This window comes from Streptomyces sp. BR123, from assembly GCF_013401435.1.
Classification (GTDB): Bacteria; Actinomycetota; Actinomycetes; order Streptomycetales; family Streptomycetaceae; genus Streptomyces.
In genome coordinates this window covers 1-57671 of sequence record NZ_JACBGN010000003.1, presented here as the reverse complement: position 1 = coordinate 57671, position 57671 = coordinate 1, and the positions used below count along the sequence as shown (strand labels likewise).

The window sequence follows — 57671 nt, the reverse complement described above, 5'->3', positions numbered from 1 at the left end:
TCCCGCGAGGACTTCGGCCGCCCGCTCGCGGTCGAGCTCCTTGGTCCAGGTGCCGATGAGCACGGTGGCCACCGCGTTGCCCGCGAAGTTCGTCAGGGCGCGGGCCTCGCTCATGAACCGGTCGATGCCCACGATCAGCCCGACGCCCTCGACCAGCTCCGGCCGGTGCGTCTGCAGCCCGCCGGCCAGGGTGGCCAGACCCGCGCCGGTCACGCCCGCGGCACCCTTCGACGCAATGATCATGAACAGCAGCAGCGAGATCTGCTCGCCCAGGGCGAGCGGCTTGCCCATGGCCTCCGCGACGAACAGCGAGGACATCGTCAGGTAGATCGCGGTCCCGTCCAGGTTGAAGGAGTAGCCCGTCGGCACGGTGATGCCGACCACCGGCTTGGAGACGCCCAGGTGCTCCATCTTCGCGATCAGCCGCGGAAGGGCCGATTCGGACGAGGAGGTCGACAGGATCAGCAGGAACTCCCGGCCCAGGTAGCGCAGCAGCGTGAAGATGCCGATGCCGGCGCACAGCCGCAGCAGGGCGCCGAGCACGACGAACACGAACAGCAGGCAGGTCACGTAGAAGCCGATCATGATGACGGCCAGCGACTTCAGAGCGTCGATCCCGGTCGCCCCGACCACCGCCGCGATGGCGCCGAACGCGCCCACCGGCGCCGCCCACATGATCATCGCCAGCACACGGAACACCAGCTTCTGCACGTGCCCGATCCCGCGCAGCACCGGCTCGCCCGCCCGGCCCATGGCCTGCAGCGCGAACCCGCACAGCAGTGCCACCAGCAGGGTCTGCAGCACCTGGCCGCCGGTGAAGGCGGACACCAGCGTCGTCGGGATGATCCCGAGCAGGAACTCCTGCGTGGTCTGTGCCTCGCCCGCCTTGGCCTGGGCCTCGCCCGCGTTCTTGGCCGCCTCGGTCAGGTGCAGGCCGCTGCCCGGCTCCAGCATGTTCCCGACCACGAGGCCGATGGCCAGCGCCACCGTCGACATGATCATGAAGTAGCCGAGGGCGAGACCGCCCACGGCGCCCACTTTCGCCGCCTTGCGGACCGACCCGATGCCCAGCACGATCGTGCAGAAGATCACCGGAGAGATCATCATCTTGATGAGGTTGACGAAGCCGGTGCCCAGCGGTTTGAGCTCCACGGCCACGCCGGGGGCGGCGAAACCGACGGTGATGCCGAGCACCACCGCGGCGATCACCGCGATGTACAGGTAATGGGTCTTGTCGCGTCTGGCGGCCACGTCGCCTCCTGGTGGTGAAAATCGTCCCGCCAGACCATCGCCCAGCACTGTGACCCCGGTCACCGTTGCGTTCATTGAGTTCACACCCCGTGCACACTGAGCGCCATGCTCCGCCTCCCCCGTCCGCCGCGCAGCCTCGCCGGCCAGCTCTTCGCCATCCAGGTGCTGCTGGTGGCCGTGGTCGTCGCCGGCTGCGCCGTCTTCGCCTACGCCACCGCCCGAGGCCAGGCCGAGGACGCCGCCCGGCGCCAGGCCGGTGCCGTCGCCCGCGCCGTCGCCGACTCGCCCGCCGTCCTCGACGCCGTACGGGGAGCCGCGCGCGGCGCCGATCCGACGGCCGACCTCCAGCCCTATGCCGAGCGCGTCCGCGTCGACGCGGAAGTGGACTTCGTGACGATCATGGCCCCGGACGGGCGGCGCTGGACCCATCCCGACCCGCGGCGCATCGGCGAGCCCTTCCTGGGCAACACCGCCCCCGCCCTGCGCGGCGAGACCTTCAGCGAGACCTACACCGGCACCCTCGGCCCGTCCATCCGCGTGGTCACCCCGCTCCACGACGAAGGCCGCGTCATCGGGATGGTCAGCTCCGGCATCACGGTCCGCGCGATCAGCGCCCGCCTCGCCGCGCAGCTCTCCGCCCTCGTCTGGGTCGCGGCGGGCGCGCTCGCCCTCGGCGCGGTGGGCACGTACGTCGCCAATGCGCGGCTGCGCCGCCACACGCACGGCATGAACGCGGCCGAGCTGAGCCGCGTGTACGACTACCACCAGGCGGCCCTGCACGCCGTCCGCGAGGGGCTGCTGATGCTCGACGGGCAGCGCAGGATCACCCTCATCAACGACGCCGGCCGCGAACTGCTCGGCCTGCACGGGGACCTGAAGGGCAGCTCGGTCGCCGACCTCGGGCTGCCCCCGCCGCTGACGGGGGCCCTCCTCGCCGACCGGCCCCGGGTGGACGAGGTGCACCTGACCGCGGAGCGGGTGCTCGTCCTCAGCAGCGCGCCCGTCGCCGGCGGCGGCCGCCGCGGCACCGTCGTCACCCTGCGTGACCACACCGAACTGCAGTCCCTCACCGGGGAGCTGGACCACGAGCGCGGGTTCACCCAGGCGCTGCGCTCCCAGGCCCACGAGGCCGCCAACCGGCTGCACACCGTGGTCTCGCTCATCGAACTCGGCCGCGCGGACGAGGCGGTGGAGTTCGCCACGGCCGAACTCCGGCTGGCCCAGGCCCTCACGGACGAGGTGGTCACCGCCGTCGGGGAGCCGGTGCTGGTGGCGTTGCTGCTGGGCAAGGCCGCCCAGGCACACGAGCGCGGGGTCGAGCTGGTCGTGACCCGGGACGACCGCGCGGTGGAATCAGGGCGCGTCGCCTCCGGGGTCCAGGCCCTCCCGGCCCGCGACCTCGTCACCGTGCTCGGCAACCTCCTCGACAACGCCGTGGACGCCCTGACCGGTGTTCCCGGGGCCCGGATCGAGGTCACGGTGCGCCCCGAGGAGGACGGCCTGCTGATCCGCGTGGCCGACAACGGGCCCGGCCTGCCCGAGGGGGCCGCGGCCGAGGTGTTCCGGCGGGGTTGGTCGGGGAAGGGGGAGGGGCGTGGGCTCGGCCTCGCGCTCGTCCGGCAGGTGGCCCTGCGGCACGGCGGCAGCGCGGAGGCCGCCGGAGTACCGGGCGGCGGAGCCGAGTTCACCGTACGACTGCCCATCGGGAAAGGGGTGCCGGCATGACCGGGACGGGTGCGGGCGCAGGGCCCGCGGTGCGCGTGCTGGTGGTCGAGGACGACCCCGTCGCCGCCGACGCGCACGCGCTGTACGTCGGCCGGGTGCCCGGCTTCACCGCGGTCGGCGTGGTCCACTCGCTGGCGGAGGCCACCCGGGTCCTGGAGCGGACCCGGGTCGACCTGCTGCTGCTCGATCTGGGCCTGCCCGACGGCCACGGGCTGCGCTTCGCGCGCGGGCTGCGGGCCGCCGGGCACCCGGTCGACGTGATCGTGGTGACCTCGGCACGGGATCTGGCCGTGGTCCGCGAGAGCGTCTCGCTCGGGGTGGTCCAGTACGTACTGAAGCCCTTCGCCTTCCCGACGCTGCGCGAACGGCTGCTGCGCTACGCCGAGTTCCGCTCCACGGCAGGGGAGGCGGCGGGGCAGGACGACGTGGACCGGGCGCTGGCCGCCCTGCGCACGCCGCTTCCCGCCGAGCTCCCGAAGGGGCTCAGCGCGCCGACCCTGGACCGGGTCGCCGCGCTGCTGCGGTCGACGCCCGACGGGCTGACCGCGGCCGGGGCGGCGGGGGCGGCCGGGATCTCGCGGATCACCGCCCGCCGCTACCTGGAGCACCTGGTGGACACCGGCCGCGCGGACCGCACCCCCCGGTACGGCCAGGTGGGCCGCCCCGAGCTGCACTACCGCTGGCTGGCGGCGGCCGCGGCCGGCTCGGTGTCGAAGGTGTAGAACTTGCGGTGGTCCAGCATGTCGGCCGGGGTGACGTCGTTCCACGGCCGCATGGTGTCGTTCAGGTCCACCACGTTCGCCGTGCCGGCGGCGGGCAGGTACGGCGACTGCGGGTGGCGGGCCTGCCACTCGGCCCACAGCTTGTCGACGTAGGCGTGGTGCATCCAGAACACCGGGTCGTTGGGGGAGGCGCCGGTGGCCATCTGCCCCCCGACCCAGACGTGCACCCGGTTGTGCAGGTTGGCGCCGCGCCAGCCCTCCAGGTGGTTGCGGAAGCCGTTCGAGGAGCTGTTCCACGGGGCCGTGTCGTAGACCGGCATGTTCAGCACGGCGTCGACCTCGGCCTTGGTCGGCAGCTCGGCCACGCCCGATCCGAGCGAGCGCCGCAGGTACGCGCGGCCGTCCACCCGCACGTTGACGGGGAACTTTCCGCCCGCGTACGCGAACGGGCCGTCCATGACCTGGCCGTCACGGGCCCGGCCCGTGCCGCCCAGGAAGTCGGGGGACCAGATCGAGGCGCGTGGGGTGCGGTCCGCGGTCCAGTCCCAGTAGGGCAGGGCGACCTTCGGGTCCACCTTCTGCAGCTCGCCTTCGAACTCGATGAGGAAGCGGCGGTGCCACGGCAGGAAGGAGGGGGAGCGGTGGCCGACCCTTTCGCCGGAGTCGGTGTCGCCCATGATGAAGCCGTTGTGCGTGGTGACGAACCGGTCGTAGACGCCGGTGCGCTTGAGCTCGATCACCGCGTTGGTGAAGGCGCGCTTCTCCTCGGCGGTCAGGCCGGCCTGGTTCTTGCGGACGGTCATGCCGGGCCTCCCATGGGCGCGAACGGGGCGAGGACGGCGCCCTGCAGCTCGCGCACGGCGGCGCGGGCGAGCGTGCGGGGATCGGTGAAGGTCTCGTAGTGGTTGACCACACTGATCCACGTCCCGTCGGCGTTGCGCATCACGTGGAGCTCGCGGCCGTCTATGAGGACCGTGGGCAGTCCGGCGGAGTGGCCGCCGCCGTGGCCACCGCCGTGGTGGCCGTTGTGGTGGCCGCCTCCGGCGGGGGTGATCTGGATGCGGCGGCCCTGGTACACCTCGTCGACCGTGCCGACGGGTTGCGTGGCGCGGGAGTCGGTGGCGGCTGCGTGCGCGGTGGCGCCGGCGATGCCGAGAGCGGTGAGTGCGCCGGCGGTGGTGCCCAAGGCCTGCCGGCGGGTGATCGTGTTCATGGCCGGAAGAGTTATCAGGCCGTCACGGAGAGTTGACCACTATCCGGACATCAGTGGATATGTTGCCCATAGAACAAAGTGGTCGATCTTCCCGTTCCGACCGGTTCGAACGACCGGAACGGGAAGATCATCGGAAATCATCTTACCGGACGGTAATTTCTTCTGCTGCGGCCGACCGGGTATGTGCGGGATCACATCACGGAGACGGCCGGAACTCGAAGCAAGTATATGGGGGTTATGTCGCCTATAGTCCGAATATGGCTCTTCATCAGACGAAAGACGCCGGTGACGCCGACACCGAAACGGACGTGTTCACGTCCGTCCTGAGCGGTCAGGTCCTCCCCAAGTACCGGATGCCCGACGAACATTCAGCCTCCGAAGTGGTCTACCAACTCCTCCACAACGAGCTCCTCCTCGACGGCAACGCCGCCCAGAACTTCGCGACCTTCTGCACCACCTGGTCCGACGACGGCGTGCACAAGCTGATGAACGAGTGCCTCGACAAGAACATGATCGACAAGGACGAGTACCCGCAGACCGCGGAGATCGAGGCCCGCTGCGTCAACATCCTGGCCGACCTGTGGCACTCCCCGGCCGGAGCGGGCCCCGGCACCGGCTGCTCCACCACCGGCTCCAGCGAGGCCGCCATGCTAGGCGGACTCGCCCTCAAGTGGCGCTGGCGCGCCCGCCGGCGCGCCGAGGGCAAGTCCACCGACCGGCCCAACCTGGTGTGCGGGCCCGTCCAGGTCTGCTGGGAGAAGTTCGCCCGCTACTTCGACGTCGAGCTGCGCCAGATCCCGGTGGAGGAGGGCGCGACCGGCCTGCAGGCGCACCAGCTCGCCGAGTACGTCGACGAGAACACCATCGGCGTGGTCGCCATCCTCGGCGTCACCTACACCTGCACCTACGAGCCCGTCGCCGAGATGGCCGCCGAGCTCGACCGGATCCAGCGCGAGTCCGGCTGGGACGTGCCGATCCACGTGGACGGGGCGAGCGGCGGCTTCGTCGCCCCCTTCCTCCACCCCGACTTCGTCTGGGACTTCCGGCTGCCGCGCGTCGCGTCCATCAACACGTCCGGCCACAAGTACGGGCTCGCACCGCTCGGTGTCGGCTGGATCGTGTGGCGCACCGCCGACCTGCTGCCGTCCGAGCTCGTCTTCGACGTGGACTACCTCGGCGGCGACATGCCGACCTTCGCCCTCAACTTCTCCCGCCCCGGCGGCGAGGTCATCGCCCAGTACTACCTGTTCCTGCGGCTCGGCCGCGGCGGCTACCGGCGGGTCCACCAGGTGTGCGCCGACACCGCCGCCTACCTCGCGGGCGAGGTCGGGGCCATGGGCCCCTTCACCCTGCTCTACGACGGCCAGGGCGCCCTTCCCGCCGTCTCCTACCGGCTCACCGACCCCGGATCGGCGGGCTTCACCCTCTACGACCTCTCCGACCGGCTGCGCATGCGGGGGTGGCAGGTGCCCTCGTACCCGCTGCCCGCCGACCGTGACGACACCGTCGTCCAGCGCGTCCTGATCCGGCACGGGGTGACCCGCGATCAGATCGCCCTGCTCGTCGAGGACCTGCGCCGCGCGGTCGAACACCTCAAGGCCGCGCCCCCGCCGAAGCCGGCGGTCGCCCCCCGCTCGGGCTTCCACCACTGAGCGGCCGCCGGGCGGCGGCCGTCACTGCGTGGCGCCGCTCCCGGTCCGGGCCCGGCTCCGGGACCGGTCCCGGCGGGTCCCGCGGATGCCGGTGCGGCGGGCGACGAAGGCCGTCAGGCCGGCCAGGGTCAGGCAGAGCGGCGAGTACAGGGCCAGGTCCCAGTGCCGGAAGGTCTCGGTCGACGAGCCCAGGCCCAGCCCCGAGGTGACGAGGCCGCCCGCCCCGCGGGCGGCCAGCACTCCGGCGAGCGTCCACAGCCCGGCCCGGTTGAGCTTCTCCGGCCCGACGGTCCGGGCGATCCCGCCGTTGCTGAGGACGAGGTAGCCGGCCGCGCCGAGCGCGGCGGCGACGGCCAGGGTCAGCGGAACGGAGGGCAGCCGGTCCTCGGATACCCCGACGACCGTTTCGGCGAACTCGGCCGCGGACCCCAGCGGCCACGGGTCGACGGTCCACAGTGCGTGCAGCGCGGCAGCGGCGGTCAGGCCGGTGGCGGCAACCCCTGCAGCCGCCTTGACCCCGGCTTCGGTGCGCTCGTTCTGGTTGGCGGGCATGGCGGGTCCCCTTCCCCGAAAGGCGTTCCATACAGTGCTGTATGGATATTCCATACAGTAGCGTACGGAACATGGCGAAGGGGAAGGTCACCAGGGACGACTGGACGATGGCGGCGCTCGCGGCGCTCGCCCGGGGCGGTGTCGCCGCGGTCGCGGTCGACGTGCTCGCCAAGGAACTGGCCGTCAGCCGCGGCAGCTTCTACTGGCACTTCAAGAACCGCGACGCGCTGCTCGTCGCCGCACTGGAGGTGTGGGAGCGGCTGGCCACCGGCGAGGTCATCGAGGAGGTCAGCGCGGAACCGGACCCGCTGAAACGGGTTCGGGCGCTCTTCGCCGTGGCCCTCGGGGACGAGGACATCGCCGGTCTGGAACCGGCCATCGTCGCCCAGGTCGACCACCCGGCCGTCGCCGCGGTGCTCCAGCGGGTCACCCGGACCCGGCTGGACTACCTCACCGCCCTCTTCTGCGACCTCGGGCTGCCGCCCCGCAGCGCCCGGCAGCGCGCCGTGGCCGCCTACGCCGCCTACCTCGGCTGGATCGAGCTCCGCCGGGCCGTGCCCCACACCGCCCCGGAGACCGTGGCCGACGGGGAGGGCGCGGCGGAGGCCCTGGACCACCTGGTGCACATGATCACGGCGGGTATCCCCCGGGCGGCGGAGGCGGGCTGAGGCCCGGGCGCCGCGGGGTCAGCCCGGGCAGCCCGGCGGCGGGGGCTCGTTCGACGGTGCCGAGCCCGGTCGAGGCGTACGCGGCGAACACCGTGGGCCGGTCCGTCGTCCGCGTGCCCCAGCGGCCGGTCCGGTCGGATCGGTGGTGGCAGCAAGGCCCGCCTCCCCGGCGCGCAAGGAGCACACCGCGCGGCCCGGCCGCCGCCGCACCGGCCCGCCGCCGGGCCGCGACGGTCTGCACGAGCAGGTCCGGGGAGGGTACGAGGAACACACCCGCCCGGCCCGCGGGCTCCTCGGCCGCGCGCACGACGACCGGAGACGTGCAGGAGCCCGTCGCCATGACGACCTGGGGGCACAGCCCTGCCCCGGGCGCCCTGCCCCCGGCAGACAGCTCCGGCGCCCGCGCGCCGGCGCCGACGGCCTCGCGCCGTCGGGGCCGCAGTTCCCGCCTCGCGGGGCGTCCCACCCGCCTTCCCCTGCCTGTGATCCGCTCGCTGATCTGCTCGTTCTGCTCCAGGTTCCTTCCTGCCCGGAGGATGCAGCCACAGGAATGCGGCGGCGCGGCGTCAGCGGGCGCCGAAGTTCTGCGTCCACCACGGGCCGCCGGAACCCCGGTGGACTCCGACGCCTATGTCCTTGAACGAGCAGTTCAGTATGTTCGCCCGGTGGCCGGGGCTGTTCATCCAGGAGTCCATCACCGACTCGGGAGTCTGCTGCCCCTTGGCGATGTTCTCCCCGTACGTCGACCAGCGGTAGCCGGCGGCCGTCGTGCGGTCGCCCGGGTCGCTGCCGTCGGGGCTGGTGTGCGCGAAGAAGTCCCGGCTCGCCATGTCGTCGGAGTGCCGCTGCGCGGCCGTGCGGAGCTGCGCGTCGTCCTTGAGCGGGCCGCAGCCGGCCTTCACCCGCTCGGCGTTGACCAGGGCGACGACCTGGCCCGCGGGCCCCTGGGGGGCGGGCGCCGGGTCCGGCGCCGAGGTGCGGGGGGCCGGCTTGGACGGGGTCGGCTTCGGGCTCGGGCTCGACCCGTCGGCGGACGGGCTCGGCGAGGCGGACGCCGACGGGGAGGAGGACGCCGGAGCCGAAGCGGACGCGGACGCGGACGGCGGGGCCGACTGCGGAGCCGAAGCGGCCGCCGACTCCGGGGCGGAGAGCGCGTTCACCGGGGCCGCGGTGTCCCGGCCGTCCTTGCCGCCCGAGCCGGGGAAGCCGCCGAGGTAGGCGAGCCCGCCGCCCGCGACGCACGCGGCGAGCACGGCGCCGCCGACCGCCCGGCGGCGGCTGCGCCGGCGCTTGCGCAGGAGGCTGCGGCCGCCGGCGGTGGCCGGGTCGGGCTCCCGGAAGCCGTCCTGCACGGAGACGGCGGGGGTCAGCTGCGTGGCCGCGTCGGCGAGGTCGGCGGCTCCGGGGCCCGGCCGGGCGGCGTCAACCGGATGGGCGCCTCCGGCCGGGTGGGCACCGTTGTCCGGGTAGGCGGGGTAGGCCGCCGCCGCGGGAGCGAAGCCGCCCGTCGCCGCCACCGCCGACCGTACGCCGTCCAGCAGGAGCACCGAGACCGGCACCAGCGCCAGGCCCGCCAGCAGCCCCTCGGCCGGGAGCAGCCCGCCCCACAGCCCCGCGCACCGTATGCACTCCCGCGCGTGCCGGGCTATTCGCTTGCGCCACAGCGTGGACGGGTATCCGTCCCAGCCGGCCGTCACCGCCTGCAGCATCTCGCACGGGGGCTGGGCCTCCAGCGCCCGTTCCACCACCCGGGCCGACTCCAACTGCGCCTTCATCCGCTGCACCCGTACCGCCGTGTGCTGCGGGGACAGCTCCAGCGCCGTGGCCACCTCGGCCCGGGTCAGCTCACCCGCGCACTCCAGCCACCAGAGCGACAGCAGCGCCCGGTCGTCGGGCTCCAGCCAGCGGGTGGCGCGGGCCGTCTCCCGCCGCTGGCCCTCCAACTGGAGCCGTACGACGGTCAGGTCCACGAAGTCGGCACCGGGGTCGGCGAGTTCCCAGGCGGCCTCCAGGCCGCTCTCACCGGGCGCGGTGCGCCGGGCGTGCCAGTACGCCCGTACGCGGTTCATCGCGATCGCCACCAGCCAGGACCGGAAACTCTCGTCCGCGCGGAGGCTGCCGAGACCGTCGAGCGCGCGCAGCATCGTGTCCTGCACGACGTCGTCCACGTCGACCGACCCGTTCAGCGCACGCCCGACGACGTTGTAGACGAGCGGCAGATAGGTGCCGACCAGCTCGTCCTGCGCGCGGGGATCGCCCGCGCGGGCGGCCGCGACCAGCTCTGCCGTGTGCTGTGTAGTCATATGAGGTTCCCTGTCCGTACCGGCGGTCGATGATGCCCGATATCTGGGAGACCGGCGAGCAGGGGCCGGATAACAGTTTTTCGGAGAGAGTTTCCGACGGGGAGTCGACTCGGGGTGTCCTGCCATCCGTACGCGGCTCTGGCCTCCCGGCGACTGCTGCCGGTGCTGCGCACTCCCGGCCGGGCGACGCCGGCCCGCCGGACCGAAACCCTGCTGGTCGCAGGCTGCCGCGTGGTCGAGCTGACCACCACGACGCCCGGCTGGGCCGAGGCCGTCGCCCGGACTGTGCCGCTCGCCGACGCGCACGGCCGCCCCGCGCTGATCGGGGTCGGCACGGTCACCACAGCCGGACAGGCGGAGACCGCCCTGAACGCCGCCGCCGCGGCGGGCGCAGCGGGCGCCCGGACCGCCCCTGCTCGCCGTCATCGGGGACGACGAGCTGAGCGTTCCGCTGCTGAGCAGGGTCGCCGAACTCGGCGTGGACACCGCGCCCATATGCCGGGCCCCCCGCCCCCACGGCGCCTCTGCTCGCTGACGACACCGGGGGGCGACCGCGAGTTGTCTACTGGCGCACGCACAGCGCCGGTTCCACCCCTCTCGCCCGGGCACGTGGCGGCCTGGCGGGACGTGCTCACCGGAGCCAAGGCCCTGATCGGCAGCGTGGATCACCGGCGCCCTGTCGGCGGGCGGCGGCGAGGCCGTGGTGGCCGCCGCCGAGACCGTGCACCGGGCCGGCGGGCACGTCTGACCGCAGCCCTGGCCGCCGTCCACCGCCGCCGCCGCGCTTCGGCGGACACGCGCCCTTAATCGAGTGGATCTTCTCGCCGTGTCATGGCATGGTTGTCCTCACCAAAGGGGTGTAGCTCAGCTGGCCAGAGCGTCGGTCTCCAAAACCGAATGCCGCAGGTTCGAATCCTGTCGCCCCTGCTGTGTGAGCAGATAGTTCGCGGAAGAGGGCCCAGGTCGGAGGCATCGATCTGGGTCTTCTTCGTGCAGTCGTTTGCCGGCGCCACGTCAGGACTGCGCCCCGGCTACGTCATCGCCACCGCACCTCACCCCCCACATGTTCTTGCGGTTCCTGCCGGTCAGGGTGCGGAACGCGAATCGGCCGGGGTGCCGGTGACTTCGACGTCGACGTGGACGACCGCGTCGGCGATGGCCGCCTTGACCGCCGCGACGACGGTGGCGGTGTCCACGCTGTGGATCTGGCCGAGCTGGGTGGCAAGTGCCGTGACCGCGGCCTGCGTCGCCGCAAGCTGCTTCAGCACCTTCTCCGTCTGGGTGACGTGCACCTTGTCCATCCACGCCATGACCGCGCCCATGTACACGGGCTCGCCGGTGTTGGCGTTGGTCTCGGTGTGGTTCCAGACGGCGCTGGCGACCGCGTCGATGTCAGCCTGCGTCAGGGGCATGTCGTCCTCCTCTGAGGGGTTGGGGGCCTGGCCCGTGGCTCGGGCGACGATGGCCGGGAAGATCACGTCCTTGAACTGGGCGACTCGGGCGTCGCCGGGGCAGTCCGTACCGCTGACGGCCCAGTCGGCGTGGAGCCGGTGGTAGCCGTAGCCGGGATCGGATGCGGTGCGACAGATCCGGAGCGGGATGCCGTGCCGCTGGTGCAGCCAAACGCCGAGCTTGATGAGCTCCTCGACCTGGGAGTCGGTCCACGGGTCGGAGTGGTCGTCGTTGGATGCAGTCTCGATGGACACTGCGCCCGTGCCGTCAGGCCGGCGATTGGCGAGGTAGTTGGCGTCGGCCCTGGTCTCGGTGCCTATGTACTGAGCAGGCGGGCCTGTGTACCCGAGGCCAAAGTGGGATTCCAGGTTGGTGGTCTTCCAGTACTCGTAGAGCCGCTGGGGGTCCCACGGGGCCGCAATGCTGTGCAGGATGAACTGCGTCGGCCGGATAGCGGGCTGCTGATCGCTCTCGGGCTGTAGCTCGAGCTTTTGCGCAAACGGGCACCAAGCCATGGGGCGCCTCCTTCTGTGTTGGGAACGTCTTCTTCGAGGGAAACGGCATGGACGAACTCACCTGCACAGTTGAGGGTGCAATCGCCCCGTACGCGTGCTCGCTCGGGGGTGGTGCGCCCTGCACCACCAGCGATGGCAGCGTCACGCAGACACGGGCCCTGCGGCCGCGCACCGCATGCACGGCGCGGCGGCGATGGCGGCTCGACGGTGCGAGTTTCCCGGCTGCACTCGTCGGTACATCAGCAAGGGGCTTTGCGCGAGCCACCATTGGCAGCGCAGGCGCCGCAGCGGCGTACCTTGAACAGCACGCCTCTCGGTAGCCATCTCAATGCGTCCCTCGCCAGCACTGGACTCCCGGGTACCAGGCCCCGAGGCGTCCTGGGTTGCGATGGCGGCGCCGCCGGCTCCTCGGGCTCCGGGTCGGGCGGGGCGGGGAGTTCAGCTGGTTCTGCTCGGACATCGGTGCCGGCAGCTCGTCGAGGATGGCGTGGCGGCCCTGGCGGTTCTGGGTGGCGGGATCTTCATGGCGGGTCCCCGGGATCGGATCTGTGATGCGGCGAGCACCTCGCACCACATCGAGCCGACGCCGCTGGTGGAGCGGATGTCGACGGTGGCTTGGACTTGCCGGTGGCGCGGGAGGTGTCCATGGTGTGGGCGATGCTCACGTAGGCCATGGCCTGCTGTTTCTCGACCGTGGTCTGGTACATGTCTACCCACGGGACGGAGAAAGTCTTCGGCCGGTGCAGATGGCAAAAGTGTGCGAACGGGACGGGAACGCACGGCTGCGCGAGGCACCCGCCCGGGATCGGGTCGTCGGCGACAACTCCGCTGCCGAGGCGGTCGTACAGCGTCCGGCACCAGGTGCCGACACCAGGCACCGACGGCTCGGCCTGTCCCGGCAACGAGCGAACCGTGTTCCGCCGGCGGCGTCCACGTCCCGGTCGCGGGCGCGGGCCACGACCGACGCGCATCGGGTCCGGGCGCGGCGGGGACTGGCCTCCGGCGTGCACGGGCCGTCCGGGGACGGCGCCCCCGCGCCCGCGCCTCGCCCCCGCGCCCCCGGCCCGCGTCACCGGGCGGCTGCTTTCGGCTGGTCCGTGGTGGTCTGGCAGACTGGTGTGGACCAACTCGGCGGTGCAGGACAGGAAACCGGTGCGACTCCGGTGCGGTCCCGCCACTGTGACCGGCCCCTCCACGGAGCCGGAAGCCAGACACTGACGCGCCGCCTCTTCACGTCGGCCAGGGGACGAGGATCCCCCGGAGAGGCTTCGCCATGTCGCGTTCCCGCGCTCTGCTGCGCGCACTTGCCCCGCTTCCCTTCCTGATACCGCTCGCCGCGTGCGGCGGGCCCGGTGCACCGGGCGGGGCGGCCCAGAACCCGGCCGCGGGGGCGGCCGCCGCGCCCGGGTTCCCGTACACCGCCACCAACTGCGGTGTCACCAGCACCTACCAGGCGCCGCCGCGGCGGGCCGTCAGCATGAACCAGCACGCCACCGAACTGCTGCTTGCCCTCGGCCTGCAGGACCGGATGGCGGGTACCGCCTACCTCGACGACGCGGTGCTGCCCGCCTACCGGCCCGCGTACGACGGGATCAAGGTGCTGGCCGAGGAGTACCCGTCCAAGGAGGTGCTCCTCGGCGCCGATCCGGACTTCGTGTACGGCGGTTACGCCAGCGCCTTCGACAAGGCGCAGGGCCGCGACCGTGCGTCTCTCGCCAAGGCGGGGGTCAACTCCCGGCTCAGCATTGAGTACTGCACCGGCGGGCCCGTCGGCCTGGACCAGCTGAAAACCGAGATCACCGAGGTCGCCCGCACCTTCGGCGTCCCCGAGCGGGGCGAACGGCTCATCGCGGAGGAGCAGCGCCGCGTGGACGCCGCCACCGCCCGGGTCAAGGACAAGGCCCGGCCGTCGGTCTTCGTCTACGACTCAGGTCAGGACAGCGCCTTCACCTCGGGCGGCCACGGCATCGGCAACGAGATCGTCTCCCTGGCGGGTGGGACGAACACCTTCGCCGACCTCAAGGACACCTTCGGCGACGTGTCGTGGGAGAAGGTCATCGAGCGCAAGCCCGAGGTCATCCTCATCTACGACTACGGCAGTACCACCGTCGAGAGCAAGAAGCAGCGCCTGTTGAACGACCCGGCACTCGCGGAGGTTCCCGCGGTCAGGAACCGCAGGTTCGCGGTGCTGCCGTTGTCCTCGGTCGTCCTCGGCGTGCGCGTCGCCGACGCCGTCGAGGCGCTGGGCCGCCAGCTCCACCCCGACGCCCCGTGAGCCGCCCCGTCTCCCGGCCCGCGGCACGGACCGCCACACGGACCATCCTGCGGTCCCGTCCGCCCGTCGCCCTGGTCGTGCTCCTCCTCGCCGCCGCGCTCGTCGCGTCCGCCGTGGCGGGGCTCGCCCTGGGGCCGGTCCGGATCGCCCCCGGCCAGGTGCTCGACCTGGTGCTCCGCGGACCCGGACCGGGCGGCGGGGCGTTCGCCTCCATCGTGTGGGACGTGCGGATGCCGCGGGTGCTCCTCGGCGCCGTCGTCGGAGCCGGGCTGGCCGTGGCCGGCACGGTCCTGCAGGCCCTCGTACGCAACCAGCTCGCCGACCCCTTCCTCCTCGGTGCCTCCTCGGGGGCGTCGGCCGGCGCGGTCCTGGTCATCGTCCTCGGAGCGGGCGCAGGAACCGCGGGCGCCGCCGGCGGGATCGCAGTGCCCACGGCCGCGTTCGCCGGGTCGATGTGCGCGCTCGTCGCCGTGTACGCGATGGCCCGGCGCGGCGGAAGCATGACCACAGGGCGGCTGATCCTCGCAGGCGTCGCCGTCCAGTACATCCTGTCCGCGCTGACCAGCCTGGTGCTGGTGCTCGCCGCCAGCCCCGACCAGGTACGGTCCGTCCTCTTCTGGACCCTCGGCGGCATCGGCGGCGCCCGCCCGGACGAACTGGCACTGCCCGCCGCGGTGCTGCTCGCCGGCACCGCCCTGCTGGTCGCCCTCGCCCGGCCGCTCGACCTGCTCCTGGCGGGGGAGGAGGGCGCACACAGCCTCGGCCTGGACGCGGGCCGCTTCCGCGCCGCCGTCTTCGTCCTCGTCTCCCTGGTCACGGGGGTGCTCGTCGCGTACAGCGGAGCCATCGGCTTCGTCGGGCTGATGGTTCCGCACGCCGCCCGGATGGTCGTCGGGGCCGGGCACCGGGCCCTGCTGCCGGTCGCCGCACTCGGCGGGGCGGTGTTCCTGCTCCTGGCCGACCTGATCGCGCGTACGGCTGCGGCGCCCGAGGAGATACCGGTCGGTGTGGTCACCGCGCTCGCCGGCGGACCGTTCTTCCTGTGGATGCTGCGGCGCTCGACGCGCACCGAGGGGGTGGCGGCATGACCGTGGACAGGTACGCGCACCCAGTGGAACTCACCGTCGAGGGCGTGCGTTACACGACGGGCGGGCACACCCTGCTCCACGGAGTCGACCTCACCGCCCGGCCCGGCGAAACGGTCGGCGTGGTCGGCCCCAACGGCAGCGGCAAGACCACCCTGCTGCGCTGCGTGTACGGCACCCTGCGGCCCACGGGCGGCCGCGTCCTGCTGGACGGCACGGACGCGGCGGCACTCGGCGTCAAGGACCGGGCCCGGCGCACGGCGGTCGTCCCGCAGGACGCCACCGGCATGCTCGGGCTGACCGTCCGCGAGGTCGTCGCCATGGGGCGCAGCCCGCACAAGCGGTTCTGGGAGCAGGACGGTCCGGACGACGCCCGGCGCGTCGCCGACGCCCTGGAAGCCGTCGGCGCGGCCGCCTTCGCGGACCGCCGCTTCGACGATCTCTCCGGCGGCGAACGCCAGCGCGCCCTCGTGGCCCGCGCCCTGACCCAGGACCCCGGCCTCCTCGCCCTCGACGAGCCGACCAACCACCTCGACATCCGCTACCGGCTGGAGATCCTGGCCCTGGTGCGGGCCCTCCCCACCACGGCCCTCCTCGTCCTGCACGACCTCAACCTGGCCGCGGCGTTCTGCGACCGCCTGTACGTCCTGTCGGCAGGGCGCACGGCCGCCGCAGGCCCACCGGCCGAGGTCCTGACGGAGCAACTCCTGGCGGAGGTCTACAACGTCCGCACCCACATCACGACACACCCCCGCACAGGCATCCCGAACATCGTCTACCTCCCGCTGGACACGCCCCGAGCAGACCACTGACCCTTCGTGGGCCCGGTCGGCCGGAGGTTCCCACGGCCGGTCCGCCTGCGGGTGTGGTGAAGGGCGCCCGTGGGCCGGAGCGCGGCTTCCGGCCCGGGCGCCCTTCTCGTCGGCTGAGGGCTGCTACTCCGTCGTGGGGGCCTGGTAGCCGTAGGGGCGGGTGATGATTTCCAGGGCGTGGCCGGACGGGTCCGGGAAGTAGACGCCGCGGCCGCCGTCGTTGTGGTTGATCTCGCCGGGGCGCTTCTGCTGGGGGTCGGCCCAGTAGTCGATTCCGGCCGCCCGGATCTTCTCGAACGAGCTGTCGAACTCCGCTTCGGAGATCAGGAAGGCGTAGTGCTGGGGGGTGATGGATTCGGCCGGGACGGTCGCGAAGTCCAAGGTGACGCCGTTGGCGGTTTCGACGGGGATGAACGGTCCCCACTCCGTGCCGACCTCGAGGCCGAGGACGCCGGCGAGGAATTCGGCGGACTCCCGGTTGTTCAGGGAGTGGACGATCGTGTGGTTCAGCATGGCTGACATGTGTGAATGCCTCCGCAAGGCACATCACGGGCACCTCCATGCCTCACCCGGTCGGTGACCGACACGCGATGCCGTGATCATGATCCTAGACCTCCCTTCCGGGAGAGTCCACCGGTTGCTGCGGCTGCGGCGGTTCTACCCGTACACCGTCTTCAGGTTGTCCCGTGCCGGGTGTGTGCGCCCTGCCGGGCCTGCTGCGAAGGCGCGCAGGAGGTTCTCCGTCACCCGGGTCGTCAGGGCGCCTGCCTTCGCGTCCAGCCCGTGGTTGGCGCCGCTGCTGCCGTCGCCCGTGGCGTCCAGGGCCTCCACCCAGCGCATGGTCCCGGTGGCGAACACGCCCGCCCCGCTCGGCGCCGTGTGGTACGCCGTGTCCGCGTGGCTGGGCCGGCCCTCGCACACCACGGGGGAGTGGGCCAGGATCTCGATCGGGCGGGGTGTGGGGAAGCCGGTGTCGACCTTGTCGTACTCCACGCCCACCAGGTGCGCGAAGCGTTCGCCCGCCTCCACTCCGGTGCCCTCGAAGAGCCAGTGCCCCGGGTTGGTCACCACGTACGGGGCGTCCACCGGGTAGCCGTCGTAGATCACGCCGAGCAGCGAGCTCTCCGGGTCGGCGCCCGGCGCCGAGCGGAAGTCGGTGGTCGCCGGGTGGCCCCGCCTGTGCCCTGGGTCCTGGTCGTACGAGGTCTTGTAGCAGACCACGGTGCGGTCGGGCCCCAGGTCGGACGGCTCCAGCCGGATCCGGCGGTAGCAGCAGTTCGCGCCCAGGATCGCGATGTTGGTGCCGGCGTCGCGGGCCGCGGTGAAGTGGGCCCGCTGCTCCGGCGACCAGTACTCGTCGTGCCCGAGGGACAGGACCGCCGCGGCCCCCTCCAGCAGCCGCTTCTCGCGCGCGACGTCGGTGGTCGTCGCGTAGGCCAGCGGTATGCCGAGCCGCTCGGCCAGGGCGAGCAGCGGGGCCTCGTACACGAGGAACAGGCCGGCGCCGTCGTCGTACTCGTACGGCCGGTCGAAGGAGACGGCCAGGGAGCGGGAGGAGTAGCCGCCGCTCGGGCCGTCGTAGCTGCTGTAGCCGCCCCACCGGTTGTACGCCTGCCAGGTCGCCACGGCGTTGACGACGACCGTACGCCCGGCGGCAGCGGCCGACCGCACCGTGACCGGAACGAAGCGCCGGCCCTCGCCGCCCTGCGCGTCGAGCCGCAGCAGGTAGCAGCCCTCGGGCCAGCCCTTGGTGTCGACGGTGGTGGTACGGGGCCACCGGGCGCTGACCATCCGGGTCGCGGCATCCAGGGTGTACTCCGGCTGCCGCACCCCGGGCAGGGCCTCCGAGCGCCACACGAGCCGGGCCCTGGCGCCGCCGTACCAGCCCATCCGGTAGGCGGAGACGGTGAATCGGGGGGCGGTGGTCGACACGTGCAGCCCGAAGGCCTCACCGGGCAGCACGCTCACCTTGTCGGCGAAGCCCTCGATGGCCCGGGCCGGTCCGGCCTCGGTGACGTGCCAGTCGGCGTTTCCGGGCCTGGCGTTCTCGGCCTTGACGTCGAAGCCGCCCGGTGAGGTGGCGGCAGGGGTCTTCGCCGCTTCCGCGCCCCCTCCCTTCGCGCCCCCGGTGTCGCCGGTCCCGCAGGCGGCCACGGCCCCGAGGCCGGCCGCAGTGGCAGCGCCCGTTGCGAGGGTGAGGAACTGCCGCCTGGCCGCACCTCCGCCGTGTCCGGTCATATGATCCTGATGCATGCAGGGCACGCTATGTCACCGCCCGCAGCCGCCCCCACCGGACCGGCTCCCGCCACCGGACTGGCTCCCGCCACCGGACCGGCTCCCGCCACCGGACCGGGCCGCGCCACGGGACCGGGCCCCACCGCCCGACCGCGGCCCCGCCACCGCCCGCCGGGCCGTGCCTAGACTGGCCGTCGATCAACGATCACGAACCGGTACGAGGGTGGAGGAACCCGTCATGCGCTACCTGCCCCTGGGCAGTTCAGGACTCCGGGTGTCCGCAGTGGGCCTCGGCTGCAACAACTTCGGCGGCCGTCTCGACGCCGGCGCCACCCGGTCCGTCGTGGACGCCGCCCTCGACGCGGGCATCACCCTCCTCGACACCGCCGACATCTACGGCGGCCGCGGAGGCTCCGAGTCCCACCTCGGCCAGGCCCTCAAGGGCCGCCGCGACCAGGTCGTCCTCGCGACCAAGTTCGGCTACGACGGCGTGGACATGGGCTACGGCCCGGCCGCCGGTTCCCGCGGCGGCCGCGCCTACATCCGGCGCGCCGTCGAGGAGTCCCTGCGCCGCCTGGACACCGACCGCATCGACCTGTACCAGCTGCACAGCCCCGACCCCGCCGTCCCCGTCGCCGAAACCCTGGCCGCGCTCACCGAACTCGTCGCCGAGGGCAAGGTCCGCTACATCGGTCACTCCAACCTCAGCGGCTGGCAGCTCGCCGAAGCCGTCCACGTCGCACGCGAAACGGGCGCGGTGCCGTTCGTGTCGGCACAGAACGAATGGTCGCTGCTGCAGCGCTCGGCGGAGGCGGAACTCGTCCCGGCCGCCCGGCACTACGGCCTCGGCGTCCTCCCGTACTTCCCGCTCGCCAACGGCCTGCTCACCGGAAAGATCCGCCGGGGCGCGCCCGTCCCGGCAGGCTCCCGGCTGGAGGGCCGCGACGCCTACCTGACCGAGGCGCGCCTCGACACCGTCGAGGCGCTGGCCGCGATCGCCGACGAGCACGGCCGCAGCATCCTCGAACTGGCCATCGGCTGGCTGTCCGCCCAACCCGGCTGCGCCTCCGTCATCGCGGGCGCCACCTCCGCCGAGCAGGTTCGCGCCAACGCCGCCGTCGCCGACCGCCCCCTGGAGCCGGAACTCCTCGCCGAGATCGACGTCGTCGCGGGAACCGCCGGGCACGCGGTGTGAGACGCCGCCGGCCCGGGACCCCGGTACGGGTCCCGGGCCGGCCTGCTCCGGCTCCGACGGGGGCGGTTCAGGAGACGATGTCCTTGCGGGCGAAGCCGCGGAAGGCGAGCGCGACCAGGACGATCGCACAGGACACCGACACCGCCGTCCCCTTCACCATGCCCGCCCACTCCAGGTTCGGCTGGAGGGCGTCCGCCCAGGCGAACTGCCAGTGCGCGGGCAGGAACTCCCGCCAGGACCCCAGCGCCGTCACCGCGTCCAGCACGTTGCCGACGATCGTCAGGCCGACCGCCCCGCCCACCGCGCCCAGCGGCGCGTCCGTCCGCGTCGACAGCCAGAACGCCAGGCCGGCCGTGACCAGTTGGGACACGAAGACGTACGCCACCACGAGCGCGAGCCGCGGCAGCGCGTCCCCGGCCGCCAGGACGCCGCCCGCGGGCAGCTTCAGCGGCCCCCACCCGTACGCGGCCGTGCCCGCCGCCAGTGCCACCGCCGGCAGCAGCACGATCCCCGCCAGGCTGAAGCCCAGCGCCACCACCAGCTTGCTCCACAGCAGCCGTGCCCGGGGCACGGGCGAGGCCAGCAGGTAGCGCAGCGAGGACCAGTTCGCCTCCGAGGCCACCGTGTCCCCGCAGAACAGCGCCACCGGCACCACCAGCAGGAATCCGGCCGACACGAACAGGCAGGTGGCCGCGAAGTTCGCGCCCGAGGCCGTCGCGGTGTCGATGAACGTGATCCGGTTGTTCCGGCCGCCGCCGTCCCGCCCGCCGCCCACCGCGAACGCGATGATCATCACGAAGGGCAGTGCGGCCAGCACTCCGCCCATCACCAGCGTCCGGCGCCGACGCCACTGCCGCAGCGCCTCCACGCGCAGAGGCAGGGTACGGCCCGGCCGGTAGCCGGGGGCCCCTTCCACGGCGGCGGCCGCCGTGCCCTTCACACCGCTCGCGGCGCTCACGGCGTACCTCCGATCAGCGTCAGGAAAGCGTCCTCCAGGCGCCGGTGCGGGCCCACCCCGCTCACCGGCACCTCCAGCCGTACCAGTTCGGCGACCAGTTCCGCGGCCGTCGCACCGCCGAGCCGTACGAGCAGCCCCTCCTCGCAGGCCGCGGCGGACTCCACGCCCTCCAGGGCCGCCACCTTCGCGACGGTGACCTCGTCCACCGGCCCTTCGACCGCCACCAGCAGCGTGTCCCCGCCACCGGTGATCTCGCCGACCTCGCCGGCCCCCACCAGCCGCCCGCGGTCCATGACCACCAGGTGCGTACAGGACTGCTCGACCTCCGACAACAGGTGGCTGGAGACGATAACCGTGCGGCCTCCGGCGGCGTAACGGATCATCACGTCCCGCATCTCCCTGATCTGCGGCGGGTCCAGACCGTTCGTCGGCTCGTCGAGGATCAGCAGGTCCGGCAGCCCGAGCATGGCCTGCGCGATGGCGAGCCGCTGCCGCATGCCCTGGGAGTACGTGCGCACCGCGCGCTCCAGCGCGTCGCCGAGCCCGGCGATCTCCAGGGCCTCCGCCATGTGCGCGTCCTCGGGGGGCCGCCCGGTGGCCTGCCAGTACAGCTCCAGATTGGCCCGCCCCGACAGGTGCGGCAGGAATCCGGCACCCTCGACGAAGGCCCCGACCCGCGACAGCACCGGGGCTCCGGGACGCACCGGGTGCCCGAACACCCGGATCTCCCCGGCATCCGGCGTGATCAGCCCCATCAGCATCCGCAGGGTGGTGGTCTTGCCGGCGCCGTTGGGCCCGAGCAGGCCCAGCACCTGGCCCCGCTCCACCCGGAACGACAGGTCCCGCACCGCGTACCGGTCCTGTCCCTTCGCATACCGCTTCGTCAGGCCCCTGATGTCCAGCGGTACGTCGTCCCCCGGCCCGGGCGCGGGCAACGGCGCAGCGCCCCCCGGAGCACCCGGCTGCGGCGGGTCCTGCGGGTGCACGGGACCCGCTGCCCCGGTCCGGCCGGTCCGGCGGATTCCCAGCAGTGCGGCCGCCACCAGCACCGCGCCCAGCGGCAGGCCCCAGGTCCAGGCGGGCAGCCCCGCCGCGGCCGTCCGCACCCCGTCGGCCACGGGCACCGCCAGCGGGCCCTGCACCGCCACCGTGTACGAGGCCGGGGCCGTCGGGGACGCGTAGCCGAGGTCGGTGGCCGCCACGACGAGCCGCAGCCGGTGCCCGGCCTGCACGGCGTGGTCGACGGCGGGCAGCCGCAGCTCCACGGTCCGGCCCTGCCGCGCGTCCTCCACCCGCAGCGGGGCGACCAGCTGATGCGGCAGCACCTGCTGCCCCCCGTCCGGCCCGATGTCGTACACCTTGCCGAACAGGACCGCCGATCCGTCCGCCGCCGTCGACCGCACGGTCAGCGTGACGGCCGGCGTACCGGTGATCCGCACCTCCTCGGGCAGCGGTGCCGTGTCGAACCGGGCGTGCTGCCCGGGGAAGTCCAGGGACAGCCCGGCCCCGAAGGCGGCCAGCTGCCCACCGATCCCGGGGAGGGAGGACATCGCGGACGGCGTGCCGCCCGCCGGGTTGGCGAAGGTCTGCTCCCGGGCCCGGGCCCGGTCGTGGTTCTGGTCCCGGCCGCTGCCGCCGCCGTTTGTCAGGGCGAACTCGCGGCGGTTCCCGGTCAGCCCGGGGTAGCTCTCGCCGGTCGCGCCGCGCAGCCGTACCGCGCCGTCGGTGGAGTCGATGCCTCCGGAGCGCGAGACGCGGAATGCCGGGCCGGCGTCCGTGCCCGCCTCGCCCTTGAGGTGGCGGCCGAACCAGGCCGCCACGCGTGCCTCGACCCGGTCGGCCTCGCGCATCCCGCCGTCGTGCCCGCCGGCTGCCCAGTCGACGGCCACGGGCGCGCCGTTCGCGGCGATGGCCCGGGCCATGGCGTCGGCCTGGTCCAGCGGGAAGAGGGAGTCGTCCTGCCCCTGCACGATCAGCGCCGGCACCTTGATCCGGTCCGCTACCGCCGACGGGCTGCGCCGCTCCAGCAGCACGCGGGACTCGGCGTCGGGCGTCCCGGAGGCCGCGACCCGCTCGTACATGGCGCACAGCTCCGGGCGGAACCGCCCGCACGCCGTGGCAGGCGCCCCGCCCGCGGGGGCACCGGGCCCGGCGGCCGTCGCGGGGGCATCCGCGGGCGCCTCCGGGGGGCGGCCCGGCCGCATGCCGCCCGCCGAACCGGTGGTGAAGAACAGCCCCGCCCAGAGCTTCTTGAACACCCCCTGCGGGAAGAGGGAGTCCGCGAGGTTCCAGTACGTGACCTGTGGGGCGATCGCGTCCACCCGGCTGTCGTACCCGGCGGCGAGCAGCGCGACCGCCCCGCCGTACGAGGCCCCGGCGACGCCGACCCGCGGATCCCCGGCGGCGTCGAGCCGCACCTCGGGGCGCGTGGCCAGCCAGTCGAGGAGCCGGGAGACATCCCTCACCTCGTACTCGGGGTCGTTCAGCCCGATCTGCCCGCCCGAGCGGCCGAAGCCGCGCGCCGACCAGGTCAGCACCGCGTATCCGTCCCGGGCCAGCCGTTCCGCCTGCGCGCGGACGTCGTCCTTGCTGCCGCCGAAGCCGTGGGCCAGCAGTACCGCCGGGCGCCTCTGCGGGCCCGGGGTGCTGAAGTACGAGGTGTCGATCCCGGCGCCCGGCATGTCGAGCACCCGGTCCTCGCGGTGCACGGGCGCCTCCCCGCCGGATGCGGCGGCCGTCCAGGTCCCGGCGCCCGCGACGAGGGCGAGCGCGGCCGCACCTGCGAGGAGGCGGCTTCGGCGGTGCCGGGGGAGCGGGAGCTTCGGCTTCGGCAGTCGGAGCGTCATACCGGCACCCTAGACGGATCATCGGGCTGCGCTGAGCGCCTCCGGGTGGAGCCGGACACCTCCTTGGGGAGTACGCGGGCGCCTGACGGTGTACCGCATCCGCGGTACGTCGCGCGTTCCGGCCGGCGGTAGCCGCGCGCTCCGGCGCCGGGCACGCCCCGCTGTCCGCCTTTCCCCACCCCGAAACCGGGGCGTGCGAACCCGGCCGCCGCCCGGCCTCCCGGGGCTCCGCCCCGGGACCCCGCTCCTCAAACGCCGGAGGGGCCGGGTTCTCGCCCGAGGTTGCTTATCGGCTGCGTGGCCGGGTTTCGCCGGAGGGGCTGGGTTCCTGCGAGGGGGGCCGGATCGGCGGCGGAGGGGACGGGGCCTGTGGCGCCGGGTCGAACTGCGCCGTGGCTCGGGTGGCGGGAGGATGGCGGCATGCTGCTCGCCGAGGTCGCGCGCGTGTCCCGGGCGGTCGGCGAAACCTCCGCCCGGTCCCGCAAGACCGCCCTGCTCGCGGAGCTGTTCGCGGCCGTGCCCGCGGACGAGGCCGCCCTGGTCATCTCGTACCTCGCCGGCCGGCTCCCGCAGGGCCGTCCCGGCCTGGGCTGGCGTACCCTCGGCCGGCCCGTCGCACCCGCGGACCGGCCCACCCTGGGGGTCGCCGAGGTCGACCGGGCGGTGACCGAGTTCGCCGCCCTGGCCGGACCCGGCTCCCAGGCCGCGCGGAACCGCATCGTCGACGCCCTGTTCGCCGCCGCCACCGAGCCCGAGCAGCGGTTCCTGCGCAGCCTGCTGTCCGGCGAGGTACGCCAGGGCGCCCTGGACGCCGTGGCCCTGGAGGGCGTGGCCGCGGCCGCCGGGGTGCCGGCAGCCGAGCTGCGCCGGGCCGTGATGCTCGACGGCTCCCTGCCCCGGGTGGGAGCCGCCGTCCTCGCCGGGGGCAGAGCCGTGCTGCGCGAGATCACCCTCCGCGTCGGGCAGCCCGTCCAGCCGATGCTGGCGAACACCGCCGGGTCGGTGGCCGAGGCCCTGGCCGCGCTGGGGCCCTGCGCGCTGGAGGAGAAGCTCGACGGGATCCGGGTACAGGTGCACCGCGACGGGGACGCCGTCCACGTCTACACCCGCTCCCTCGACGAGATCACCGACCGCCTGCCGGAGGTGGTGCAGGCGGCGCGGCGGTTCGCGGGGGAGCGGTTCATCCTGGACGGCGAGGTCATCGGCCAGGGCCCGGACGGCCGCCCCGTGCCGTTCCAGGACATCGCGAGCCGGGTCGGGTCCCGGATCGACGTCGAGACCGCCCGCCGGGTGCTGCCCGTCGCCCCGTACTTCTTCGACGTGCTCGCCGTCGGCGCCGACGTCCTCCTCGACCTGCCCGTCCGCGAGCGCTACGCCGTCCTCGCCGCGCTCGTGCCGGAGGGATCCCGGGTCCGCCGGCTCGCCGTCGAGGACCCGGCGGCGCAGGCGGACGAGGCCGAGGAGTTCTGGGCCGAGACGCTGCGCCGCGGCCACGAGGGCGTCATGGCCAAGGCCCTCGGCTCCGCTTACGCGGCAGGCCGGCGCGGCAGGCACTGGCTCAAGGTCAAGCCCGTGCACACCCTGGACCTCGTCGTGCTCGCCGCCGAATGGGGCCACGGCCGGCGTACGGGGACCCTGTCGAACCTGCACCTCGGTGCCCGGGCCGGCGGCGGCTCCTACGCCATGCTCGGCAAGACCTTCAAGGGGCTGACCGACGAGATGCTGCGCTGGCAGACCGGCCGGCTGCGGGAACTGGCCGTGGAGGACGACGGGCACACCGTGCGGGTCCGGCCGGAGCTGGTCGTCGAGATCGCCTACGACGGCCTGCAGCGCTCCCCCCGTTATCCGGCCGGGGTGGCGCTGCGCTTCGCGCGGGTGCTGCGGCACCGGCCGGACAAGCGCGCGGACGAGGCGGACACGGTGGAGACGGTGCTCGGCAGGTCCGGACGGAGGCCCCTGGAGTCCTGATCGGCGGGCAGAGAGGCCGGACTTTGCCTCAGAGGCAAGACGGATTGCCAGGCAGGCAAGGCTCTGGCTCAATCGGGGCATGACACCTGGTCCCGCCGGCCCGGCCGGCCCCGAAGGAACCGACCCCGGCGTCGAAGCCGCCGAGCTGCCCGCGGTGGCCCCGCAGCTGCGCGAGCTGCGCCGCCGCGCCGGACTCACCCTCGAGGCCGCCGCTGCACGGGCCCGTCTCTCGCCCGCCCACCTCTCCCGCCTGGAGACGGGGCGGCGCCAGCCCTCGCTGCCGCTGTTGCTCGGGCTCGCCCGCACCTACGGTACGACGGTCTCGGAGCTGCTCGGCGAGACGCCCGCCGCGGCCGATCCCATCGTACGCGCGGGCGGTCCGGGCGCCCGCGAGGCCGACGGCTGGACGTACTGGCAGGCAGGCGGCCCCGGCCGCGGCATGCAGGCGCTGCGCGTGCACGTCCCGTACGGCGACCGCAGCCAGGGCGATCTGGTCCGCGTCCATCCCGGCGAGGAGTGGCTGTACGTCCTCAAGGGGCGGCTGCGGCTGCACCTGGGCGAGGCCGAGTACCTGCTGGAGCCGGGCGACAGCGCCCATTTCGACTCGCTCACGCCGCACCGGATCGCCGCGGCCTCCCGCGCGGGGGCCGACCTGCTGTTCGTCCACACGCTGCTGCAGAGCAGCCTCTCCGGCCTGTGCCTCGGAGGCACGGGCACAGGCACCGGCCCCGGCCGCCCGCCTTCCCACCACTGAAAGCCAAGGAGCACCACCCATGCGCATGCAGATGAAGTTCCCGCGCGGACTGCTGATCCGGCTGATCGCCTACCTGTTCGTCGGCCACCTCTTCGCCTTCTTCGTCTACCTCCTGTTCCTCCTCGGCGGCGAGAACCAGTAGCGGCGGCCCGCGGGGATTTCTGTGCGCGGCTCTGGGAACCTCGGGATCCTCTCGCTACCCTCCGCGCATGATTCCCACGGTTGTCTGGGGCACCGGCAACGTAGGCCGTCTGGCCATCCGTGCCGTGGAAGCCCACCCGGCGCTGGAACTGGCCGCCGTGATCGTCCACCGTCCCGACAAGGTCGGCCGTGACGCGGGCCGCCTCGGCGGCCTCGGCCACGACACCGGGGTCACGGCCACCGACGACGCCGAGGCGGTCCTCGCGACCCGGCCGCGGGCCGTCGTCTACGCGGCCACGGGCGACATCCGCCCCGACGGCGCGCTCGCCGACATCACCCGGGCGATCCGGGCCGGGGCGGTCGTCGTCAGCCCCGCCCTCTACCCCCTGTACGACCACCGCAGCGCTCCGCCGGAGTTCCGAGATCCGGTGGTGGCCGCCGTCGCAGAGGGCGGCGGCTCGCTGTTCGCCTCCGGCGTCGACCCCGGCTGGGGCAACGACGTGCTCCCGCTCCTGGTCAGCGGACTGGGCACGGCCATCGACGCCATCCGCTGCCAGGAGATCTTCGACTACTCCACCTACGACCAGCCGGACTCCGTACGCGACCTGGTCGGCATGGGCCGGCCCATGGACTTCGAGCCGATGATGCTCATGCCGTCCGTCCCGACCATGGTGTGGGGCGGGCAGATACGCATGATGGCCCGCGCCCTCGGCGTCGAACTCGACGGGATCCGCGAGACGGTGGACCGCCGCGCCCTCGACACCACCGTCACCACCCGCACCATGGGCGTCTTCGACGCCGGCACGCAGGGCGCGATCCGCTTCGAGGTCCAGGGCATCGTCGACGGCGAACCCCGCCTCGTCATCGAACACGTCACCCGCATCCACCCCTCCTGCGCCCCCGACTGGCCGATGCCGCCCGACGGCGGCGACGGCGCCCACCGCGTGGTCATCGAGGGCAGCCCCCGCATCGAGGTCACCGTGGAGGCCACCGACGAGGGCGAGAACCGCTCGGCCGGCGGCAACGCCACCGCCGTCGGCCGCCTGGTCGGCGCCATCGACTGGCTGGTGGAGGCCGAACCCGGCCTCTACGACGCCCTGGACGTTCCGCTGCGCCCCGCCGCCGGCAGACTCGGAAGGAAAGGTCCATGACCGCCATGAGGATCGACGTCCCCGAAGGCCGGCACCCGATCGAGTACGTGTGGGGCGACATGGTCCCCGGGATCGGGCCGGCCGCCGCGAACTTCTCGCTGGCGGTGTACGCCCACACCACCCTGGGGCTGCGCGAGTTCGAGGCCGCGCGGCTGCGCGTCGCGCAGATCAACGGGTGTTCCTTCTGCCTGGACTGGAGGACCGAGCGCGACGGGGAGAAGGTCGAGGAGGAGTTCGCCGGCGCGGTCACCGAGTGGCGCACCACGGACCGCTTCGACGAGCGGACCCGGCTCGCCGCCGAATACGCCGAGCGGTACACCCTCGACCACCACCACCTCGACGACGCGTTCTGGGAGCGGATGACCGCGCACTACAGCCAGCAGGAGATCGTGGAGCTGACCATGAGCATCGGGTCCTGGCTGGCCTTCGGCCGGCTCAACCGCGTCCTCGGCCTCGACGCCGTGTGCGTCCTGCCGGGGCACTGACGGGCGGGGGCCGCGGCCGGGGGGCTCCCGGTTTCGCGTCCCCGTGGTTCGAGCCCACGGAGTTCGAGGCTCCGGGGCCGGCCGGCGCGTCGGGCGGCCCCGGTCTTGTCCGCGCAGCCGGGCTGCGCCTAGAGGTCGGCGGCGATGATCTTCTCGATGTTGCGTTCGGCGAGGGCCGTGATGGTGACGAACGGGTTCACGCTGGTGTTGCCGGGGATCAGCGCGCCGTCGATCACGTAGAGGCCGGGGTGGCCGTGCAGGCGCCCGTGGTTGTCGGTGGCCTTGTCCAGGACGGCGCCGCCGAGCGGGTGGTAGGTGAGGTGGTCGCCCCAGACCTTGTTCAGGCCGAACAGGTCGCTGCGGTAGATCGTCCCCTCCCGTGCGTTGATGCGGTCGAAGATGGTCCGGGCCATGTCGATGGACGGCTGCTTCCAGGCGGTCTGCCAGTTCAGCTCGACCCGGCCCGCGGCCGCGTTGTACGTGAACTCGGCGCGGTGCGGGTTGCGGGTGATCGACAGGTAGAAGGAGGCGTACGTCTCGATGCCGGTCGGCAGCGGTGCGATCTCGGCGAAGGCGCCGCCGGCGTCCCAGTTGTCGATGCCGCCGCAGGGGATGGAGGCCTGGACCTTGCCGGTGGGGTCCCACAGGTGGTTGGCGCGGCCGCACATGACGTTGCCGTTGTCGCCCCAGCCCTTGCCGATCTCGCCGTTCAGGCCGGGGAGGGCGCCGGTGGCCTTCAGCCTGACGAGCAGTTTGCTGGTGCCGACGCTGCCGGCCGCGAAGAAGACCCGGTCGGCCGTCACGGACTTGGTGGCGGTGGTGGTGCCCGTGGTGTCGATCTGTTCGATGGCGACGGTGTAGCCGCCGCCGGGGGCCGGGGTCACCGAAGTGACCTTGTGGAGGGGCGAGACGGTGACCCGCCCGGTGGCCCGGGCGCGCGCCAGATAGGTCTGCTGGAGGGACTTCTTGCCGTGGTTGTTGCCGTAGAGGATTTCGCCGGCCACCGCAGACTTCGGGACGCTGCCGGCGGCCTCCTGCTTCATGTAGTCCCAGTCGTAGACGTCGGGGACGAAGAGGAAGGGGAATCCGGAGCGCTGGGCGTGCTTGCGGCCGACGCGGGCGAACCGGTAGCAGTCCACCGTGTCGAACCAGGCCGGGTCGACCAGGCCGACGCCGAGGCCGGCATTGGCGCGCGGGTAGTAGGTGGCGTACATCTCGGCAGGGTCGACCGACGGCAGGATGGCGGGGAAGTTCGCCCGCCTGGGGGTGACGGCCATGCCGCCGTTGACCAGTGAGCCGCCGCCGACGCCGCGGCCCTGGTACACGGTGATGCCGCCCATCTCCTCGGCGTCGAGGATCCCGGTGTAGCGGGGTACGTCCTTGTCGAGGGGGAAGCCGAGGAAGTTGCTCAGGGGCTGCTTCGTGCGGGTCCGCAGCCAGTACGCGCGGTAGTCCGGGCTGGTGGTGTTGCAGAACACCTTGCCGTCGGGTCCGGGGGTGTCCCAGGCCATGCCCATCTCGACCATGTGGACGTCGACGCCGGCCTCGGCGAGCCGCAGGGCGGCGACGGAGCCCCCGTAGCCGGTGCCGATGACCAAGGCCGGCACGCGGGCCCCGGACTCGATCGGCCCGGCTGCCGGGGCCGGTGCGGCGGCCCGGTCGCGGGCGTGGGCCGGGTGGTTCTGCCCGGCGAGGGCGACGGCCCCGAGAAGGGAACCTGTTCCCGCCATGAATCCGCGCCGCGAGATGCCCTTGGAGTCGTTTCCGTGCAGGGTCCTGTCACTCATGTGACGTTCCTCACTCTCTACGGAATGGGAACGAGTTCTACTGCTGCACGGTTGCGAAGTCACGACCCGTGAACGGGAAACTTCCGGCCGCTCGCGCCGTGCGGGGCGGCGGCTCCCCGCACCGCACCCACCCCGGCGCGAGCAGGGAGGCGACCGCGGGGGAGGCGCGCCGGGTGGAGACGGGTTCCAGCCTCCGAAGCGCTGAGCAGGCCGGGGCCGCGGGGGCGGGCACCCTGCCGAGGGGGCGCAGCCGGCGCTCCACCGCGAGCGGGAGGGCGCCGAGTGGCGAAGGGGCGGCCCGCCAGGGCGAGGGGCGTCCACGGAACATTCACGCGGTGCGCACGGGTGTGTCCCCGGATCCCGGCCGAAAGCCCGGTCACACGCGTGGCGGGGTCTGCGCCGGCGGCTCCAGCGGGGGAGCGGTCAGCGCGCAGTGGGTGCGGCACTGCGGATGGCACGCCCCGGGCCGGGGTGTGCGTACGGTCGCCCAGGCCAGGGCGGCGCCGACGGCCAGCGCCCCCGCACACCACACCATGGCCCGCCCGAAGGCGCTGTCGAACAGGGACGCCGAGAGGTAGGCGTCCGGTCCCATCCCGGCCAGCAGCGGCAGTGCCGCCACGGCCAGCAGCCCCGCGACCCGCGCCGCGGCGTTGTTGATGCCGCTGGCGAGGCCCGCCCGGCCCGGGTCCACCGAGGCCAGCACGGCCTCCGTCAGCGGTGCCACCAGCGTCACCATGCCCATGCCCAGCACGACCATCCCCGGCAGCACGTCCCGCACGTACGAGGCATCGGGCCCCACCCGCAGCATCAGCAGCAGCCCGGCCGCGCACAGCAGCGGCCCCACGGTCAGCGGGATCCGCGGCCCGATCCGCTCCCCGAGCGCTCCCGCCCGGGAGGACAGCAGCAGCATGAGCGCGGTCGTGGGCAGCAGCGCGGCCCCGGCGGCCAGGGCCGAGTACCCGGAGACCACCTGGAGCTGGAGCACGACCAGGAAGAAGAACCCGCCGAAGGCCGCGTACACGCACAGCGTGACCAGATTGACCGCGGTGAACTGCCGGGCCGCGAAGATGCCCGGCGGCATCATCGGTTCGGCCCGCCGCCGCTCGACCCAGACGAACGCGACCGCCAGCAGGACGCCGACGACCGCCGACGCGACCACCGCGGGCGAACCGGAGCGCGCCTCGATCAGCGCGTACGTGACCAGGCCGAGGGCCACCGCGCCCAGCGCCGCGCCGAGCACGTCGAACCGCCCGCGCGCCGCCGGATCCCGCGATTCGGGAACGTGCCGCAGGGCCACCGGCACGCACACCGCGGCCACCGGCACGTTCAGCAGGAACACCCAGCGCCAGCCGGGCCCGTCCACCAGCCAGCCGCCGAGGAACGGCCCCACCGCCGCGCCCACGCCGCCGAACCCCGACCACAGGCCGACGGCCCGGGCACGGTCCGCGGACGCGATCGAGCCCTGGATCAGGGCCAGCGACCCGGGGGTGAGCAGCGCCCCGCCCACGCCCTGCAGGGCGCGGGCCGCGATCAGGACCCCTTCGTCGGGGGCGATGCCGCACAGCAGGGAGGCGGCGGCGAACCACACCACGCCGAGCACGAAGATCCGGCGCCGCCCGAACCGGTCGCCGAGCGCCCCGCCGACCAGGATCAGCCCGGCCAGGGTCAGCAGGTAGGCGTTCACGATCCACTGGAGGACGGCCAGGTCCGCGCCGAAGTCCCGGCCGATGCTGGGCAGGGCGACGTTCACCACGGTGGAGTCGAGCAGGGCCATCGTCGAGCCGAGCACCGTGACCAGCACGATCCACCGGCCCCGGGCGGTGCCGAGCGCCACGCCGGGCCCGTCCCTGCCGGCCGGCACGGCACCGGGTGCGGCCCCGGAGGCGGCACCGGGCGTCGCGCCGGAGGGCGCGCCGGTGCCGGCGTCGGGCCCGCGCGGCCCGCCCTCCGGCGCCGGCTCGCGAGGAGCTGGACCGGTCATGCCTTCAGCCTCGCTCCCGCGCCGCGGAAGGGCCACCCGTACGTACGGGCCGCAGGCCCGGACCGTACGCGCGGACCGGAGGCCCCGGCCGGGCCGTCAGCGGCTTCGGCTCGTTAGGCACTCTTGTAGTGAGCATGACGCCTCCTTCACCATTGCCGCGCACGTCACGCACGTCCTATCCGCACGACCTGCACACGGCGTACGAGGAGACACACGTGGCCCAACGCGACACCCGACGATCCCGTCGGTCCCGGCACCCCTTACGCGCGGCGCTCGCCGCCCTCACCGCAGCCCTGCTCCTGCCCCTCGGCGCGGGCGCCGCCGCCGCCGCTCCGGAACCCGGCCCCGGCCCGGGTGCGGCCGAGCGCAAGATCGAGCCCAAGCTCCGCGCCCAGCTCGGCGACTCAGGCAAGGCCGCCTTCTGGGTCTACCTCGACAGCGCCGCCGACCTGAGCGCCGCGCAGCGGCAGACCACCCGCGCGGCCAAGGCGGAAACGGTCCTCAAGACCAAGCGCGAGCACGCCGCGCGCAGCCAGGCCGGGCTCCTCAAGGCCCTGGACGGCGCCCAGGCCGAGTACACCCCGTACTGGATCGTCAACGCGGTCCGCGTCGTCGGCACCGAGAAGCTCGCCGGCACCCTGGCCCGGCGCGCCGAGGTCTCCCGCATCGACGCCGACGACAAGGTCACCCTCCCGGCGCCCGCCGACGGCACGCGCGAGAGGACGGCGGCCGACGCCGTCGAGTGGAACATCGACCGGATCAAGGCCCCCCAGGTGTGGGACCGGTTCGGCGTGCGCGGCGAGGGCATCGTCGTCGCCAACATCGACAGCGGCGTGGACCACACGCACCCGGCCGTGCACGACCGGTACCGCGGCCGGAACGCCGACGGCACCCACGACCACAACCACAACTGGTTCGACCCCGCCGGCGTCTGCCCCACGGCCGCCCCCTGCGACAACAACGACCACGGCACCCACACCATGGGCACCATGGTCGGCGACGACGGCACCAACCGGATCGGCGTGGCCCCCGGGGCCCGCTGGATCGCCGCGAAGGGCTGCGAGACCAATTCCTGCTCCGAGGCCTCCCTCCTCGCCGCCGGCCAGTGGATCATCGCCCCGACCGACCTCAACGGACAGAACCCGCGCCCCGACCTCGCCCCGCACATCGTCAACAACTCCTGGGGCAGTGCCGCGCACGACGACTGGTACCGCCAGATCGTCGACGCCTGGCGGGCCGCCGGCATCTTCCCGGCCTTCTCCAACGGCAACGCCGGCCCCAACTGCTCCACGAGCGGTTCCCCCGGCGACTACGCCGCCTCCTACAGCTCCGGGGCCTTCGACATCAACGGCACCATCGCCCCGTTCTCCTCGCGCGGCGCCGGCCCCGGCGGCATCGTCAAGCCGAACATCGCCGCGCCCGGCGTGAACGTGCGCTCCTCGGTCCCCGGTGGCGGCTTCGAGGCCTTCTCCGGCACCTCCATGGCCTCCCCGCACACCGCGGCCACCGTCGCCCTGCTCTGGTCCGCAGCCCCCGCCCTCGAGGGCGACATCGCGCAGACCGAGGCCCTGCTCGGCGCCACCGCCCAGGACACGGAGAACAACCAGTGCGGCGGCACCGCGGCCCACAACAACGTCTTCGGCGAGGGCAAGCTCGACGCGCTCGCCGCCGTCACCAACGCCCCGCGCGGCGCGACCGGCGCCCTGAGCGGCACCGTCCGCTCCGGCGGCACCCCGCTCGCGGGCGTCCAGGTCACCGCCACCGGTCCGATCGCCCGTACGGCGACCACCGCCGCCGACGGTACCTACACCTTCCGCTCCCTGTCGGTGGGCTCGTACGCCCTGACGGCCGCCAAGTTCGGCTACGGGCAGGAGACCGCCACCGCGACGGTCACCGAGAACACCACCGCCACCGGCGACTTCACCCTCACCCAGGCCCCCTCCGGCAAGGTCACGGGAACGGTCACCGCGCCCGGCGGGCCCGCCGCGGGGGCCGCCGTCACCGTCGCCGGCACCCCCGTGACCGCGACCGCCGACGACCAGGGCCGCTTCGAGGTCATCCTGCCGCACGGCACGTACGAGATCCGGGCCTCCCACGCCTCCCGCTGCGTCAGCGGCGGCAGTGCGCAGGCGGTCGTCGCGGGCGACACCACCGTCGCCGTCGCCCTGCCCGAGCGCACCGACGGCTACGGCTACGCCTGCTCCACCCCGGGCGGCCGCCCCCACCAGGCCGGCACCCGGCAGCTCGCGCTGACCGGCGACAACACGACCGAGCGCGTCGACCTGCCCTTCCCGCTCCCGTTGTACGGGAAGACGTACGGGCAGGCCTGGATCGGCACGAACGGCACGGTCAGCTTCGGCGGCGCCCACACCGGCGACATCAACGGCGACCTCCCGAGCACGGCCACGCCCAACGCGGCGCTCTACCCCTTCTGGGACGACCTCGTCGTCGGCCCGGCCGGCAGCGGCTCGGGCGTCTTCACCGCCGTCACCGGCACCGCACCGCACCGGCAGTACGTGATCGAGTGGCGGGACGTGGCCCACTGGTCCGCCCAGGCCGACAAGTTCTCGTTCTCCGCGGCGGTCGGCGAGGACGGCAGCGTCACCTACACCTACAAGGGCACCGGCGGCTCCGGCATCAAGGGCGGCTCCAGCGCCACGGTCGGCGTGGAGAACGCGACCGGCACCGACGCCTTCACGTACTCCTTCAACACGCCCGTCATCGGCGACGGCACGACCGTCTCCTTCCGCACCACCAAGTCCGGTGTCGTCGCGGGCCGGGTGCTCGACGCCAACGACGGCGGCGGAGTCGCCGGCGCGACCGTCACCGTCGGCACCGGCAGCGACGCCGTCACCGCGACCACCGCGGCCGACGGCGGCTACGCCCTCCAGGCCCGCGCCGGCCGGAGCAGCGTCACGATCCTGGCCGAGAACTACCGGGGGCTCACCGAGGCGGTGTCCGTCGAGGCGGGCGGCGTCACCACGGTCGCGCCGTCCCTGGCCACGGGCCGGGTCGCCGCCTCCCAGCCGTCGGTGGAGGTCGTCCTCACCGCCGACCGGAAGCGCACCCGCACCCTCGGCCTCACCAACACGGGCACCATCGACACGGCCTTCACCGTGGCCGAGGACGCTCCCTGGCTGACGGCCGCCGCCGACACGGCGAGCCTGCCGGTCGGAGGCAAGGCCACCGTCACGCTGAACGTCGACACCACCGGCCTGGCGGCCGGCTCGGTCCTCACCACCGACCTGCGGATCGGCTCGGTCAGCGGCCGCAGCCCGGTGCTCACCGTCCCGGTGAAGGTGGTCGTCCCGCGCTACCAGGTCGCCCTGGACGCCGGCTCCGACCGCGCGGTCACGGACACCCTGGGCGACAGCTGGTCCCCGGACCGCAGGTACACCCCCGGCTCGTACGGCCACCAGGGCAGCGGCTCGGTGCGCTCCACCGGCCGGAGCATCGCCGGGACGGACGAGCAGCAGCTGTTCCGCAGCGCCCGCGAGGGCATGTACGAGTACCGCTTCGACAACGTCCCGAACGGCACGTACACGGTGGAACTCGGCTTCGCGGAGCTGTCGTCCACCAGGCCGAACAAGCGGGTCTTCGACGTCCTCGCCGAGGGCACGCAGGTCCTGCCGTCCCTGGACATCGCCCTGGAGGCGGGCAGCTACAAGGCCCTGACCCGCACCTACACGGTCACGGTCACGGACGGGGTCCTCAACCTCCGCTTCGTCACCCACACCGGCTTCGGCAAGCCGCTGCTGAACACGCTGAAGGTGACGGACCGGCCCGACAAGAACCAGCCGGGCAGCCGGCCGGCCAGGTAGGCCGAGCCGGTCGGACAGTCCGGGCAGTCCGGACAGTCCGGGCAGTCCGGGCAACGGAGCAGGGCTCCTCCGGCTGACCGGGGGCGGGGCGCCGCGGGCGTCCCGCCCCCTTCCGATGCCGCGGTGCATTCGGGTGGCGGGCGGCGGGCCCTGCCGCGGCCTGCCCGGGCGGGCGGCCCGGCGTCGCTAGCGTGGGGCACCATGACGCTCCAGAGCGACGACCGAACGGGCTGCAAGGACGCGGCGGACCGGATCCGGCGGGTACTGGAGGCCGCCGACCCGGAAGCCGGCTGGGCGGTCGGCGGACCGGACGGGATCCTGGCCCGCTCGGACGGCCCCGGCACGGGCCCCGGGGCCGGCCCCGGGCACGACGGGAACGGGTACGAAGCCCCCTGCCACGACGCCGGCGCCCTCACCGGTGTCCTCGCCCTGTGGCCCGTGATCGGCAGCCTCGTCGCCGAAGGGGCCCTGCACCTGCACACCCCGCTGACCGCCTACGGAGCCGGGGCCGCCGCCCGTACCCCCGCCGGCACCACCACCCACCACCTCCTCACCCACGGGGGCGGCCGCTCCGCCCACACCGCGGCAGCCGCACTCACCCGCCTCGCCGAACACCTCGGCGGCAGCCCGCTCCCCGAACTCGCCGCCGTCCGCATCTGGCAGCCCCTCGGCATGGCCGGCACCCGCTGCGCCGACGGCACCCTGTACGCCTCCCTGCCCGACCTCGCCCGCTTCCTCGGCCACCTGCTGTCCCCGGCGGACCACCCCGTCCCGCGCGCCTGGACCGCCGAGTCCCTGCGCATCCGGACCGGCGAACTCACCCCTCCCCGCGGCCTCCTGTGGCGCCCCGCCGCGCACGGCACCTGGACCCACGGCGACACCGCCGCCGTCTGGGTCCACCCCCGCCGCCGGCGCTGGGCGGTCCTCTTCCCTGCCGACCCCCACGGACCCCTGCGCAGGCCCTTCCGCGACGCGGTGTTCGCGTCCCCGCCCGGCCCCTGAGCCCCGGCCCGCCGTCGTCACACCGGCGCCGCAGCCCCGTCGCCCGTACGGCTCCGCCCCGCGGCCGCAGGGTCCCCCGCCGCCACGGCCGGGGCGCGCCCGTACGGACGCGCCCGCCCGGACCCCCACCCGCCGTGCTCGGAGCGCGGGCCCTCCAAGATCGACGTACGGTGAGCTCGATGTCACCGACCGCTGGTTCCCGGCTGTGCGGAGGTACCGGATGCGCATGCTCCACTACGCCGCCCCAGGCGGGGCGACCCGGGCGGCCGTCACGCGGGGCAGACGCGGGCCGACGGAACGCGCCGGGCGCGCCGAGTCCGTGCGGTTCGCCGCCACCCGGGCGATCCCCTTCCTCGTCCGCAGCGTCCCCGGCGCCCGCCCGGCGTTCTCCGCGGAGACCCTGCGGGAGCTGCGAGCCCGCCACGGCGGGGCGCCCGTCCCCGTGCGCGGCCTGTCGGGCACCGTGCTCGTCCTGCTGGACCCCCGCGAACTGCGCCAGTTCTACGCCGAACAGGCCGCCGAACCGGTCGGCGCGGCGGGTGCGCCGGCCGGGGCGGGACGCGCCGCCGCCGAGCCCGTGCTGTGCTCCGGCGGGGCGCTGCACAGCGTGATCGCCGAGGAGGCCCGGCAACTGGCCGCGGCCACCACCCTCGAACTGGTCCGCGTCCGCCAGGCCGTGGCCCGCGCCGCCCGGCGGATCGTGTCCGCCGAGCGGGGCGCCGTACCCGTACCCGCCCCCTTCGGCGGGCCGGGAGACCGCGGATGCGCCGGCCTGCTCGGCCTGCTGCGCCGCCGCGGCCGGGCCGAGCACGCAGCCCCCGCCGCGGGGCACGCCCCGGCCGGGCCCACCCCGTACGCCGATCCCGCCGACCCCCTCCAACCCTGGCTGCGGGCCATGGACACCGTCCCCGCGACCGTCCTGCGCACCCTGCTGCTGCTCGGCGCCCATCCTGCCGAGCAGGAGGCGGCGGCCGCGGAGGCCGCCGGGTGCGCCGCGCCGGAGGGCCTCGCCCGGCTGGACGCCTGTGTCCGGGAGTCGCTGCGGCTGTACCCGGCGGTGCCCGACCTGGTCCGCGTCACCCGGACCGAGACCGAGTGGCGCGGGGTGCGGTATCCGGCCGGCACCCGCGTGCTGCTGCCCGTCCACTTCCTCCAGCGCGATCCCGCACACGTGCCCGCCGCGCACGTCTTCGTCCCGGGCCGCTGGAAAACGCCCGGTGCGGCCGAGGACATCCGGATGTCCCCCTTCGGCCACGGCCCCGGCAGCTGCCCGGGCAGCCGGCTGGGACTGCTGGTGACCGCCGGGCTGTGCGCCGAGGTGCTGCGCCGCTGCCGGATCACGGGCACCCGGCCGGTGCTGGACCCGCCGGGTCCGCTGCCCGCGGTCCTGGACCCGCGCGCCATCCGGCTGACCCTCACCCGCCGCTGACGCACCGTCGCCGACGGCGCACCCGCCTCTGTCCTTCCCCTCACATCCCGCGAGGATCTCCATGTCCGACGCCGCGACCTCCTCCGTGTCCACCGACCCGGACGCCGATCTGCTGGGCTCCGTGTCCCGCGAACTCGCCGAGGCCGCCGACGCCGTCGCGGAGGCCGCCCGCTACGCCTCCGCACTGGCCCTCGGCCCCCGATTCCCGGCAGCCGACCCCGGCCGCACCACCGACCCTCCCGCCGACCGGAGCCGCGGCGGCCGCAGCCGGCTCGCCCGCCGCGCCCTGCTGCGCACCCTCACCGATCCGGCGGGCCTGGGCTGGGCCCCGCGCGGCAGGGGCGTCGCACGGGCCGGCTGGCTCGCCGGGATCCTCACCGGCCGCGAGAGCCTGGCCGTGAGCCTCGCCGTGTGCGGGCTCAAGGCCCGGATCCGGGCGGCCGGCATCGACCGCCCCGAGCTGATGGCCGACCCCGACGGGGCGGCGCTGCTGCGGGCCGTGGACGAGGACCGGCAGGCCGCGGCCGCCCGCGTGTTCCGCCGGGCGGTGCGGGAGCAGGGCCCCGAGCACGCCTTCACCGTGCTGGCCCCGGCCTTCGCCGATGTGTTCGCCTGGCGTGCCCTGACCGACGCGAATCCGTTCAACGACCACGCCGGGTGGCAGGTGGCGACCGGCCGGGCTGCCACCGCCGAGCCGCTCCTCGGCCTGGGCGCCGCCGTCCGGGCCTTCCTGCACCGCGACGGCGCCCACGGCCGCACCCAGGGCCGCCGTGCCCCGGGCCGCGGAGCCGGGCGGAAGGCGGGCCGGGACCCCGGGACCGCCCCCGCACCACCGCCGTCCGCCGGGCACCGCGGCTGTGTCCACACCATGGGGCTCCTCGGCGCCGGCGGCCTCCTGCTCGTCCAGCCCTGGCGCGCCCGGTGAAGGCGGCCCCGCGGCTGCGGCCGTCCCGGCCGGACCCGGTGGAGGGACTGCGCGCCCACTGCGCGGCCCTGCGCGCCCACGCCGACCGGCTGGCCGCGGCCGCCGGTGAACTGGAGCGGCAGAACAGCCCGCACGCCGCCGCCTTCCGGGCCGAGGTCGCGGCGCTGGCCGAGCGCTGTGCGACCGCGGCGAGCGGCCTCGCTCTCGCGGTGGCCCGGCTCCAGGGCCGGTGAGGGACCGAGCCCGCCGGGCGACCCCGGCGCCGGGGCGGCTCCGGTCCCCGCCGCGCCCCGACCGCCCGGCAGGGTCAGGGGCCGTGCGGGGAGGGCAGCGCGGCCAGGGCCGCGAGGGCCCGCTCGGTGATCTCCTCGGGAGTCCCGGCCACATCCACGGCGACGCCGGACTCGTCCGCCTGGAGCGGCTCCAGCGTGGCGAACTGCGAGTCCAGCAGGGCGGCGGGCATGAAGTGCCCCGTCCGCGCCGCCATCCGCCGCCCGATCAGCGCGCGTTCGCCGGTGAGGTGGACGAACACCGCGTCGGGCGCGCCGGCGCGCAGCCGGTCGCGGTAGGCCCGCTTGAGCGCCGAGCACGACACGACGGCGCCCCGGTCGGCCGGCAGTCGGCGGAGCCGGTCCGCGATCGCGTCCAGCCAGGGCCGGCGGTCCTCGTCGTCCAGCGGGATGCCGGCCGACATCTTGGCGACGTTGGCCGGAGGGTGGAGGTCGTCGCCTTCCGTGTACGGGGCGCCGAGGGCGTCCGCGAGCAGCCGGCCCACGGTCGTCTTGCCCGTCCCGGTCACTCCCATGACGACCACCTTCACGCGCCGGCTGCCGCCGTCATGGCCTGCCACCGCCCGCCACCTCCCCATCCCGATCAAGCCCATGCGTTCCGGACGCCACCGGACTCGTCTCCCGGCGTGGCACGCACGCGCCGCCGACCGACCGGAACGAGCCCTTCAGCGGCCCGTTCTCCGGTGGGGCGGCCCCTGCTGCCCGGCCGCTCACCGGCCGGGGGCCGCCGTGCGCGGGGTGGTCTGCTGCACCGCCCAGCGGTTGCCGTCCGGGTCCGAAAAACGGACGAACGAACCCCAGGGCAGGTCCTCGATCTCGCTCACTTCCACCCCCCGCCCCTGCAGGTCCGCGTACGCCTCCTCGATGTCCGCCACGACGACCTGCATGTTGTCCAGCGATCCGGGGGCCATCCGGGTGAGCCCCTTGCCCAGGGCGATCGAGCAGGCCGACCCGGGCGGGGTCAGCTGCACGAAGCGGATCTCCTCGCTGACGGTGACGTCGTGGTCGGCACGGAAGCCGACCTGCTCGTAGAAGGCCTTGGCCCGGTCGACGTCGGTGACGGGGACGGCGACCAGCTCCAGCTTGATGTCCATCTGCTGCTCCACGTTGCCTGTTCGGTGCGGTACCTGTCCGCATCATGCCGCCGTCGGCCGACGCCCGCCGTCAGGCACGCGCCTCAGGCCTCGGCCGGCGCCGTCCCGGCGGCGGCCGAGGCTCCGGCCGGGGCGAACTGGGTCCGGTACAACTCCTCGTACCGCCCGCCCGCGGCCAACAGCCCGGTGTGCGTGCCGCGCTCCACGATCCGGCCGTCCTCGACCACCAGGATCTGGTCGGCCGCCTGCACGGTCGACAGCCGGTGCGCGATCACCACCGCGGTGCGGCCCGCCAGGGCCTCGCCCAGTGCCTCCTGCACCGCCGCCTCGGAGGTGGAGTCCAGGTGCGCGGTGGCCTCGTCCAGGATCACCACCCGCTGCCGGGCCAGCAGCAGCCGTGCGATGGTCAGCCGCTGCCGCTCCCCGCCGGACAGGCGGTAGCCGCGCTCGCCGACCACCGTGTCCAGGCCGTCCGGGAGCGCGGCGACCAGCCCGTCCAGCCGCGAGCGGCGCAGCGCCTCCCACAAATCCTCCTCGGTCGCCTCGGGCCGTGCCAGCAGCAGGTTGGCCCGTACCGACTCGTGGAAGAGGTGCCCGTCCTGGGTGACCATGCCGAGGGTCTCGCGGATCGACTCGGCGCTGAGGTCCCGTACGTCGACCCCGCCGAGGCGCACCGCGCCCGCGTCCGCGTCGTACAGGCGGGGCAGCAGTTGCGCGATGGTGGACTTCCCGGCGCCGGAGGAGCCGACCAGGGCGATCATCCGGCCGGGCTCGGCCCGGAACGACACCTCGTGCAGGACCCGGCCGCCGCCGCGGGCGTCGAGGGTCGCGACCTCCTCCAGGGAGGCGAGTGAGACCTTGTCGGGGGAGGGGTAGCCGAAGGAGACGCGGTCGAACTCGACGGAGACCGGCCCGTCCGGGACCCGCCGGGCGTCGGGCTTCTGCGCGATGAGCGGCTTCAGGTCGAGGATCTCGAAGACGCGTTCGAAGCTCACGAGGGCGCTCATCACTTCCACGCGGGCGCCGGCCAGCGCGGTCAGCGGGGCGTACAGCCGGGTGAGCAGCAGGGCCAGGGCGACGACGCTCCCCGCGTCCAGGGTGCCGCGCAGCGCATAGTAGCCGCCGAGCCCGTAGACCAGGGCGAGGGCGAGGGCCGAGACCAGGGTGAGCGCGGTGATGAACGCCGACTGCGCCATCGCCGTGCGGATGCCGATGTCGCGCACCCGGCCCGCCCGGACCGCGAACTCGGCGGACTCGTCGGCCGGCCGCCCGAACAGCTTGACCAGGGTGGCGCCGGGCGCGGAGAAGCGCTCGGTCATCTGGGTGCCCATGGCGGCGTTGAGGGCGGACGCCTCCCGCTGCAGCGCGGCCATCCGCGCCCCCATCCGGCGGGCCGGGACCACGAACACCGGCAGGAGCAGCAGGGCGAGGAGGGTGATCTGCCAGGAGATGCCCAGCATGACGGCCAGCGTCAGCAGCAGGGTCACGGTGTTGGCGGCCACCCCGGACAGGGTGTTGCTGAACGCTCGCTGGGCTCCGATGACGTCGTTGTTGAGCCTGCTGACCAGGGCGCCGGTCCGGGTCCGGGTGAAGAAGGCGACCGGCATCCGCTGCACGTGGTCGAAGACCGCCGTCCGCAGGTCCAGGATCAGGCCCTCGCCGAGGGTGGCCGACAGTTTGCGGGTCAGCAGCCCGAGTCCGGCCTCCGCGACCGCGATGAGCGCGATGAGCAGGGCCAACCGGACGACGGTGGAGGACTCCCGGCCGTCGACGATCGCGGTGACGACCCGGCTGGCGAGGACGGGGGTGGCGACCGCGAGCAGCGCGGTCACGACGCTCAGGAGGAGGAACAGGGTCAGCCCGCGGCGGTGCGGGCGGGCGAACGCGGCGATGCGGCGCAGGCTCGCCCGGGAGACGGGGCGGCGGTCCTGCTGGGCGTCGATCGCGCTGCGCAGGGAGGTCCAGGCGGTGACTTCCATGTCCATGAGGGGAACGCTAGAACCTCGACCAATCTTGAGGTCAAGGGGCGGGCCGTGGGGCGAACCGGCGAACTCCGCCGCCCGCCCGTGGCCTTTGCCCATTCCCGACCTCCCCATGGTCCGCCGCCGGGCAGTGCGATAGATTCGGCCACTCCCGGCCCCTCCCACCGGGTCCCTTCCACCCCCGCGAAGACAGGCTTCACAATGAGCGACATCGTCAACGGACTTGGCCGCACCGGCGCCTACGGCGCCCTGGGCCTGGTGCTGCTGATCCTCGGGATCGTCCTGGTGGACGTGCTGACCCCCGGGAAGCTCCCGAAGCAGATCTGGGAGGAGCGCAACCGCAACGCGGCCATCACGCTGAGCTCTGCCCTCCTCGGCGTCGGCGGGATCGTGTTCACCTCGATCTGGACGACGTACGAAGACTTCGGCAAGGGCCTGCTGTCCACGGCGGCTTTCGGCATCCTCGGCCTGGTCCTGATGGCGCTGGCCTTCCTGGTGCTGGACTGGGTGACCCCGGGCAAGCTCGGCGCCATAGTGGTCGACCCGGAGCCGCACCCGGCGGTCTGGGTGACGGCCTGCTGCAACGTGGCGGTGGCCGCCATCGTCGCGGCCTCGATCGCCTGACCCGCCGACCGCAGGCAACAGCGGCCCGCCCGAGGGCCCCTTCGCCGACACGAGAGCGCCGCCCCCTGAAGGGAGCGGCGCTCTCGTCGTCACAGCGGGATCAGGCCAGGCCCAGCGCGAACACCGCGTACCCCGCTGCCAGCAGCCCGGCCGCCGTCCGCCGCGCCGCCGTCGCCCCCGTCCACGGCTCCTCGAACCGCCGTGCATACCGGGCGATCGCCACCAGCAGCACCGCGAACACCGGCAGCCACAGCAGCCGTGCCGCGATCCAGACCGGGCTGTCCGGAGCGGTCGTCAGCCCCGTCACCTCGCCCGCGAACGAGCCGGGAACGGCCGCCGCCAGCATGGCCGTCTGGTGCCAGCACAGGATCGTCATCGCGCACAGGTTGACCACCACCACCGGCGCCCACAGCGCCGGCCGCGCCAGCAGCCGCGCCAGCCGGTCCCGCAGCAGCACTGCCGCCCCCGATTGCGCCGCGGCCAGCGCGAGCACCAGCAGCGACGGCGGGTGCGAGTTGGTCCGCTCCGCCCCCGGTACACCGACCATCGACGCCGGGTAGTGGAACACCGTGAGCAGCACCGCGAACAGCACGCCCCCGCCCCCCAGCAGCAGCCAGGCCCCGCGCCGTCCGATCCGCCGCTCGCCCCACGACACCCCGAGCTGGTAGGCGAACAGCCAGCCCGGCAGGATGTTCAGCACCGCCAGCCAGGACGGCACCTGCCCGGCGAACGGCCCGTACCGCAGGAAGTCCACCACCGCCACCGAGGCGAGCAGCGGGGCCGCCGCCCACCCGCCGAGCCGCCGGGCGGCCCGCACGCAGTACGGGGTCAGTGCGGTCACCACCAGGTACACCCCGACGAACCACAGCGGCTGGATGACCAGCGTCGCCGCGGTCCGCAGCGTGGCCTCGGGAACCCCGGCCGCGTACAGGAGCGGCGCGCCCAGCGCCCACACCGCCGCGACCCCGAGCACCGGCCGCCCCAACCGGGCGAACCGGCCCCGCAGCCAGGCCCCCGCAGACCCTTCGCGCCGGCGGTACGACAGCACCGAGGCGTAGCCGCCGACCAGGAAGAAGATGCCGAGCATCTGCAGCACCCAGCTCGCCGGCGCGAGCACGGGGAGCGCGGAGAGCGGGCTGGCGTTGTGCAGGCCGCCCTCGGAGTCGAGGGTGAAGCCGCCGAGCAGCCAGTGTCCGGTCGGTACGGCCAGCAGGGCGAGGGCCCGCAGCCCGTCGACCGCCCGGTCCCGGTGGGCGGGCGTCCGCCGCTCGATGCGCTCGGTCGTCCGCCGCAGCGCCGCCGCCGCGCTCACCGGGTCCCTCGCTTCGCGATCGCGGCGAACGCCGCCGGCGCCTGCCCGCTGTCCCCGGCAGCCCGTCCGGCGGTCCCCGCGGCCACGGCGACCGCCGGCGCGGCAGTGGCCCGGGTCCTTCCGAAGCGGTGCATTCCCCTTCTCCTCTCCTCGTGACGCCGAGGAAGGTAGGAAGGAGGTGCCCGCCGTTACGTCGGACCGGGGAGCCAAACCGGACTTCATACCCCGGTAGGGGGTGGAGGAGGAGCAGCCCCGACCTCGCGGGAAGGCCGGGGCGGAGGAGGTCAGCCGCCGTCGCCCGGCCGCACCACTCCGGCCTCGTACGCGAAGACGACGGCCTGCGCCCGGTCGCGGAGGTCCAGCTTGGCCAGCACCCTCCCGATGTGCGTCTTCACCGTCTGCTCGGCGACCACCAGGTGCCCGGCGATCTCCTGGTTCGACAGCCCGCGCGCGATCAGCTCCAGCACCTCGCTCTCGCGCGGGGTCAGCCCGTTCAGCCGGAGCGCCGGGTCCCGGCGAGGCGCCGGCCGCCGATGCACGAAGTCCGCGATCAGACGCCGCGTCACCGAGGGGGCCAGCAGCGCCTCGCCCGCCGCCACGACCCGGACGGCCGAGATCAGGTCGGCCGGCGGGGCGTCCTTCAGCAGGAACCCGGACGCGCCGGCGCGCAGCGCCTCGTACACGTAGTCGTCGATGTCGAAGGTGGTCAGCATCAGCACCTTCGGCCGGTGCAGGACCCCGGGCGGCGGGTCGAGTATCTCCCGGGCCGCGCTCAGCCCGTCCAGCTCCGGCATCCGCACGTCCATCAGCACCACGTCGGGGTGGACGGACCGGGCCAGGGCCACCCCCTGCCGCCCGTCGGGGGCCTCGCCCACCACATCGATGTCGGCTTGCGCCGACAGCAGCGCGGCGAACCCCGCACGCACCATGGCCTGGTCGTCGACGACGATCACTCGGATGGTCAACTGGCTTCCTCGTTCGGTCGGTTCAGGGGCAGGCGGGCGGCGACCCGGAAGCCGCCGCCGGGCAGCGGACCGGTGTCCAGCGTCCCGCCCGTCAACCGTACGCGCTCCCGCATCCCCACCAGGCCGTGCCCGGTGCCCGCGGTCTCCAGCACCGGCGCGCCGTCCTGCCCGGGCCCGTTGACGACGAGGACGAGGACCTCCTGCGCGTCGTGCGTCACCGAGACGCGGGCCCGCGCCCCGGGGGCGTGCCGCACCACGTTCGCGAGGGCCTCCTGCACGATCCGGTACGCCGACAGGTCCACGGCCGGCGGCGCCGCCTTGTCCGCCCCGGCGGCCAGCGACAACTCCACCGGCTGTCCCGCCCGTACGGTGGCCTCGACGAGCTGCTGGATGCGGCCGATGCCGGGCTGCGGGGCCCGATCGGCACCGTCCCCGCCGCCCGGTCCGCCGTCGGATCCGGCCGCTCCGCTCGCGCTCGCTCCGGTCGCCCGGTCGCTGCGCAGGACGGTCAGCAGCCGCCGCATCTCGCCCAGTGACTCCCGCGCGCTCGCCGCGATCGCCGCGAACTCCTCGCGCACCGGTTCCGCCATGCCCGGCAGCCGGTACGGCGCGGAGTCCGCCTGCACGGTGATCACCGACATGTGGTGGGCCACCACGTCATGCAACTCCCGGGCGATCCTGGCCCGTTCCTCCAGCAGCGTGCGCCGGGCCCGCTCCGCCTCGCTGATGCTCTCCTGCTCGGCGATCCGCTGCTGGGCGTCGCCGAGGCCGCGCAGGGATCCCGTCACCGCGAGCAGGGCACCGCTCAGGACGAAGAGGAGGACGGCGGTGTCCGTCGCCACGACCGGGTGGAAGAACCCCAGCACCACCCCGGCCGCACCCGTCGCCAACCAGACCCCGATCAGCGTTCGGACGGGCTCGCGGAGCCCCAGACACACCATCACCACCGAGTAGCCGACGATGCCCATCGGGGTCCACGGCCAGGCGGGCCACGCAGGGCTCTCGGACCCGAGCACCACCAGCGCCCCCACCGTGTCCGCGGCCAGCACGATCGCCCAGGCCCGCACCGGCCGGGTCACGGCCAGCAGCAGCGGTACGGTCTGCGCCACGCCCAGCGCCCCCGCCCAGCCGCCGCCGGCCCCGTACGTGTCGGTCAGCACCACGACCGTGACCGGCAGGAGGGATGCCACGCACGCCGCGGTGACGGCGAAGGGCAGCAGCCGCAGCCAGGCCTTCGGGGCTTGCGCGAACAGGGGCTCCCCCGGCCCGGCGGGGGAGCGCAGCAGCCTGCCGAGCCGCGCCGACGACCGCGGGCCCCGCGACGCGGCGGCCGGGGCCGCGGCCGGGGCGGGAACGGGTGCTGTGGCACCGGCCGCGGACAGGGCCGTGTCCGCCCGCGTGGTGACGGCAGGCTCGTGCCTACGGGGGCCCCGGCGGAACCGGGAACGGCGGCGGGGCTCATCACGATCGCTCATGGTCCGCCCAGCGTATGCGCCGCGCGCCGCGCGCTCCGGGCCGGGCCCGGACGCGGGACCGCAGGCCGACCCGACCCGCACCACACCGCCGGACAAAGGGAGTTCGGCCGAATATCGACCCTGTCGCCGCTGCCGATCTTGCAGACTGTGGCCCATGAGTGCACCCGGAACCACCGTCACGCCCCACGCGCCGGCCGCCGCTGCGGCCGGCGTCACCGCCGCCGCCACGCTCGGCCTGTTCGCCGCCTGGGCCCTGCACGACACGGAGGAGATCGCGACGATCGGGCGCTGGTCCCGCGACCGGGTCCCCGTCCTGCGCGCACGCCACCCCCGGGTGCCCGACCGGGTGTGGGACCGCCTCGGGTCGGTGGACGGCCGGGAGTTCGCCACCGCGGTCGCCGTCGCGGCCGTCGTCGTGGGCGCGGCCGCCGCCGACGGTTACCGCACCGGCGGACGGTCCGCCTTCTACCAGGCCTCCCTGAACGCCTTCGGCCTGCACGGCCTGGTCCACGTCGCCCAGGCCGCCGCCACCCGCGGTTACACCCCCGGCGTGGCCACCTCGCCGCTGCTCGTGGTGCCGTTCACCGTCTGGGCCCGCGGCCGGCTCCGGCGCGCCGGGGTGCTGCGGCCGACGAGGCCGCGCGACGCGGCGCTCGGTCTGGCCCTCGCCGCCGCCACGGCGGCGGGCGCGCAAGCCGCCGCCCGGCGGATCCTGCGCCGTACCGGGCCGGCCGTGTGACCGGCGCCGGTGGGCGGTGCGACCCCTGCGGCGCCGCCGCCCCCCGGCGCTCCGCGCGGCCCGGCGGGTGGAGCCGTACGGCGGCCGAGGACGCCGCCAGCACCGGCGAGCCCGCCGCGCACGCGCCGGCGTGCCTCCGCCCGGGCCGAGGACGCCGCCGGCACGGGCGAGCCCGCCGCGCACGCGCCGGCGTGCCTCCGCCCGACCGCCGGGGCATCCTCGCACCGGTCCACGCCGCCCTCGCCGACCTGCGCCGCCGGTTCGCCCTCGCCCCCGCCGAACCCGCTGACCGCCTGGGTGCGGCTGGTCATCCCACCGCTGCCTCCGCAACGGCCTTCTGGTACAACTTCCTGACGTCGGCTCCGAAGTAGGAGCTGTACGAGGTGTCCGCCGTGTCCCCGCCGGTCTTCCAGCCACCGATGACCCCGACCACGTTCCCCGTCTCGGTCTTCTCGTCGTAGTGGGTCAGGAACGGGCCGCCGCTGGTCCCGCCCGGGTAGCCGGTGCAGTCGATCCGCAGGAACGACCCGGGGATGCCCGGATCGGTGCTGGTGAACTTCGTCGTCCGGTTCACGCACAGCCGCGGCCGGGCCGCGGACGCCGGGTAGCCGATCAGCGTCACCTGCGCGTGCGCGTAGCCCGCGTCGGTGGCCAGCCGGTTCCCGCCGACCACCTCCTCCACCGGGAACCCGTCGGCGTCCGGCCCGACCTGGGCGAACGCGAAGTCGAGGGTGGCCGCCCTGTCCGACCCGAGGCTCTTGTAGCGCGGGTCGATCCACACCCTCGACCGTCCCTGCGCGTCCCGAAGCACCGGGAACATGCCGTACGGCTGCGGGTTCTCCGCCGTGTACAGCGGGACGAACGCCACCTGTCGGGCATCGGTGCCGAGCAGGCAGTGCGCCGCGCTGAGGACCAGGTTGCGGCCGGGGGAGGAGACCACGCTGGCGGTGCAGAAGTACGCGCCGCCGCCCTTCATGACGAACATCCGGCCGACGACCGGGATCCCGTCGAAGTCCTTGCCGGTTCCCGGGTCGGCGGCCGCGGCCGGCGCGCCGGGGCCGCTCGTGTTGACGGGGGCGGCGGACGCCATCCGGTCGGCCGTCCAGAACGCCTCCGCCTCCCGGGCGGACCACCGGCCGGTCGTCGCAGGCGGGCCGCTGCCCGCCTCGGCGACGGGCAGCGGCCCGCTCGGCAGCAGCAGGGCGGCCGCCAACGCCGCCACCGTCAACAGTCGTCGCATGTCGGGCTCCTCGGGCTCCGCTAGACGGCCTGGGGGAAACGGAACAGCCGCCCCGGGTCGTGGGCGCGCCGCACCTCTTCGAGGCGGGCGAGGTTCGGCCCGTAGTAGGCCGTGCGCCAGTCGGGCAGCTTCGGATCGGTGTAGTTCTGGTACGCGCGCCCGGTCGCCCAGGGACGCAGGTCCTGCCAGAGGGCGTCGAGCCAGGCCAGGTGCCGGGCCGTCTCGGCGGGCGTGGCGGTGTCCGGCCAGTAGGCCAGGTACTGGGTCAGGAAGGCGCTGTCGCGGTGCACGAACGCGGTGTCGGCGGGCGCCGGCCGGTTCACGGCGCCGCCGCAGTCCCCGGTGAACTGCACGACGCCCATCCCGCCGGCGGGCACGTCCTGCGCGTACCGGCGCATCCGGGCGAGGACCGCGGCCACCCCGGCGTCCGGGAGCCCCGCGGCCGGCCAGAAGTCCGAGCGGGCGCCGTACGAGTCCCGGCCGATCCGGCCTTCCGTGCCGCGGCCGGGCAGCGTGCCGGGCAGCCGGCACTGGGCGGCGGTCCGCTCCGTACAGCCGGACATGGCCCGCAGGGTCTCCTCGTGGCCGCGGACGACGGTCCAGGAGTCGCGGGGCGGGCGGCCGACCAGGTCGGCCAGCCGGGTCAGCTGCCGGTCGAGCTCGGCGCGCCCGTCCAGGCAGAGCACGCGGACGGCGGGCGGGGGCGGCGGACCGGGCGGAAGGAGGAACTCCACCTGGCTCCAGAACGGTTCGGGCAGGGCGGCCGTCCAGCGCTGCCAGCCGCGGATCACGGCTGCGGAGTCGGCGTCGGTGCCGGACCAGTGGAGTTCGGCGTAGGCGCAGTCCGCGGCCGGGTGGGTGTCGAAGCGGAGTTCGGTGACCACGGCGAAGTTGCCGCCCCCGCCCCCGCGCAGCGCCCAGAACAGGTCCGGGTCCCGGACGGCGTCGACCTCCCGGACGACCCCGTCCGGGGTGACCGCGGTCGCGCCGGTGAGCCGGTCGCAGGTGGCCCCGTACGCCCGGGAGGCGAGGCCCAGCCCACCGCCCAGGGTGAGACCGGCGTCCCCACCGTGGGGCACAGGCCGGTCGGGATGCCGCGGCCGTGTGCGGCGAGGGTCCGGTTGACGTCGCCGAGGCGGGCACCCGCGCCGATCCGCACCCCGGTCCCCGACAGGGCCACCGCGTCCATGGCGCTGACGTCGACGACGAGCCCGCCCGCGCGGGTGGACCAGCCGGCGTAGCTGTGGCCGCCGGAGCGCGGGACGACGGGCACCGCCGAACGGCGGGCGAAGTCCAGGCAGACGGCCACGTCCCCGGCGTGCGCCGGATAGGCCACGGCGGCCGGGGCGACGGTGTCGTAGCGCGGCTGGAACAGCTGCCGGGCCTCCGCGTAGGCGGGGTCGCCCGGCAGGACGACCCGCCCGTCGACGCCGCGGGCGAGCGCCCCGTAGTCGGGGCCCCGGGCGGGCCCGCCGGCGCCGGCGCCCGGACGGGCGGCCGACACGCTGCCCGGACCGGCGCCCGCCCCGGCGCCCGCCCCGGCGGCGGGCCCCGCGCCCGACCCGGCCGCCGAGCCGAAGGCCGCGAGGACGGCCAGGGGTGCGCCGGCCAGGAGCCGGCGTCGGTGGAGGCTCATGCCTCCTTCCTCCCACCGCCCGCGCCGATCGACGTGCAGGCGGGCCCGCCGCCGCCCCGCTGCCCCCCGAACGGCCGACGGCCGTCCGGCGGGCCGTCAGTGCCCCGGAGCCGCCCCCTGCCGGACCGCTCCGGGTTCCGCCTCCGGGGCATGCCGTTCCCCGTCGTCGGCCCGGCGGGCCAGCAGGAAGCCCTGCGGGCCCCTCTCGCGGGGGCCGGGCCGCCGCACCAGACGGGCCACCTCGGCCATCCCGGCGTCGGCGAGCAGGCCGGCGATCACGTCCGGCGGCGTCCAGTACACGTCCAGGTCCACCCGGTGCCCGTACGCCTCCTCCACGCGGAACCGCCGGTCGCCCGCCTTGAACGCGACGAGCAGATGGCCGCCCGGCGCGAGCACCCGCGCGAACTCCGCGAACAGCGGCGCCAGTCCGGCCGGCGGGGTGTGCACGGTGGAGTACCAGGCCAGGACCCCGTCGAGCACGCCGTCCGCGACATCCAGCGCGCCCATCGAGCCGACCTCGAACCGCAGGCCCGGATAGGTGCGACGGGCCACCGCCACCATCGCCGGCGACAGGTCCACCCCGAAGGCCCGCAGGCCGAGCGCGTCCAGGTGGGCCGTTATCCGGCCCGGACCGCAGCCCAGGTCCGCGACCACCCGGCCGGCCGGCCCGCCGCCCCCCTCGCCCCGCACGCACTCGGCGAAGGCCGCCAACATGGCCCGGTCGAGCGGTCTGCCCTCCAGATCCGACCCGAACAGCCGGGCGTAGTCGACGGCGACGGCGTCGTAGGACGCCCGTACGGAGCTCAGGTACGAGGTCTCGCTCATGTCCCCGGAGAGTAGCCCGCGCGCCCGCCCGGCTCACCCCCGATCAGCGGGTTGTCCAGGCCGGTCCACCGGTCACCCGGGATCCCCGGGCTCAGCCGCATCAGGGTCAGCGCCTTGACCGGCAGCGGAGCGCCCAGCAGCGCGCCCGTGTCGGCGGTGGGCTCCAGCCCGTCCGCCGACCGCCCGAGGACCTCCGCGAAGGCCGCCGCCGAGCCCGCCGTGGACCCCAGGGCCCCGGCCAGGAGGGAGCCGAACAGCTTGCGCCGCAGCACCGTCACGTCGTCGGTGACCAGCCGCCCGGACACCGGCGGTACCGGCAGGCCGTGCCGGGCGAGGCGGGCCGGGCTGATCCGGATGTCGGCCAGATCCCGGTAGACGAGCCGCAGCGGGGTGCCGTCGGCGGAGAGGACCACGAGGAGGTTCTGTCCGTGGGCCTCCAACGCCACCCCGAGGTCCAGCACCCGCAGGCACACGGAGAGCGCGAGCCGGGCGAACGCGGCCTGCCAGTCCGCCGAACGGGCGAACGGCGCGCCGGCCAGCGCCGCCACCGGCACGACCCGCTCGCCCGCCGCCGCGTCCGCGTACGCCTCCGGCGGTTCGCGCAGCACCGCGGCCAGGTCCGGGCTGTGCGCCGTCGCGGCCCCCAGGGTGCGGGTGATGTGCAGCCGCCCGTCCAGCCGCCCTGCCAGTGCCTGCGCGAAGGCGGACACCACCGACGCCGTCTCGATCGAATAGCCCGAGATGTCCCGTACGGAGGAGGTCAGCCGGGTGCTCAGAGCCGTCTTGACGTGCGCGCCGCCCGCCGCCGGGGCGAGGGTGCGCAGCGCCATCAGCGGATGGGCCGCCCCGGCCGGACGCAGCGCCTCCGGCCCCCGGCCCGTCTTTTTCAGGACGTGCTGCGCCTGCCAGGGATGCACGGGCAGCAGGATCCGGCCCCCTTCCCGCAGCTCCGCCGGCCAGGCGCCCGTGACCAGGCACTCCTCGACCCGTACGGGCACCAGCCCGAGCCGGACGACCGGCCGGTGCTCGGGGGCGTACGCCAGCTGCTCGGCCACCGAGAACCCGGGGCGGGAGCGGCAGTTCGGGTGGTACGGGTGCCCGTCGACCACCCGCTGCTCCCATTCCCAGGCGGACTCCGGCTCGGGCTCCCCGGCGGGGGGCTGCCCCGCCCGCGACAGGGCGAGGGAGGCGGTGCTGCCGTCGAGCTCGGCGGCGAACGCGTCCCCGTGCGGCACCCGCAGGGCCGCCATCAGCCGCCCGGCCTGCCGGTACGGGGTGCCGTCGAGGAGCAGCTCGGCCACGTGCCCGCCGGTGGCGTAGGGGTCCGGCGGCGGTCCCTCCAGCCGCCTGCCGTCGGACAGCAGCAGGGCCAGGCCGCCGGAGCCCCGCTCGCGGCGCACCACCCACGGCAGAGGTTCGTACGCCAGCGCCCGCCACAGCCGGGTCAGCACCGCGGCCCGGGCGCCGCCGAGGGCGGACTCGTACGGGGCACCGAGTGCGGGGCGTACGTCGGCCAGTTCGGCGGATACGGCCTCTTCGGCCGGGGAGTGGGGGAGGTTCATGCTGGGGTGCAGGGCCCTGTTCCTCTCGCTCTCACGGATGGTTGCGGTGATCACGTCATCATCGCGGATACTGATGATCACGGCCGGTCGTCCGCCCAGCGGGCCTCCGGCGCATGGGATGGACCGAATGGAATCCGTGGACCTCAACGCCGTCGCCGACGCACGCGCCGCCGCCCCCCTGCTCAACTGCCTGCTGCGGGAGGCGGCCGACCCGGAGGGCGGAGGCGTGCACCGGTTGCGCGGCAGCGGCCGCCTGCTGCGGGTGCGGCCCGGCCGCCGGCCCGCCGACCCCGAACTGGGGACGGGCGGAGGCTGGTACCCGCTCACCCACACCGAGCTGGTGAAACTCGTCGCCGACGAACTGCTCCGCTACACGGGCACACCGAACGACGAACTCCCGGTCGAGATGGCCGACAGCCGCGAGGCCATCGCCGCCCTGCTCGCCGCCCGGTCCGCCGCCGAACCGCCCGAGGACCCGTACGTCCTGTCCGAGCAGGCCCTCGTGATGGGTCACCCGCACCACCCCGCTCCCAAGGCCCGGGGCGGTGCGCCCGCCGCCAGCTGGCTGCCGTACGCGCCGGAGGCCCACGCCCGCTTCCCGCTGGTCTTCCTCGGGCTGCGCGAGGACCAGGTGGTGGAGGAGGGCGGGCCGGCCGCGGCCGACGCCATCGACGCCCTGGCCGCACTGCAGGACGGCCCGCGCCCGCCCGCCGGCTACCGCCTCCTGCCCGCCCACCCGTGGCAGCTGGAGCTGCTCGACGGCTCCCCCGCGGTCCGCGCGGCCTTCGCCGACGGGCGGCTGCTGAACCTCGGCCGGGGGCGGCGGGCCGCCTGGCCCACCGCCTCGGTCCGGACCCTGTACGTGCCCGGGGGCGGGGCCGGGGCCGGGGGCGGTGCGGCCGACGACCTCTTCGCGAAGTTCAGCCTCGACGTCCGGATCACCAACGACGTGCGCCGGCTGTGGCGGCACGACCTGCTGAAACTCCGCCGGACGGACGCGGCCGTCGAGGCGGGCTTCGCCGCCCTGCGGCAGCACACCGGGTCGAACGCGGCCTGGCTCGCCGACCGCGGCTACCGCACCGCCGCCTTCGCCTTCGAGGAGCTCGCGGTGCTGGTCCGTGACGGGCTGCGGGCGCACACGGTGCCCGGCGCCGTGCCCGTGCTCGCCGCCGCCCTCGCCGAGGGGTACGCCGACAGCCCGCTCGCCCGGACCGGTGATGCGGCCGGCTGGTGGCGGGCGTACCTGCGCCGGGTCGTGCCGCCCGTGCTGGAGCTGTTCGCCCGGCACGGGGCCGTGCTCGAGGCCCACCTCCAGAACACCCTGGTCGCGTTCGACGGGCAGGGCATGCCGGTGCAGGCCCTCTTCCGTGACGCGGAGGGCGTGAAGCTGCTGCCGGAACCGGACCGGGAGGCCGCCTGGCAGCGCCTGGTCTACTGCCTGGTCGTCAACCATCTGGCGGAGGTGGGCGGGGCCCTCGCCGAGGCGCACCCCGCAGCGGCCGGCCTGGTGTGGCCCGCGGTGCGCGAGGAGTTCCGGCGCTACGACGCCGAGCGTGGCCTGCCGGAGGTCGCGGAACTGCTCGCGGCCCCAGCCCTTCCGGCCAAGACGAACCTGCTGTTGCGCTGGACGCGGGCGGACGGCGCGGACGCGCGCTACATCCCGCTGCCGAACCCGTTGCGCTAGGGGGCCGGGGCGGGCGCGGGGGGATCCGCCAAGGGACAGACTTCGACCGATGCCGCGCCGGGTGGGCAGTTGGCGCGCTCCTCGACCCTTCCGTCAGAGCAGGTGCCGTCCCCTTCCCTTCGCGGGGCGGCGGCCCGGCCGCCGTCCCCAAGGACCAGCGGATCGCAGACGGTCCGGGCCGCGCTGCGGCAGCTGCGCGAGGACGGCGTCGCCGTGACGGAACGCCGCGGCCCAGGCCGGCCCTGCCCGCGCCGTCCGCGGCCCGCGGCCGAACGGGGCCGTGCCGAGCACGGGGCGTACGAGCCGTGGTCGCCCAGAGCCGGCTCGCCCGGTGACGGGCCGCCCGCGCTCGCCCCGCTCCTCGGCATGCGGGGCTGCGAGCGAACCCTGGTGCACCACCGTCGCGAGCGGCGCGGCGGGGGCAGACGCTGCAGCACGCCGTGACCGCCTCTGCCCGCCGTGCCGTGGCGCAGATCCCCGAACCGGCGGCCCACCGCGACCGGGCCGCCGAGCAGGGCCGCGGCGCCGAGACCGGCATCATGACCCGCAGCAGCCACCCGGGGCCGCCCCGGCCTGCGGTCCGACCGTCTGCCGCACGCTGCACGACGACTCCGGCCGGCTGCTCGCCGTCACGGACCTCCCCTTCCCCACCCTGGACCGGCCGACCCTCCACCGGGACGGCGCGTCCGGCGGATTGTGCGTCAGCCGAGGGGGGAGCGCGGCCGCGTCCGCCCGCTGCCGACGTCTTTGGACCGCGGATCGGCCCCGGGCTCGGCGGCCGGTCCGGCCCCGAGGCCTCCGGTGCGGTGGCCGGGTGCGGCCGGGGCCGGGGTACCCGGCCACCACAGGGACCTGCCCAGGAGCGCGGCCAGGGCCGGTACCAGCAGGAGCGACAGCACGAAAGCGGAGAGCAGGATCCCGAGGGCCGTCGCGAACCCGGTCTGCCGGGTCGACGGGGCGGGGTTCACGGCAAGGCTCCCGAAGGAAACGGCCAGCACCAGGCCGGCCGTCGCGATGGCCGGTGCGGTGTGAAGGACGGCGCGTGCCACCGCCGCCCGGGCCGGACCGGGCCGTTCCATCTCCTCCCGGATCCGGTCCGCCACCAGGATGTTGTAGTCGGTGCCCAGCGCGACCACGAACAGGAACAGGACGAGCGGAAGGGTGAAGTCCACACCCGGCCGGCCCAGTGCGTGCTGGAAGACGAAGGCGGCGGCGCCGAGGGTTGCCGCGAAGCCCAGCCCGACCGCGGCCATCAGGGCCAGCGGCGCGAGCACGCTCCGCAGCAGCAGGAGCAGGATCAGCGCGATGAGAGCCGCCGCCACCGGGAAGACCACCCGCAGGTCCTCCTCCACCGCGGCGGAGATGTCGGCGAACACCGCGGCCGTGCCCCCGACATGCGCCTCGGTACCCGCGGGCCGGTGCGCGGCCACCGCGTCCCGGACCGGCCCGGACACGAGGTCGCGGGCCTCCGGGTGCTGCGGATCGATCGCCAGGAACAGGTCGATCCGCGCCGCCCGGCCGTCCCCGCTCGACACGGGCGCGGCCACGTGGCCCACCCCGCGCACCCCGGCCAGCGCGCGGGTGAGCCCGTCCAGCCGCTCGACTGCCACCGGGCCCCCGTCGTCGGCGGTGACGAACACGGTCGCCGGGTCTGCCGTCCCGGCGGGCAGGGCCCGGGCGATCTCGGCCGCCGTACGCGCGGACGCGGTGTGCCCGCCGCCCGGCCCGCCCTGGCCGTAGTCCATCCGCATCCCGGCGAGCCCCGCGGCGAGCGCGCCGAGCAGGGCCGCGGAGGCGAAGAACAGGAGCAGCGGGCGCCGGGCCGCGAGAGCGCCGAGCCGTGCGGCCGCCCCGGCCCGGCGCTGCCGCTCCAGGGTGCGCGAGGGCCAGAACATCCGGTGGCCGCACACGGCCAGGAGCGCCGGCAGCAGCGTCAGACTGCCCAGCAGCATCACCAGCACGGAGACCGCGACGGCCGGGCCCAGCACCCGGAACTGGCCGAAGGAGGCCACCCCGAGCGTCGCGAACGCCGCCACGATGGTCAGTGCCGCCGAGGTGATCGCCGTACCGACCCGGCCCGCGACCGCGGCGGCCGCCGCCCGGCCGGACTGCCCCGGGTGGCCGCGCAGGTGCTCGCGGAAGCGGAACAGCAGGAACAGGAAGTAGTCGATGCCGATGCCCACGAGCACCACGTTGATCAACGCAGGTGTCGACGGGGAGAGTTCGACGCCCGTCAGCAGCGCGGCGACGACGACCGCACCCGCGGCCGCGCCGCCCACGACCGAGACCGCGAGGAGCGGCAGCAGCGCGGCGAGGGCGCTGCGGAAGACCAGCACGTGCAGCAGCACGATCACCCCGACCACGACCAGCCCGGCCACCAGCGAACGGGTCTCCTCCGCGTCGCCCGCGTCGACGCTGTCCGCCAGGGGGCCGGTGAAGCCGGTCCGCATCCCCGCCTCCCGGAAGGCGGCCCGCGCATGGTCGCGGAAGGCCCGGTAGGTGTCCTGCAGCCCGGGGTCGGTCGGATTGCCCTTCAACTCGGCCGACAGCAGCCGGAAGGACCGGTCGGGGGCCGTCGTCGCGGAGCCGAGCCGGGGGATCTGGGAGTGGTCCCGGGCGAAGAGGGGCGGGGTGTCCCGGGACACGGGCATCTCGACCCGCCGCCGGGAGAGCCTCGCGGCCTCGGCGTCGATGCGCCGTTCGTCGTCGGCCGTGAGCGGTTCGCCGTCGGTACGCGCGACCAGCACCGTCAGCGGGTTCGTGTCCGGGGTGACGCCGAAGTGGCGTTCGGCGGCCTTCAGTGCGGCGGCCGAGTCGTACTGCGCGGGCAGGAACGCGGCGTTGCTCGGCTGGGTGGCGCGGAAGACGAGGATCTGGCCGAGGAAGGACAGGGCGATGCCGAGCACCGCCCAGAGGGCGATGACCTTCCAGGGACTCCGGGTCGCGAAGCCGGTCAAGGCGCGGATCAAGGGGGGACTCCTTGCGTGCGGTGGCGGATGGTCCGGCCGGGGCTGCCGCCCCGGCGCCCCTTCAGCCCATCACCCGGCAGGGCCCGGCACCTCGGGGCGAAGGAGGATCCGCCACCGGGATCCGGGTCCGGTGCGCACCTCTGCGACCAGGACTGCGGTCCTGGTCGGGACCCCTCCTCAGGGCCCGGGGCGAGGCGCGGGAGCGCTGCGAGAATGGACCGGTACGCGGCCCGGGCGAGGCATCCGGCGGGGCCGGTGACGAAGGAGGGGACCGCACGGGCATGCCGACGCGACACGACAGCACACACGACTCCCCGGGGGCGTCGTGGACCGACCAACCGGGCAGTCCCGCCACAGCCCCCGCCTTCGCC

At 74.7% G+C, this 57671-nt stretch carries 44 protein-coding genes, 1 tRNA gene, 1 pseudogene and 1 riboswitch (1 of these 47 running past the window's edge); of the genes and pseudogenes, 22 read left to right on the top strand and 24 right to left on the bottom strand.

Annotation, left to right across the window (positions count from 1 at the left end):
• Positions 1-1251, bottom strand: the 5' portion of a protein-coding gene (locus HYE82_RS00815; RefSeq protein WP_309144155.1) for a cation:dicarboxylase symporter family transporter. The gene continues 105 nt to the left of window position 1, outside the view; 1251 of the gene's 1356 nt are visible here — the first part of the coding sequence; its start codon is at positions 1249-1251; its stop codon lies off the left edge, out of view.
• Positions 1252-1356: 105 nt separating this feature from the next.
• Here HYE82_RS00815 and HYE82_RS00810 point away from each other — a divergent pair, with 105 nt between their 5' ends.
• On the top strand, positions 1357-2976 hold the full coding sequence (locus tag HYE82_RS00810; RefSeq protein WP_179171916.1) for a sensor histidine kinase: 1620 nt from the start codon (positions 1357-1359) through the stop codon (positions 2974-2976).
• On the top strand, positions 2973-3698 hold the full coding sequence (locus HYE82_RS00805) for a response regulator (protein ID WP_179171915.1): 726 nt from the start codon (positions 2973-2975) through the stop codon (positions 3696-3698). The genes HYE82_RS00810 and HYE82_RS00805 overlap by 4 nt, the downstream gene beginning before the upstream one ends.
• Here HYE82_RS00805 and HYE82_RS00800 read toward each other — a convergent pair.
• Positions 3650-4501 carry a tyrosinase family protein gene (locus HYE82_RS00800; protein ID WP_179171914.1) on the bottom strand — a complete coding sequence of 284 codons (852 nt, stop codon included), beginning with the start codon at positions 4499-4501 and terminating at the stop codon, positions 3650-3652. The two genes, HYE82_RS00805 and HYE82_RS00800, sit on opposite strands and share 49 nt — an antisense overlap.
• Positions 4498-4911, bottom strand: a complete 414-nt coding sequence (locus tag HYE82_RS00795) for a tyrosinase family oxidase copper chaperone (protein ID WP_179171913.1) — start codon at positions 4909-4911, stop codon at positions 4498-4500. The genes HYE82_RS00800 and HYE82_RS00795 overlap by 4 nt, the downstream gene beginning before the upstream one ends.
• 257 nt (positions 4912-5168) lie before the next feature.
• Here HYE82_RS00795 and HYE82_RS00790 point away from each other — a divergent pair, with 257 nt between their 5' ends.
• On the top strand, positions 5169-6563 hold the full coding sequence (locus HYE82_RS00790) for a glutamate decarboxylase (protein WP_179171912.1): 1395 nt from the start codon (positions 5169-5171) through the stop codon (positions 6561-6563).
• Between the two features lie 21 nt (positions 6564-6584).
• On the opposite strand, the gene HYE82_RS00785 is transcribed toward HYE82_RS00790, so the two are convergent.
• Entirely contained in the window at positions 6585-7115 is a 531-nt protein-coding gene (locus HYE82_RS00785) for a DUF3995 domain-containing protein (protein WP_179171911.1), read from the bottom strand.
• Between the two features lie 71 nt (positions 7116-7186).
• On the opposite strand from HYE82_RS00785, the gene HYE82_RS00780 reads away from it, so the two are divergent.
• The gene (locus HYE82_RS00780) at positions 7187-7783 is read left to right on the top strand and encodes a TetR/AcrR family transcriptional regulator (protein WP_179171910.1); all 597 of its coding nucleotides are present in this window, start codon (positions 7187-7189) and stop codon (positions 7781-7783) included.
• 566 nt (positions 7784-8349) lie between these two features.
• On the opposite strand, the gene HYE82_RS00775 is transcribed toward HYE82_RS00780, so the two are convergent.
• Positions 8350-10086 carry a sigma-70 family RNA polymerase sigma factor gene (locus HYE82_RS00775; RefSeq protein ID WP_179171909.1) on the bottom strand — a complete coding sequence of 579 codons (1737 nt, stop codon included), beginning with the start codon at positions 10084-10086 and terminating at the stop codon, positions 8350-8352.
• An 853-nt stretch (positions 10087-10939) separates the two neighbouring features.
• Between HYE82_RS00775 and HYE82_RS00770 the strand changes: the two genes are divergently transcribed.
• Positions 10940-11013, top strand: a tRNA-Trp gene (locus HYE82_RS00770).
• A gap of 158 nt (positions 11014-11171) precedes the next feature.
• Here HYE82_RS00770 and HYE82_RS00765 read toward each other — a convergent pair.
• Positions 11172-12053 (bottom strand): N-acetylmuramoyl-L-alanine amidase, encoded by an 882-nt coding sequence (locus HYE82_RS00765; protein ID WP_179171908.1) that lies wholly within the window; start codon positions 12051-12053, stop codon positions 11172-11174.
• Between the two features lie 1101 nt (positions 12054-13154).
• Positions 13155-13291, top strand: a riboswitch (cobalamin riboswitch).
• A gap of 35 nt (positions 13292-13326) precedes the next feature.
• On the opposite strand from HYE82_RS00765, the gene HYE82_RS00760 reads away from it, so the two are divergent.
• From HYE82_RS00760 to HYE82_RS00750, 3 genes are read left to right on the top strand one after another with little or no spacing between them, the layout of a single operon-like run.
• Positions 13327-14328, top strand: a complete 1002-nt coding sequence (locus HYE82_RS00760) for an ABC transporter substrate-binding protein (protein ID WP_179171907.1) — start codon at positions 13327-13329, stop codon at positions 14326-14328.
• Positions 14329-14372: 44 nt separating this feature from the next.
• Entirely contained in the window at positions 14373-15416 is a 1044-nt protein-coding gene (locus HYE82_RS00755) for an iron ABC transporter permease (RefSeq protein WP_179171944.1), read from the top strand.
• Positions 15413-16225: an ABC transporter ATP-binding protein gene (locus HYE82_RS00750; protein WP_179171906.1), complete on the top strand. Its 813-nt coding sequence runs from the start codon at positions 15413-15415 to the stop codon at positions 16223-16225. Before HYE82_RS00755 ends, HYE82_RS00750 begins: the two co-directional genes overlap by 4 nt.
• A 123-nt stretch (positions 16226-16348) precedes the next feature.
• On the opposite strand, the gene HYE82_RS00745 is transcribed toward HYE82_RS00750, so the two are convergent.
• Both HYE82_RS00745 and HYE82_RS00740 read right to left on the bottom strand, forming a co-directional pair.
• Positions 16349-16747 carry a VOC family protein gene (locus HYE82_RS00745; RefSeq protein ID WP_179171905.1) on the bottom strand — a complete coding sequence of 133 codons (399 nt, stop codon included), beginning with the start codon at positions 16745-16747 and terminating at the stop codon, positions 16349-16351.
• Positions 16748-16882: 135 nt separating this feature from the next.
• Positions 16883-18478 carry a N,N-dimethylformamidase beta subunit family domain-containing protein gene (locus HYE82_RS00740; protein ID WP_256986800.1) on the bottom strand — a complete coding sequence of 532 codons (1596 nt, stop codon included), beginning with the start codon at positions 18476-18478 and terminating at the stop codon, positions 16883-16885.
• A gap of 220 nt (positions 18479-18698) precedes the next feature.
• Here HYE82_RS00740 and HYE82_RS00735 point away from each other — a divergent pair, with 220 nt between their 5' ends.
• Positions 18699-19655, top strand: coding sequence for an aldo/keto reductase (locus HYE82_RS00735; protein WP_179171904.1), 957 nt, complete (start codon positions 18699-18701; stop codon positions 19653-19655).
• A gap of 67 nt (positions 19656-19722) precedes the next feature.
• Here the strand turns inward: HYE82_RS00735 and HYE82_RS00730 are convergent, their stop codons facing one another.
• Both HYE82_RS00730 and HYE82_RS00725 read right to left on the bottom strand, forming a co-directional pair.
• Positions 19723-20613 (bottom strand): ABC transporter permease subunit, encoded by an 891-nt coding sequence (locus HYE82_RS00730; RefSeq protein ID WP_309144154.1) that lies wholly within the window; start codon positions 20611-20613, stop codon positions 19723-19725.
• The gene (locus tag HYE82_RS00725; RefSeq protein WP_179171903.1) at positions 20610-23459 is read right to left on the bottom strand and encodes an alpha/beta fold hydrolase; all 2850 of its coding nucleotides are present in this window, start codon (positions 23457-23459) and stop codon (positions 20610-20612) included. The genes HYE82_RS00730 and HYE82_RS00725 overlap by 4 nt, the downstream gene beginning before the upstream one ends.
• A gap of 420 nt (positions 23460-23879) precedes the next feature.
• Between HYE82_RS00725 and HYE82_RS00720 the strand changes: the two genes are divergently transcribed.
• The 5 genes from HYE82_RS00720 to HYE82_RS00700 all read left to right on the top strand — a co-directional run bounded on the left by HYE82_RS00720 (position 23880) and on the right by HYE82_RS00700 (position 27958).
• Positions 23880-25427 carry an ATP-dependent DNA ligase gene (locus tag HYE82_RS00720; RefSeq protein ID WP_179171902.1) on the top strand — a complete coding sequence of 516 codons (1548 nt, stop codon included), beginning with the start codon at positions 23880-23882 and terminating at the stop codon, positions 25425-25427.
• A 79-nt stretch (positions 25428-25506) separates the two neighbouring features.
• On the top strand, positions 25507-26181 hold the full coding sequence (locus HYE82_RS00715) for a helix-turn-helix domain-containing protein (protein WP_256986799.1): 675 nt from the start codon (positions 25507-25509) through the stop codon (positions 26179-26181).
• Positions 26182-26200: 19 nt separating this feature from the next.
• Positions 26201-26323: a DUF6126 family protein gene (locus HYE82_RS00710; RefSeq protein WP_179171901.1), complete on the top strand. Its 123-nt coding sequence runs from the start codon at positions 26201-26203 to the stop codon at positions 26321-26323.
• Positions 26324-26390: 67 nt separating this feature from the next.
• Positions 26391-27473, top strand: coding sequence for a dihydrodipicolinate reductase (locus HYE82_RS00705; protein WP_179171900.1), 1083 nt, complete (start codon positions 26391-26393; stop codon positions 27471-27473).
• Positions 27474-27478: 5 nt separating this feature from the next.
• Positions 27479-27958, top strand: a complete 480-nt coding sequence (locus HYE82_RS00700; protein WP_179171940.1) for a carboxymuconolactone decarboxylase family protein — start codon at positions 27479-27481, stop codon at positions 27956-27958.
• A gap of 128 nt (positions 27959-28086) precedes the next feature.
• Here HYE82_RS00700 and HYE82_RS00695 read toward each other — a convergent pair whose 3' ends face one another.
• Both HYE82_RS00695 and HYE82_RS00690 read right to left on the bottom strand, forming a co-directional pair.
• Positions 28087-29745, bottom strand: coding sequence for a GMC oxidoreductase (locus HYE82_RS00695; RefSeq protein WP_179171899.1), 1659 nt, complete (start codon positions 29743-29745; stop codon positions 28087-28089).
• 376 nt (positions 29746-30121) lie between these two features.
• The gene (locus HYE82_RS00690) at positions 30122-31726 is read right to left on the bottom strand and encodes an MFS transporter (RefSeq protein ID WP_179171898.1); all 1605 of its coding nucleotides are present in this window, start codon (positions 31724-31726) and stop codon (positions 30122-30124) included.
• A gap of 215 nt (positions 31727-31941) precedes the next feature.
• Between HYE82_RS00690 and HYE82_RS00685 the strand changes: the two genes are divergently transcribed.
• The 5 genes from HYE82_RS00685 to HYE82_RS00665 all read left to right on the top strand — a co-directional run bounded on the left by HYE82_RS00685 (position 31942) and on the right by HYE82_RS00665 (position 39136).
• Positions 31942-35547 (top strand): S8 family serine peptidase, encoded by a 3606-nt coding sequence (locus HYE82_RS00685; protein WP_309144153.1) that lies wholly within the window; start codon positions 31942-31944, stop codon positions 35545-35547.
• Between the two features lie 201 nt (positions 35548-35748).
• Positions 35749-36549, top strand: coding sequence for a hypothetical protein (locus HYE82_RS00680; protein ID WP_179171896.1), 801 nt, complete (start codon positions 35749-35751; stop codon positions 36547-36549).
• A gap of 226 nt (positions 36550-36775) precedes the next feature.
• Positions 36776-37978: a cytochrome P450 gene (locus tag HYE82_RS00675; protein ID WP_179171895.1), complete on the top strand. Its 1203-nt coding sequence runs from the start codon at positions 36776-36778 to the stop codon at positions 37976-37978.
• A gap of 61 nt (positions 37979-38039) precedes the next feature.
• A complete protein-coding gene (locus HYE82_RS00670) occupies positions 38040-38903 on the top strand; it encodes a hypothetical protein (RefSeq protein WP_179171894.1) in 864 nt (287 codons plus the stop codon).
• The gene (locus tag HYE82_RS00665; protein ID WP_179171893.1) at positions 38900-39136 is read left to right on the top strand and encodes a hypothetical protein; all 237 of its coding nucleotides are present in this window, start codon (positions 38900-38902) and stop codon (positions 39134-39136) included. The genes HYE82_RS00670 and HYE82_RS00665 overlap by 4 nt, the downstream gene beginning before the upstream one ends.
• Before the next feature lie 74 nt (positions 39137-39210).
• Here HYE82_RS00665 and HYE82_RS00660 read toward each other — a convergent pair whose 3' ends face one another.
• From HYE82_RS00660 to HYE82_RS00650, 3 genes are all read right to left on the bottom strand, one after another.
• The gene (locus HYE82_RS00660) at positions 39211-39708 is read right to left on the bottom strand and encodes a gluconokinase (protein ID WP_256986803.1); all 498 of its coding nucleotides are present in this window, start codon (positions 39706-39708) and stop codon (positions 39211-39213) included.
• Positions 39709-39903: 195 nt separating this feature from the next.
• A complete protein-coding gene (locus HYE82_RS00655) occupies positions 39904-40287 on the bottom strand; it encodes a VOC family protein (RefSeq protein WP_179171892.1) in 384 nt (127 codons plus the stop codon).
• An 83-nt stretch (positions 40288-40370) separates the two neighbouring features.
• The gene (locus HYE82_RS00650) at positions 40371-42272 is read right to left on the bottom strand and encodes an ABC transporter ATP-binding protein (RefSeq protein WP_179171891.1); all 1902 of its coding nucleotides are present in this window, start codon (positions 42270-42272) and stop codon (positions 40371-40373) included.
• A 198-nt stretch (positions 42273-42470) separates the two neighbouring features.
• On the opposite strand from HYE82_RS00650, the gene HYE82_RS00645 reads away from it, so the two are divergent.
• Positions 42471-42893, top strand: a complete 423-nt coding sequence (locus tag HYE82_RS00645) for a DUF350 domain-containing protein (RefSeq protein WP_179171890.1) — start codon at positions 42471-42473, stop codon at positions 42891-42893.
• Between the two features lie 100 nt (positions 42894-42993).
• On the opposite strand, the gene HYE82_RS00640 is transcribed toward HYE82_RS00645, so the two are convergent.
• The 3 genes from HYE82_RS00640 to HYE82_RS00630 form a co-directional block, all read right to left on the bottom strand.
• Positions 42994-44205 carry an acyltransferase gene (locus tag HYE82_RS00640; RefSeq protein ID WP_309144152.1) on the bottom strand — a complete coding sequence of 404 codons (1212 nt, stop codon included), beginning with the start codon at positions 44203-44205 and terminating at the stop codon, positions 42994-42996.
• A 284-nt stretch (positions 44206-44489) separates the two neighbouring features.
• Positions 44490-45170 carry a response regulator transcription factor gene (locus tag HYE82_RS00635; protein ID WP_179171889.1) on the bottom strand — a complete coding sequence of 227 codons (681 nt, stop codon included), beginning with the start codon at positions 45168-45170 and terminating at the stop codon, positions 44490-44492.
• Positions 45167-46645 carry a sensor histidine kinase gene (locus tag HYE82_RS00630; RefSeq protein WP_179171888.1) on the bottom strand — a complete coding sequence of 493 codons (1479 nt, stop codon included), beginning with the start codon at positions 46643-46645 and terminating at the stop codon, positions 45167-45169. The genes HYE82_RS00635 and HYE82_RS00630 overlap by 4 nt, the downstream gene beginning before the upstream one ends.
• Before the next feature lie 154 nt (positions 46646-46799).
• On the opposite strand from HYE82_RS00630, the gene HYE82_RS00625 reads away from it, so the two are divergent.
• On the top strand, positions 46800-47384 hold the full coding sequence (locus HYE82_RS00625) for an HXXEE domain-containing protein (protein ID WP_179171887.1): 585 nt from the start codon (positions 46800-46802) through the stop codon (positions 47382-47384).
• Positions 47385-47691: 307 nt separating this feature from the next.
• Here the strand turns inward: HYE82_RS00625 and HYE82_RS00620 are convergent, their stop codons facing one another.
• The 5 genes and pseudogenes from HYE82_RS00620 to HYE82_RS00605 form a co-directional block, all read right to left on the bottom strand.
• Entirely contained in the window at positions 47692-48624 is a 933-nt protein-coding gene (locus tag HYE82_RS00620) for a serine protease (protein WP_179171886.1), read from the bottom strand.
• Positions 48625-48644: 20 nt separating this feature from the next.
• Complete coding sequence (locus HYE82_RS39185; RefSeq protein WP_309144151.1) at positions 48645-49703, bottom strand: BBE domain-containing protein; 1059 nt, start codon at positions 49701-49703, stop codon at positions 48645-48647.
• 41 nt (positions 49704-49744) lie between these two features.
• Positions 49745-50260, bottom strand: a pseudogene (locus HYE82_RS39180) (FAD-binding protein); the annotation flags it as partial.
• A 96-nt stretch (positions 50261-50356) separates the two neighbouring features.
• Positions 50357-51085, bottom strand: a complete 729-nt coding sequence (locus tag HYE82_RS00610; protein ID WP_179171885.1) for a class I SAM-dependent methyltransferase — start codon at positions 51083-51085, stop codon at positions 50357-50359.
• Positions 51082-52647, bottom strand: coding sequence for an IucA/IucC family protein (locus HYE82_RS00605; protein ID WP_179171937.1), 1566 nt, complete (start codon positions 52645-52647; stop codon positions 51082-51084). The genes HYE82_RS00610 and HYE82_RS00605 overlap by 4 nt, the downstream gene beginning before the upstream one ends.
• A gap of 127 nt (positions 52648-52774) precedes the next feature.
• On the opposite strand from HYE82_RS00605, the gene HYE82_RS00600 reads away from it, so the two are divergent.
• Entirely contained in the window at positions 52775-54331 is a 1557-nt protein-coding gene (locus HYE82_RS00600) for an IucA/IucC family protein (protein WP_179171884.1), read from the top strand.
• A 701-nt stretch (positions 54332-55032) separates the two neighbouring features.
• Here the strand turns inward: HYE82_RS00600 and HYE82_RS00595 are convergent.
• On the bottom strand, positions 55033-57300 hold the full coding sequence (locus tag HYE82_RS00595) for an MMPL family transporter (protein ID WP_179171883.1): 2268 nt from the start codon (positions 57298-57300) through the stop codon (positions 55033-55035).
• Between the last annotated feature and the right edge of the window lie 371 nt (positions 57301-57671).

Coding starts and splice junctions, on each gene's coding strand:
- HYE82_RS00715 (WP_256986799.1), top strand. CDS start 25,507: ATGACACCTGGTCCCGCCGGCCCGGCCGGCCCCGAAGGAACCGACCCC.
- HYE82_RS00625 (WP_179171887.1), top strand. CDS start 46,800: ATGAGTGCACCCGGAACCACCGTCACGCCCCACGCGCCGGCCGCCGCT.
- HYE82_RS00710 (WP_179171901.1), top strand. CDS start 26,201: ATGCGCATGCAGATGAAGTTCCCGCGCGGACTGCTGATCCGGCTGATC.
- HYE82_RS00775 (WP_179171909.1), bottom strand. CDS start 10,086: ATGACTACACAGCACACGGCAGAGCTGGTCGCGGCCGCCCGCGCGGGC.
- HYE82_RS00740 (WP_256986800.1), bottom strand. CDS start 18,478: ATGCATCAGGATCATATGACCGGACACGGCGGAGGTGCGGCCAGGCGG.
- HYE82_RS00760 (WP_179171907.1), top strand. CDS start 13,327: ATGTCGCGTTCCCGCGCTCTGCTGCGCGCACTTGCCCCGCTTCCCTTC.
- HYE82_RS00645 (WP_179171890.1), top strand. CDS start 42,471: ATGAGCGACATCGTCAACGGACTTGGCCGCACCGGCGCCTACGGCGCC.
- HYE82_RS00805 (WP_179171915.1), top strand. CDS start 2,973: ATGACCGGGACGGGTGCGGGCGCAGGGCCCGCGGTGCGCGTGCTGGTG.
- HYE82_RS00675 (WP_179171895.1), top strand. CDS start 36,776: ATGCTCCACTACGCCGCCCCAGGCGGGGCGACCCGGGCGGCCGTCACG.
- HYE82_RS00700 (WP_179171940.1), top strand. CDS start 27,479: ATGAGGATCGACGTCCCCGAAGGCCGGCACCCGATCGAGTACGTGTGG.
- HYE82_RS00785 (WP_179171911.1), bottom strand. CDS start 7,115: ATGCCCGCCAACCAGAACGAGCGCACCGAAGCCGGGGTCAAGGCGGCT.
- HYE82_RS00750 (WP_179171906.1), top strand. CDS start 15,413: ATGACCGTGGACAGGTACGCGCACCCAGTGGAACTCACCGTCGAGGGC.
- HYE82_RS00695 (WP_179171899.1), bottom strand. CDS start 29,745: ATGAGTGACAGGACCCTGCACGGAAACGACTCCAAGGGCATCTCGCGG.
- HYE82_RS00610 (WP_179171885.1), bottom strand. CDS start 51,085: ATGAGCGAGACCTCGTACCTGAGCTCCGTACGGGCGTCCTACGACGCC.
- HYE82_RS00780 (WP_179171910.1), top strand. CDS start 7,187: ATGGCGAAGGGGAAGGTCACCAGGGACGACTGGACGATGGCGGCGCTC.
- HYE82_RS00725 (WP_179171903.1), bottom strand. CDS start 23,459: ATGACGCTCCGACTGCCGAAGCCGAAGCTCCCGCTCCCCCGGCACCGC.
- HYE82_RS00630 (WP_179171888.1), bottom strand. CDS start 46,645: ATGAGCGATCGTGATGAGCCCCGCCGCCGTTCCCGGTTCCGCCGGGGC.
- HYE82_RS00620 (WP_179171886.1), bottom strand. CDS start 48,624: ATGCGACGACTGTTGACGGTGGCGGCGTTGGCGGCCGCCCTGCTGCTG.
- HYE82_RS00735 (WP_179171904.1), top strand. CDS start 18,699: ATGCGCTACCTGCCCCTGGGCAGTTCAGGACTCCGGGTGTCCGCAGTG.
- HYE82_RS00660 (WP_256986803.1), bottom strand. CDS start 39,708: ATGGGAGTGACCGGGACGGGCAAGACGACCGTGGGCCGGCTGCTCGCG.
- HYE82_RS00680 (WP_179171896.1), top strand. CDS start 35,749: ATGACGCTCCAGAGCGACGACCGAACGGGCTGCAAGGACGCGGCGGAC.
- HYE82_RS00600 (WP_179171884.1), top strand. CDS start 52,775: ATGGAATCCGTGGACCTCAACGCCGTCGCCGACGCACGCGCCGCCGCC.
- HYE82_RS00800 (WP_179171914.1), bottom strand. CDS start 4,501: ATGACCGTCCGCAAGAACCAGGCCGGCCTGACCGCCGAGGAGAAGCGC.
- HYE82_RS00650 (WP_179171891.1), bottom strand. CDS start 42,272: ATGGACATGGAAGTCACCGCCTGGACCTCCCTGCGCAGCGCGATCGAC.
- HYE82_RS00670 (WP_179171894.1), top strand. CDS start 38,040: ATGTCCGACGCCGCGACCTCCTCCGTGTCCACCGACCCGGACGCCGAT.
- HYE82_RS00720 (WP_179171902.1), top strand. CDS start 23,880: ATGCTGCTCGCCGAGGTCGCGCGCGTGTCCCGGGCGGTCGGCGAAACC.
- HYE82_RS00810 (WP_179171916.1), top strand. CDS start 1,357: ATGCTCCGCCTCCCCCGTCCGCCGCGCAGCCTCGCCGGCCAGCTCTTC.
- HYE82_RS00795 (WP_179171913.1), bottom strand. CDS start 4,911: ATGAACACGATCACCCGCCGGCAGGCCTTGGGCACCACCGCCGGCGCA.
- HYE82_RS00605 (WP_179171937.1), bottom strand. CDS start 52,647: ATGAACCTCCCCCACTCCCCGGCCGAAGAGGCCGTATCCGCCGAACTG.
- HYE82_RS00765 (WP_179171908.1), bottom strand. CDS start 12,053: ATGGCTTGGTGCCCGTTTGCGCAAAAGCTCGAGCTACAGCCCGAGAGC.
- HYE82_RS00690 (WP_179171898.1), bottom strand. CDS start 31,726: ATGACCGGTCCAGCTCCTCGCGAGCCGGCGCCGGAGGGCGGGCCGCGC.
- HYE82_RS00790 (WP_179171912.1), top strand. CDS start 5,169: ATGGCTCTTCATCAGACGAAAGACGCCGGTGACGCCGACACCGAAACG.
- HYE82_RS00745 (WP_179171905.1), bottom strand. CDS start 16,747: ATGTCAGCCATGCTGAACCACACGATCGTCCACTCCCTGAACAACCGG.
- HYE82_RS00655 (WP_179171892.1), bottom strand. CDS start 40,287: ATGGACATCAAGCTGGAGCTGGTCGCCGTCCCCGTCACCGACGTCGAC.
- HYE82_RS00705 (WP_179171900.1), top strand. CDS start 26,391: ATGATTCCCACGGTTGTCTGGGGCACCGGCAACGTAGGCCGTCTGGCC.